This window comes from Nocardioides sp. TRM66260-LWL (assembly GCF_020075545.1).
Classification (GTDB): Bacteria; Actinomycetota; Actinomycetes; order Propionibacteriales; family Nocardioidaceae; genus Nocardioides.
Window position 1 is genome coordinate 55636 of sequence record NZ_JAIQZK010000009.1, and the last position, 56160, is coordinate 111795.

Consider the following 56160-nt stretch of genomic DNA (forward strand, 5'->3'; position numbering starts at 1 on the left):
CGCCGGTGCACGAGAACGTCAAGCAGCAGATCGTCGCCAACGACGAGCGCGACACCGTGCTGGTCTTCCGTCGCTTCCGCAACACCGCCCGCGTCGTGCGCAACGCGGTCTCCGAGCGGATCCTCGAGATCACCGCCCGCGAGGACGCCACCTTCGACGACATCGCCGACCTCGCCTCCGGCGTCCGCGGTCGGGCCAACGTGCTCGCCGAGGGCCGGATGGAGGACGGCCTGTGGTGGGCCGGTCAGACCCAGGGCCTGATCGACGAGGTGCTCGAGTGCCGCGCCATCGTCGAGGGCATCGTCGCGGAGGCCGAGGAGATCATCGCCGAGCGGCTCGCGGGGCTCGTCGCCCACTGAGAATCACCGGCCGAGCGGTTGCCGATCACGGCGGACGCCTAGGCCGTCCGCTCCTCCGCGGCCGCCGAGCCGTCGTCCGAGCCGTCGTCCGGGCCGTCCACCGAGCCGTCGGCGGAGCGGCGGCCCAGCAGGGCGGCGGCCGCCGTCCGGGCGGGGTAGTGGGTGCGATCGAGCGTGGACGCCAGGTCGCGGCGCACCAGGCGCAGCATCAGGCCCAGCGGCAGCGCCCGGACGCCGAGGAAGGTCGTCGGCGCGCGATGGCCGTAGACGAGGCGGGTGCGACGGGTGCCGAGCAGGTCGAGCACCTTCACCGCGATCGACTCCGGCGAGGTGGTCAGGTAGCGGGCGTCGAAGGCCCGGCTGGCCTCGGAGCGGGCGATGTCGGTGGCGATGCCGCCGGGGTGCACGAGGTGCACGGCGACGCCCGAGCCGAGCAGCTCGGCGGCCAGCGACTCGGTGAACCCCCGGACGGCGAACTTCGCCGCCGCGTAGTCGGACTGGTGCGGCGGCCCGATCAGCCCGAACAGGCTCGAGACGTTGACCAGCGCGCCGCGTCGGCTGGCCAGCAGCTGCGGCAGGAAGGCCCGACTGCCGTGCACGACCCCCCAGAAGTTCACGTCCATCACCCGGCGGTACTGCTCGTCGGTGATCGCCCAGGCCGGCTGCTGGTAGCCCTCGATGCCGGCGTTGTTGATCACCACGTCCGCCCCGCCGAGCTCGGCGGCGACCCGGTCGGCGAAGGCGTGCACGGCCTCGGGGTCGGCGACGTCGTAGGCCTCGCTGATCGCCCGCGTGTCGTCCGGCAGCAGCGCGACGGTCTCCGCCAGCGCGTCCGCGTCGACGTCGTTGAGCGCGAGCACCGCCCCGCGGCGCGCCGCCTCGAGGGCGTAGGCGCGGCCCATGCCCGAGCCGGCTCCGGTGATGACGACGACGGCTCCGCGCAGATCGGGCATGACGACTCCTGGCTGGGGGACGGGAGCCGTCACGCTAATCTGAGGACGACTGATTCCACAATCCCGCCGGAGTGTGAGCCCGGTCCCGCTCAGGCGTCGCCGAGCAGTCGCCCGGCGGCCCAGGACGCGACCTCGTCGGGGTCGAGGCCGTCGTCGGCGAGGATCCGGTCGGCGCACACGTCGAGCACCGCCAGCCAGCTCGAGAGCTCGAGCTCGTCCCAGCGGGAGAGCGGCACGTCCCGGCCGAGCAGGTCGGCGAGGAGGAGCGCGGCGTCGCGGCGGGCGTCGTCGACGAGCGCGCGGACGTCGGGGCGCGCGATCGCCGGACCGTGCATGAGCGCCGCGTACGAGACCCGGTGGGCCAGGACGAAGGCGAGGTACCGCCCCGCGAACGTCTCGACCCGCGTGCGCGGGGCGGCGTCCGCCGTCGGCTCGACCTGCACCGCCCGCAGACCGTCGAGCAGCTGCCCGAGGGCCTCGGTGGTGATGGCCCACTTGTCGGCGAAGTAGTAGAAGAGCAGCCCGTGCGAGACCCCGGCGCGCCGGGCCACCTCGGCGATCGTCACCTCGTCGAAGGGCTTCTCGCCCGCCAGCTCGAGGGCAGCGTCGACGATCGCCTGACGCCGGTCGCGGCGCGCACGGCCGGTGCTGCGCTGCCGGGCCGGGGTGCTGGACACCCGACGACCGTAGGCCAGCGACTGATCACCGTTCAAGTTCTTGACTGACAGTCAGGAAGTCGCTTCCATGGCTCTCGCAGGCGAGCGCCTGCCGCCGTCGTCGGAGGAGTCCCCGTGATCGCATCGCCCCAGGCCGTCGTGCCGCACGCGCAGGCGCTGACGCGCTGGACCCTCGGCCACGCGATCCCGTCCGTCGCGATCGCGGCCCGTGCGCGGCAGGGCGATCTCCAGGGCGAGGTGATCCGCCGGACGTCCCGCTCGCAGGACCTGCCGCTCGACCTGTTCGAGCGCATCCGCGAGGCCGGCCCGTTCTACCGCGGCCGGCTGGCGCACGTCACCGCGCGGCACGGCGTCGTCCGCGAGGCGCTCGCCAACCCGGCCGTCCACGCCGGCATCGGCCTGGACGGCGAGGGGCCGCTCGCCCGCCTCGCCTCCTGGGCGCGGCAGAGCCAGCCGCTGGGGCCGATCACGCCGCCGTCCCTGCTGGCCACCGAGCCGCCCGACCACACGCGGATGCGCAAGCTGGTCACCCGCGTCTTCACGGTGCGGGCCGTGGAGTCGCTGCGCGCGCGCACCGAGGAGGTCGCGCAGACCCTGCTGGACGACCTGGAGGCCCGCGCTGCCGCCGACCCGCGCGGCGAGGTCGACCTCGTCGACGCCTACGCGGCGCTGCTGCCCGTCACCGTCATCTGCGAGATCCTCGGGGTGCCGCTGGAGGAGCGTGACGAGGTGCGTCGCTTCGGCACCCTCGCCGCGCCCAGCCTCGACCTCGGCCTCTCGCTCGGCCGGTTCCGCGAGGTCGAGTCGGCGCTCGCCGAGTTCGACCTCTGGCTGCGCGCGCACGTCGAGCGGGTGCGCCGGCACCCCGGCGACGACCTGCTCAGCCAGCTCGTCGCGGTCCGCGAGGACGACGGCGGCCGGCTCTCCGACGCCGAGCTGATCTCGACCGCGGGCCTGGTCCTGGCCGCCGGCTTCGAGACCACCGTCAATCTGATCGGCAACGGCACCGCCCTGCTGGCCCAGCACCCCGAGCAGCGCCGCCGGCTGCTGGCGGGGGAGTCGTCGTGGGCCAACGCCGTCGACGAGGCCCTGCGCTTCGACCCGCCCGTCCTGCTCACCGGCCGCACGGTGGTGGCCGACACCGAGATCGCCGGCACGGCGATGCGTCGCGGCGAGCTGGTCATCACCCACCTCGCCGGCGCCAACCGCGACCCGGACGTCTTCGCCGACCCGCACGTCTTCGACGTCGACCGCGCGAACGCCGGCGAGCACGTCGCGTTCTCGTCCGGACGGCACTACTGCCTCGGCGCCGCGCTGGCGCGGATGGAGGGCGAGGTGGCGCTGCGCGCGCTGCACGAGCGCCTGCCCGGGCTGCGGGTCGACGTCGACCGCGCCCGCCGCCGCGACACCCGCATCCTGCGCGGCTGGGCCGAGCTGCCGGTCTCGCCGGGAGCCTGACGCCGAGCCGGACGCCGGGCCGGACCCGCGCCCGCGATTCGCCTCGCGCCGCGGCGGCCGACCCCTAGTCTGGGCCGACGCGACCCGCCCCCGGGTCGGTGCCGTCTGCCGCCGGCTCGGGCGTCGGCGCGGCGTCCCGCTTCGCGAGAACGGATGACGAGTGAGCACCGAGATCCAGTCGAAGAAGGGGCTGAGCACCGGGTCGCTCAGCCTGGTCGCGAGCGTGGCGCTGGGCGTCTCGGTCATCGCGCCCGCCTACACGCTCACGGCCTCGGTCGCGTACGTGGCGCAGGAGGTCGGGCCCCAGATGCCGGCCATCTTCCTGATCGGCTTCGTGCCGATGCTGCTGGTGGCGCTGGGGTACCGCGAGCTCAACTCCGCCATGCCCGACAGCGGCACCTCGTTCACCTGGGCGACCCGCGCCTTCGGCCCCTACGTCGGCTTCCTGGGCGGCTGGGGCCTGATCGCGGCCACCGTGATCGTGCTGTCGAACCTGGCCGCCATCGCGGTCGACTTCCTCTACCTCGCGCTCGCGCAGGTCACCGGCGACGACTCCCTGGCCAACCTCACCGACAACGACGCGATCAACATCGCCACCTGCACCGCCTTCATGGCCGTGGCCATCTACATCTGCTACCGAGGCCTGGAGGCCACGCGGCCCATCCAGTACTTCCTGGTCAGCTTCCAGGTGCTCGTGCTGGTGGTCTTCATCGTCGCCGCGATCGCCGGCTCGGGCGGCGCCGACGCCACCAGCGACCTGTCGTTCAGCTGGTCGTGGTTCGACCCGTTCGAGATCGACTCCTTCGGCGCGATCGCGGCCGGCGTCTCGCTGTCGATCTTCGTCTACTGGGGCTGGGACACCTGCCTGACGCTCAACGAGGAGACCGACGGGGCGGCGTCGACGCCCGGCAAGGCGGCGGTGCTGACGGTGACGGTCGTCGTCCTGCTCTACCTGCTGATCGCGGTGGCGGTGCTGCTGTTCGCGGGTCTCGGCGACACCGGCCTGGGCATGAACAACCCCGACATCGCCGACAACGTCTTCGTCGCCCTGGCCTCTCCGGTGCTCGGCCCGCTGGCGGTGCTGATGAGCCTCGCGGTGCTCACCAGCTCGGCGGCGTCGCTGCAGTCGACCTTCCTCTCGCCGACCCGCACGATGCTGGCGATGGGTCACTACGAGGCGCTGCCGAAGCGGTACGCGGGAGTGCACCCCACCTACAAGTCCCCGGTGTACGCGACGCTGGTGGCCGGCGTCGTCGCCACCGTCTTCTACGCCGCGATGCGGCTGATCAGCGAGAACGTCCTCCAGGACACCATCCTCACCCTCGGCCTGATGATCTGCTTCTACTACGGCATCACGGCCTTCAGCTGCGTGTGGTTCTTCCGCGACTCCGCCTTCACCAGCCTGCGCCACCTCGTGCTGCGGTTCGTCTCCCCGCTGCTGGGCGGTCTCGCGCTGACGGCGGTGTTCGTCAAGACGCTGCTCGACTCGGCCGACCCGGCCTACGGCAGCGGCTCGTCGCTGTTCGGCATCGGCACGGTGTTCGTGATCGGCGTCGGGATCATCCTGCTCGGCGTCGCGATCATGGTCTACATGCGCCTGAGCCGCCCGGCGTTCTTCGAGGGCCGCACGCTCAACGCCTCGACCGAGGTCTTCGAGGACCCCTCGGGTCTGGCCTGAGCGTTCCCGAGGCACGACGGCCGCCGACCCCGCGGGGGTCGGCGGCCGTCGGGTGTGTTGGGCGCTCAGTCGGCGACGTACATCAGCCGCTTGTTGACGAACTCCTCCATGCCCAGGGGGCCGAGCTCGCGGCCGAAGCCCGAGCGCTTGACGCCGCCGAAGGGCAGCTCGGCGCCCTCGCCGGCGGTGCTGTTGACGTTGGCCATGCCGCACTCGAGCCGCTCCGCGACCGCCCGGGCGCGGGCGGGGTCGGCGCTGAACACCGAGCCGCCGAGGCCGTAGGCCGACGAGTTCGCCAGCGCGAGCGCCTCCTCCGCGGACTCCACGCGGTACACCGCGGCGACGGGGCCGAAGAGCTCCTCGCCGAACGCGCGGGCCTCCGGCGGGATGCCGCTGAGCACGGCGGGGGAGTAGTGCGCGGTCGGCGCCGGGCCCAGCACGCCGCCGGCGTGGAGGGTGGCGCCGTGTGCGACGGCGTCCTGCACCTGCTCGTGGAGGGTCTCCGCGGCTCGGCGCGACGACAGCGGCGCGGGGTCGGTGACCGCCTCGGCCTTGGCGACCAGACCGGCGACGACGTCGTCGGCGAGGTCGCCGACGACGATGATCCGCTTGTTGGCGTTGCAGGCCTGGCCGGTGTTGTAGGTGCGGAAGTCCCACGCGGCGGTGACGACGGCGTCGAGGTCGTCGGTGTCGAGGATGATCATCGGGTCGGAGCCGCCGAGCTCGAGCACGCACTTCTTCAGGTGCCGCCCGGCCAGCGACGCCACCGCGGCGCCGGCGCGCTCGGAGCCGGTCAGCGAGACGCCCTGGACACGCGGGTCGGCGATGATCGTCTCGATCTGGTCGTGGTCGGCGAACAGGTTCGCGTAGACGCCCTCGGGCACGCCCGCGTCGGCCAGGAGCCGCGCGATCGCCAGCGCGCAGCCGGGCACCGACTCGGCGTGCTTGACCAGCATCGTGTTGCCCAGCACCAGGTTCGGGGCCACGAACCGGGCCACCTGGTAGTAGGGGAAGTTCCACGGCATGATCCCGAGCAGCGCGCCGAGCGGCCGCCGCTGGATCACCGCGGTGCCGCCGGCGTCGCCCGTCGGGATCGGCTGGTCGGCCGCGAGCCGGGGGCCCTCGGTGGCGAAGTAGCGGAAGATCGCCTCGCAGAACTCCGCCTCCTCCACGCCCTCGGAGAGCGGCTTGCCCATCTCGCGCTGCGCCAGCTCGGCGAGCGCGTCCTTGCGCTCGGCGAACAGCCGCGCCACCTCCGACGCGACGGCGGCGCGCTCCTCGATGGCCAGCGCGCCCCAGGAGGACGCCGCGGCGTGGGCCGCGGCCAGGGCCGCCTCCACCTCGGCGTCGGTGGCGGTGTCGTGCTCGGCGACGACCTCGCCGGTGGCGGGGTCGACGGCGCGGTAGGCGATGCTCATGACAGGTCGGGCCTCTCGTCGGTGGTGCGCGGGGGTCGGGGTGCTGCTCGGGTCGGCGCGGGTCGGCTCGGGAGCGCTCAGCCCAGGGTGGCGGAGACCTCGGCGGCGAGGTCGTGGCCCACCCGGATGGCGCCGTCGACGTGCTGGTAGCCCAGCCCCGCGACGTCGCTGCTGCCGAAGTGGAGCGGGCCGACCGGCTGGCGCAGCACCGCGCCCCAGCGCACCAGGCCGCCGACGTCGAAGCTGGTGGCGTAGGCGCCTCCGGTGAGCTCCTGCTCGTGCCAGTCGCTCTCGACGTAGGTGCGCGGCGTGCGGGCGGCGTCACCGAAGTAGGCGGCGAGCGAGGCGAGCACCCGCTCGCGGCGCTCCTCGGGCGTCCAGGTCAGCGCCTCCTCGGCGCGCAGGTCGGAGACGAAGCCGACGAGGGTGCCGGTGCCGGTGTCGCGCTCGGAGACGTCGTTGGTGTTGTCGTAGACCTCGTGGACGAGCAGGTGCGGGGCGAACCCCGTGCCGCTGAGGCCGTCCTCACGCCAGAACGGCGTGTCGTACTCGGCCTGCACCTTCAGCACCAGCCCGAAGGACGTGTGCTGGCGCGCGGCCTGGTGGCGGTGCGGCAGCGGGGGCTCGATGCGGATGCGGCTCACGTGGGTGGGTGGCAGGGCGAGGACCAGCCGTCGGGCGCCGAGCGTGCCGTCGGCGGTGTGGACGACGACGCCGTCCTCGGTGCGGGTGATGCGGCGGACGTCGACGCCGAGCCGCACCCGCTCGCCCAGGCGCGCGGCGATCGCCGCGGGCACCGACGCCAGGCCGCCGGCCACCCGGCGGTCGAGGATGAAGTCGGCGTCGACGAGGTGCTCGAAGCGTCCGGCGCTGGCGGCCATCAGGCCGGCCTGGAGGGCCGAGAAGGCGTGGGCCGGCTTGGTGAGCATCGCCGGGCCGATGAACAGCCCGACGGTGGCGACGGCGACGGGGTCGTCGCTCTGCGCCTCGAGCCAGGCCTGGAAGGTGACGGAGTCGAGCCGCTCGGCGTCCGGGTGGTCCCAGGGGGCGGCGGGGTCGAGCTCGAGGGAGAGGCGCTCGAGGGCGTCGCTGAGCCGCTCGACCTCGCCGTTGGTGGCCTCGGGCAGCGGCAGGTCGGTGGTGAAGCGCTCGACGGCGCCGTCCGGCGTCACGAAGACGGAGTCGCCCTCGCGGTAGCGCAGGTAGGTGGTGAGCCCGAGCTCCTCGACCATCGCGAGCAGCGCGGTCTGGTCGGGGGAGATCCACTGGCCGCCGACCTCGAAGTCCGATTCCTGCCCGGCGGGGCCGTGCGACTCGGTGGAGAGGCGGCCGCCGACGCGGTCGCGGGCCTCGAGCACGACGACGTCGTGGCCGGCCTCGGTCAGGCGCAGGGCGGCGGTGAGCCCGGTGGCGCCGGCGCCCACGACGACGACGTCGTGCTGGTCGGAGGGCCGGGTGGGCTCGGCGGGCTCGGCGGTCATGGCGTGCTCCTCGCAGGTCGGGGGTGGCCGGTCAGATGATTTGAACAGCGTACAAACCGAGACTACGGTGCAATGTGTCGCAGAGCACGCCCCGCGGTCAAGGGGCGCGGGGAGGGGGTGGCGGCCATGGCCCGGGCGCGCACCCATCGCCGCCTCGAGCAGCCGCGCGAGCAGGTGCTCTCCGCGACGCTCGCGATGGTGGCCGAGCGCGGTCTCGCGGGCGTCACGATGGCCCGCCTCGCCGAGCGGCTCGGCACCAGCGGCGGCCACCTCCTCTACTACTTCGGCACCCGCGACGGGCTGCTGCTGGAGACCCTGCGCTGGAGCGAGGAGCGCTACGCCGAGGAGCGGGCTCCGGTGATGGCGCTCGAGGCGCCGGCCGGGCCCGACCCCGTGTTGGCCTTCGCCGGCGTCTACCTGCCCGTCGACCGTGGCGACGCCCGCTGGCTGCTCTGGCTGGAGCTGTGGGCGCGGGCGCCCTACGACGCCGATCTCGCGGCCGCGCAGCGCGAGCTCGACGAGGCGTGGCACGCCGACCTCGTCCGGCTGCTGCGCGCGCACCTGCCGGCGCTCGCCGATCCCGAGGGCGTCTCGGAGCGGCTGCGGGCGATGTGGGACGGCTTCGCCATCGCGGTCATCAACGGCGGCGGCCCGGCCCAGCGCGCCCGGGCGCTGGAGCACACCCGGGCGCTGCTGGGCTGAGGGGCCTCAGCCGACGAGCGCGTGCGCGACCCCGTAGTACAGCGGGATGCCGAGCACGATGTTGAGCGGGAACGTGATGCCCAGCGCCATCGTCAGGTAGCGCGAGGGCAGCGCCTCGGGGATCGCGTACCGCACGACGGCCGGGACGACGATGTAGGAGCCGCTCGCGGCGAGCACCATCAGCATGGTCAGGTCGCCCAGCGGCAGGCGGGCGACCAGGCCGAGCGCGAGGGCGAGCGCGGCGCCGACCAGCGGCATGCCGACCGCGAAGCCGACGAGGAACAGCGGGATGCCCCGCACCTCGCGCAGCTGCCGGGCCACGACGATGCCGAGGTCGAGCAGGAAGAACGCCAGCAGGCCCTTGAACAGGTCGACGGTCAGCGGGGCCATGGTCTCGCCGCCCTTCGCCCCGGACGCCGCGCCGACGACCAGCGAGCCGACCAGCAGCACGAAGGTGCCCTCGGTGAACGCGGAGCGGAGGATGCCGCCGAGGCCCTGCGGCTCCCCGTGGGCGTCCCCGGGCCCGACCGGGATGCCGGCACCGGCGCCGACGGGCACCGCGACCGGCGCGGACGCCTGGGAGCGCGCCCACCGGGCGAGCGCCACCGCCATCAGCACGGCGGGGCTCTCCATCAGCACCAGCGCCACGGCCATGTGGCCGCCGGGCGCGGCGCCCTGCGAGGTGACGTACTGGGTGCCGGCCACGAAGGTGACGGCGCTGACCGAGCCGTAGGTCGCGGCGATCGCGGCGGCGTGGAACCGGTCGGTGCCGAGCCGCAGCACCCGGTACCCGATCAGCGGGATCGCCACGGCGAGCACGACGGCGAGGCCCATGGCGCGCAGCGCGTCGCCGGTGAGGCCCGAGTGCGAGAGCGCCTGGCCGCCCTTGAAGCCGATCGCCATCAGCAGGTAGAGCGAGAGGAACTTCGAGACCGCCGGCGGGATCTCGAGGTTGGAGCGCACCGCCCCGGCCAGCAGGCCCAGGGCGAAGAACAGGACGACCGGGTCGGTCAGGGTGGTCAGGGCGTCGGGCACGACGGCCTCCTTGGTTCGTGGGGCGGTGACGCCGGCGCGGTGGGGTCGCTCTGATGCCGGAATCTGAATACAGGAAGCAAACTACCGGCATTGAGATGCCTGCATGGAGATTCTGGTGAGATGTGCGGCGGGTCACCCCCGGCCGGGCGGCTGGGCGTCGAGCCGCGCCGCCAGCCAGTCGACCGTGTGCGCCAGCCAGTCGTCGTAGTGGCCCATCGCGCAGTGGTCGTCGCCGGGGTAGAGCAGCAGCTCGCCGAGCGGGGCCGCCTCGGCCAGGTCCCGCGAGTCGCGGGCGTCGGCGAGGGTGTCGTCGGCTCCGTTGACGACGAGGAGCGGCACGTCGACGCGCTCCGCGAGGTCCAGCAACGCCAGGCGCCGCAGGCGCCGGACGAGATCGAGCGGGTGCCGTGCGCCCGTCACCTCGGCCAGGGTCGTCAGCATGATCTCCGGCATGCCCCAGGCGGCGACCGGGCGCAGGCTGCGGTCGTAGAAGCCGCCGTTGGACACGGCCGCGCGCACGCGCGGCTCCTCGGCCGCCAGACGCGTCGACCAGGTGGCCCCGAGGCTGAACCCGACGGCGCCGAGGCGGTCCGGGTCGAGCCGAGGATCGGCGGCGAGGCGATCCACGACGGCGGTGTACGCGGCGAGGGACGCGGGGGAGAGCGGCCCCGGGTGCAGGTACGTGCCGGGCATCTCCACGCCGACGACGGCCAGGCCGCGGTCGCGATGCCGGATCAGCGGCAGGAGCAGCTCCTGGACCGTTCCCTCGAGGCCGTTGGTGACCAGCACCCCCGGCAGCGGGCGACCGGCACGGGGGAGGACGGCCGTCGCCCGCACCTGCGCCGGCCGCCCGTCGGGTCCCGTCGCGACGCCGGGCGTCGGGTCGTCGACGAGCAGCACCTCGACGTCGACGTCGAGGCGGTCGGCCAGGCCGTGCAGCACCAGCTCGAAGAGGTCGCGCGAGCGGCGGTACGCCGCGAGGCGGTGCGGCGTCAGGCCCGGCCAGCCGGCGGCGAACAGGTAGGTGATCGCACGGACGACGGCCCGGAGCCCCTGCGTGGCGTCGTCCGCGTCGTCGGCCTCGTCCGCGTCGTCCGCGCCGGTGCGGCGCCCGCGGGAGTCGGCCCAGGTCGCGGCGGCCGGCCCCAGCACCCGGTCGATCACGCCGGCGGCCTCGCCCGGCTCCGCCGCCAGGAGCGCCTCGATCGACGGCGCCGATGCGCGGGCCAGCACCGCGTCGGCCCGTCCGATCTGCTCCTCGGCCAGCGCCGACCAGAAGGCGGCCCACCCGGCGTCCTCGAAGGTGCGGCAGGCCGCGAGGTGGGCGAGCACCTCGTCCCGGTCGAGCCCGCCCATCAGTGCGAAGCGGTCGGCGAAGAGCGCGGGCAGGTAGCGCCCGACGCCGTGACGGCGGGCGCCGGACTCGGTGGTGCCGGTGAGGGCGCGGGCGGTGACGGCGAGGTCGCGAGCGAAGGTGGCCACGCGGGGACGGTAGGCACGCGGAGCGAACTAACGCAACGATCTGTGCGATAGTCTGACGCCATGGAGGACGCTCCCCGCCGCCGCCCCGGCGGCCGCTCCGCACGGGTGAGGCAGGCCGTCCTGGAGGCGGCGCTCGACGCCCTGGAGCAGGGCGGCCCCGCGCCGACGCTCCCCGAGCTCGCCGCGCGCGCCGACGTCGCGGCGTCCTCGATCTACCGGCGCTGGGGCACCTGGGAGGCGGTCGTCGGCGACGCGCTGCTGGAGAGCAGCCGGGCCGCGATCCCCGCGCCCGACACCGGGACGCTGCGCGGCGACCTGCACGCCTGGTGCTCCGCCGTCGCCGACTACCTCCGGACGCCCCGTGGCCACGCCCTTGCCCGGGCCGCGGCGACGGTCGGCGACACGATCGACGCCGACGGTGCGCCCGACGTCCGAGCGCTGCGCGAGCAGTTCTGGAAGGCGCGCTTCGAGGCGGCGCTGCCGATGCTCGAGCGGGCTCGGGTCCGCGGCGAGCTCGTCGGGCTCGCGCCCGCCGACGACCTGCTGCTGCTCGAGCTGCTGGTCGCGCCGCTGCACCTGCGCCGGCTGCTCACCGGCGCCGACGTCGGCGCCGACCTCGCGGCGCGGATCGACCTCGTCCTGCGCGCCGCGTCGGTGGGTGGGCGGTGAGGATCGTCGAGGTCGCCGGGGGCGTCCACCTGGTGACCGGCACCAACGTCAACTGGGTCGTGCTCGCCGAGGGGTCGGCGGTCACCCTGGTCGACGCCGGCTACCCGAACGACGCGCGGGCGCTGCTCGCCTCCCTCGACGCCCTCGGGCACCGGCTCGAGGACGTCGAGGCCGTCGTCCTGACCCACGCCCACCTCGATCACGTCGGCGGCGTCCCTGCGCTGCGCCGCCGACGTCCGCTTCCGGTGCTCACCAGCCACGAGGAGGCGCGGCACGCGCGCCGCGAGTACCTCGAGCAGATGTCGGTGCCCCGGATGCTCGCCCAGGGCGGCACCCCGCAGGGGCGGCGCTGGATCGCCCAGACGCTGCGGGCGGTGCTGCCCCACGCGTCGGCGCGGCTGCGCGAGGTCACCGGCGTGCCGTTCGGCGAGCCGCTCCACCTGCCCGGCGCGCCCGTGCCGGTCGACCTCGCCGGCCACACGCCCGGGCACACCGGCTGGCTGCTGCCCCAGCGGGGCGTCCTGGTCTCCGGCGACGCGCTCGTCACCGACCACCCGCTCTCCGCCAGGGCCCCCGGGCCGCAGCTCCTGCCGTCGGCGTTCAGCTCCGACGAGCCGACGATGGCCGCGCGGCTGCAGGCCCTGCGCGACCTGCCGGTCGACGTCGTCGTCCCCGGCCACGGGCCGGTGCACCGCGGCCCGCTGGCCGCCGCGATCGACGCCGCGCTCGGCTGACGCGGTCCGGCGTCACGGTGGGGCCGAGCCGCGACACGACGACGCCCGGCCGCTCGAGGTCGAGCAGCCGGGCGTCGGGTGGAACATCCGTCAGGTGAGCGTCGGGAACTTGACCCCGGTGTTCGCGTGGCAGCGGTAGCCGTGCGGCACCTTGTGCAGGTACTGCTGCCAGAACGTGGATGCGCACGTAACGGCCTTCAGCGTCGAAGTTCCGCGTCGCGGCGGACTACCGCCTTCAAGACGTATCTGGGTGGGGCGCCCCGGCTCATCCGCTGGCAGTCCCCGGATGACTTCTTGTTGCAGTACGTTGGTAAGTGATGGCGGAGCGGTTCTGGTTCGTGAGTGTCGGGCCATTCGACGAGGGTCACGTCATCGAATGGGTCGAGGGGGTGGCCGATCGTTCTCCTGGCTCGCCTGAGGTCGAACTGATCGACCATCGTCAGTGGTACGCGAGAGCGATAGATGCCGATACGGTTCGCGATGCTCTGGTGGCGCTCCGGGTTGGGATCGCTGGTGCGGGGGTTGCCGACGATGTCCGGTCGTCTGTCGCGGGGCTCGTCAGCGACATGGAGACCTGGCTGAAGCGAGAGTTCGACGCAGGCCAGGATTGATGAGCTGGGGGTCGGCTGCTGGGTTAGCCGGCGTTGTCGAGGGCGGGACTGCCCCCGGTCTGGTTGACGCTCTGACCTGCCCTACAGCTTGGGTTCCAGTTCCCTCCGCTGAACGCGATCGGAGTGCCCCGTCCGCTCCTGCTGCTCCTGCTGCCCCTCGGGTGTCGCCCACCTCCTCGACCCTCGTCCGGGCATCCGATGAGCAGCTTCTCCGCCGCGAACTCGAGGCCGAGGCCACCCGGATGATGGAGCAGATCGAGGAAGATGCGCGACGGATGGCGGAGGAGACCTTCGTGGTCGACGGGTCCGATTCGTCCTGGCCCAGCGTCGAGGAGGACGAGGACCTCGCAGTCGCCGAGCGTCCCGTCCTCTCCCGCATCGACTACGTCGCCAAGGTCGATGAGCGCCGCTATCTGAACCGCCGGGGTGACGGCTCCGCGGACCTTCGGCTCGTCGACGCCGGCGATACGCTGGCAGTTTGGTCGCCTGTCGACGGCGGCGGCCTCATCAATCCGAAGGGTCCGGGACTTCGCTCTCTCAGGCTGTACACGTCATACGCCAGGGGATCGGACCACTATCTGAAGGCGTACCGACGTGCGGACCTCCGCATGGGGAGATGGATCGAACTCGTGCGCGAGCCGGAGAACCCGCACGACAAGAACGCCGTGGCCATGCTCCCCAGACTCGTCGAGCACGTTCGCCCACATGCAGCGGCGACGAGCGCCTGCGATCGCGCGCCGCATGGACGCGGGCGAGTCCATGGCGGCGGTGTCGCTCCGGGGGCCAAGCAGTGGACGTGACGACGAAACCACGTTTGTCCTGATCGGGACACGCTCCGACCTCGCAGCCATGCTCGATCCCGGCGATGACCTGCCGAGCCTGAGCACCGGTCCGGACGGGCCCGCCGCCGGCGAGATCTGACCCGCGCGTCACGGCGAAGCGCGTGGCCCGACCCGGTGCGCCGCCATGTCCGGCCGGCTGGTCGTCAAAGCCAGGCAGCACGGCCTGAGCATGTCGAAGGCCGTCGACAACGCACGACGCCCGGCCACCATCAGGCAGCCGGGCGTCGAGTTGAGCAGCGCTCAGGTGAGCGTCGGGAACTTCACGCCGGTGTTGGCGTGGCACCGGTAGCCGTGCGGCACCTTGTGCAGGTACTGCTGGTGGTGGTCCTCGGCGAAGTAGTACGTCGGCGCCTGACGGATCTCGGTGGTGATCTCGCCGAGGCCGCGGCGGGCCAGCTCGGCGCCGTAGACGTCAGTGAGCTCGCGGGCGACCGCCTCCTGCTCAGGCGTCGTCCAGTAGATCGCCGAGCGGTACTGCGTGCCGACGTCGTTGCCCTGCCGCATGCCCTGCGTCGGGTCGTGCACCTCGAAGAAGAGCTTGACCAGGTCGGCGTAGGCCACCTTGGCGGGGTCGAAGACGATGCGCACGGCCTCGGTGTGGTTCGTCATGCCCGAGCAGACCTCCTCGTAGGAGGGGTTCGGGGTCGTGCCGCCGGCGTAGCCGACCGAGGTCGACCAGACGCCCGGCAGCTGCCAGTAGATCTCCTCGGCGCCCCAGAAGCAGCCGAGGCCGAAGACGGCCACCTCGTAGCCCTCGGGGGTGGTGCAGTCGCCGGGGGTCGCGTCGAGCGGGGTGCCGAGGACGACGTGCTTCTCGGCCAGGGGGAACGACCGCTGCGTGCGGCCGGGGAGCGTGCGGGCGGGGTCGACGAGCGACGTCTGCTTGCGCGCGAAGAACATGGGAGACCTCCTCGGGGTCGGTGACACCCTGCTCAACACGCGGGGGACGCCGGACGTTCCCGATCGGACTACCCTCGCGGGCGTGACGGCCTACCAGCACGACCACCACGGCTTCGAGACCCGCGCCATCCACGCCGGCTACGAGCCCGACCCCACCACCGGCGCGGTGATCCCGCCCATCTACGCCACCTCCACCTACAAGCAGGACGGCGTCGGCGGCCTGCGCGGGGGCTACGAGTACTCCCGCTCCGCCAACCCGACCCGCACCGCGCTCGAGGGCGCGATCGCGGCGCTGGAGGAGGGCGTGGCCGGGTTCGCGTTCGCGTCCGGGCTCGCCGCCGAGGACGCCCTGCTCCGCGCGGTGTGCGCGCCGGGCGACCACGTCGTCATCCCCGACGACGCCTACGGCGGCACCTTCCGCCTCTTCGACAAGGTGGCCCGCCCGTGGGGGCTGGAGCACAGCCCGGCGCCGGTCAGCGACGTCGACGCCGTGCGCGCCGCGATCGTCCCCGGGCGCACGAAGGTCGTGTGGGTCGAGACGCCGACCAACCCCATGCTCACCATCGGCGACCTCGAGGCGCTCGCCGGGGTCGCCCACGAGGCCGGCGCGCTGCTGGTCGTCGACAACACGTTCGCCTCGCCCTACCTGCAGCAGCCGCTGCGGCTCGGCGCCGACGTCGTCGTGCACTCCACCACCAAGTACGTCGGCGGGCACTCCGACGTCGTGGGCGGCGCCCTGGTCGTCCGCGACGAGGAGGTCGCCGAGCGGGTCGCCTTCCACCAGAACGCCATGGGCGCGGTGGCCGGGCCGTTCGACGCCTGGCTCACGCTGCGCGGCCTGAAGACGCTGGCGCTGCGGATGGAGCGGCACAGCGACAACGCCGAGCGGGTCGTCGCCTTCCTCGCCGCGCACCCGCAGGTCTCCGAGGTGATCTACCCGGGCCTGCCCGAGCACCCCGGCCACGCGGTCGCGGCGCGGCAGATGCGTCGCTTCGGCGGCATGGTCTCGTTCCGGGTGACGGGCGGGGTCGAGCAGGCGCTGAAGGTCTGCGAGCGCACCGAGGTGTTCACGCTGGGGGAGTCCCTCGGCGGCGTCGAGAGCCTGATCGAGCACCCCGGACGCATGACGCACGCGAGCGTCGCCGGCACCGACCTCGAGGTCCCCGACGACCTGATCCGGCTCAGCGTCGGCATCGAGACCGCGGCCGACCTGGTCGCCGACCTCGAGCAGGCGCTGGCCTGATCCCCGGGCCCGTGCCTACGCGCGACCTCACCCGCCCGCCAGGGCGGGCCCGCGCGGTCGACGGCGCGTCGGTGCGATGCCCTAGCGTGGCGGCGTGAGCGAGCGTGACCGTCCGGTCCTCCCGGATCCGATCTCGGAGGCGCCGCGCGTCGACCCGCCCGCCGGCGTGGCCGTCGGCGTGGGCGAGGCCCCGGCCGGCGGCCTCGGCCACCGGCTGGCCTCGCAGTGGGCCGCGCTCCGCGACGAGCGCGAGCGTCGGCTGACGCCGCAGGTGCCGCCCGTGCCACGCGTCGACGCGCGGCCGACCCCCGCCGAGACGGTGCCCCGCGGCGTCGAGATCGCGGTCGCGTGGTCGTGGCGCCTGCTGATCATGGCCGCGGCCCTCGGTCTGCTGCTGTGGCTGGTCGCGCAGCTCTCGGTCGTCGTCCTGCCGGTCGCGATCGCGCTCCTGCTCGCGGCCCTCCTGGTGCCCGTCGTCGACGCCCTGCGGCGCGTCGGGGTGCCCCGGGGCCCGGCGTCCCTGCTGGTGGTGGCCGGCATGATCGCGGCGATCGCGGCTCTCCTGACCCTCGCGGGGCAGCAGATCGCCGACGGCGCCGGCGACCTCGCGGCGCAGGCCGCCGGCGGCATCCAGGAGATCCGCGACTGGCTGCGCGACGGTCCGCTCAACGCCAGCGACTCCCAGATCAACGCCTACCTGCAGCAGGCGCAGGACGCCCTGCAGCGCAACTCCGACGGCGCCCAGATCCTGCAGCGCACCAGCGAGGTCACCACCGCCGTCAGCCACATCCTGGCCGGCTTCTTCATCGTGCTGTTCTCCACCTACTTCTTCCTCGCCCAGGGCGAGCGCATCTGGTCGTGGACCGTGCGCCTGACGCCCCGCGCGGCTCGCGCGCAGGTCGACTCCTCGGGCCGGGTCGCGTGGATCTCGCTGGTGCAGTTCGTGCGGGCCACGGTGATCGTCGCGGCCGTCGACGCCCTCGGCATCGCGATCGGGGCGGCCGTGCTCGGCGTCCCGTTCGTGCTCGCGATCGGGGTGGTGGTGTTCCTCGGCGCGTTCGTGCCGCTGATCGGCGCCACGGTCGCGGGCGCGGCCGCGGTGCTGGTCGCGCTGGTCGCGCAGGGCCCGGTGACCGCGCTGATCATGCTCGGCGTGATCGTCGCGGTGCAGCAGCTCGAGGCGCACGTGCTGCAGCCGTTCCTGATGGGCCGGTGGGTGTCGGTGCACCCGCTCGGCGTGATCATCGCGATCGCCACCGGCGTGCTGGTGGCCGGCGTCGCCGGGGCGCTGGTGGCGGTGCCGCTCGTGGCGGCCGTCAACGCGGTCTGCGTCCACCTGGCGGCCTACTCCGACGCCGGCGACGGCCACGACGCCGAGGAGCGCCTGGCCGACGACTACGCCGAGCGCAACGACTCCGTGGCTCTGGCCGGACGCCGCCTGCTCGAGGCCGACGACGAGGCGGAGGGCCGCGTCCCGCCGCTCGACGGCCCCGCCGGCGCCCCGGAGCCGGCATGAGCGTCCCGCCGCTGGAGCCCGGCACCCTCACCGCCGACGACTTCTCCCGCGCCCGCGAGGAGCTGAGCGACGTCGTCCTGCGCACGCCCGTCACCGAGTCGCGCCTGCTCACCGAGGTCGCGGGCGTCCCGGCCGTGCTCAAGTGCGAGAACCTCCAGCGCACCGGCTCGTTCAAGATCCGCGGCGCCTACCTGCGCATCAGCCGGCTGAGCCCCGAGGAGCGGGCCCGCGGCGTGGTGGCCGCCTCGGCCGGCAACCACGCCCAGGGCGTCGCCCTGGCCGCGCAGCTGCTCGGCATCCCGGCGACGGTGTTCATGCCCGAGGGCGCGCCGCTGCCCAAGGAGCGCGCCACCCGCGGCTACGGCGCCGACGTCGTCTTCGCCGGCACCTACCTCGAGCAGGCGCTCGCCGCAGCCCGGGCGCACGCGGAGGCCACCGGCGCCGTCCTGATCCACCCCTTCGACCACCTCGACGTCATCGCCGGCCAGGGCACCGTCGCGCTCGAGCTGCTCGAGCAGGTGCCCGACGCCGCCACGGTCGTCGTCCCGACCGGCGGCGGGGGACTCCTGGCCGGCATCGCGCTGGCGCTCAAGGCGCACCGTCCCGACGTCTCGGTCGTCGGCGTGCAGGCGAAGAACGCCGCCGCCTACCCCGGCTCGCTCGAGCGCGGACGCCCCACGCCGCTGGAGCAGATGCGCACCATGGCCGACGGCATCGCGGTCGGCCTGCCGGGCGACCTCACCTTCCCGGCGGTGCGCGACCACGTCGACGACGTGCTGACGGTCACCGAGGACTCGCTGGCCCGGGCCGTCCTGGCGCTGGCCGAGCGCGAGAAGCTGGTCGCCGAGCCGGCCGGCGCCGCCGCGGTCGCCGCGATCCTCGACCGCCCCGGCGCCTTCGCCGGCCCCGTCGTCGCGGTCGTCTCCGGCGGCAACATCGACCCCCTGCTGCTCGGCAAGGTCATCCGCCACGGCATGGCCGCCGCGGGGCGCTACCTCCACCTGGCGGTCACGATCCCGGACGTCCCGGGCGGCCTGGCCGGCCTGCTCACCGAGGTCGGCGGGTCGGGCGCCAACGTGCTCGAGGTCGTCCACGAGCGGGTCTCGCCGCGGCTGGGCGTCGACGAGGTCGAGGTGGCGCTGAGCCTCGAGACCCGGGGCGCCGAGCACTCCGAGCAGGTCGTCGCCCGGCTGCGTGACGCCGGCTTCCTGGTGGCCGCCGCGTCCTGACGCCGGCCGCAGGGCCCATCGGAGTGGCTCGGAGCGGGACTGGTCAGGGGAATCTGGACGTTGTCAGGCGAAACTTTCCCTGACAACGTCCGGTTTCCCCGGATATCCGGGGAAACCTGCGCCGCTCAGAACCGCTGGTCCACGTACACCGGCCGCGTGCGATCCGAGACGGCGGTGCGGCTGACGGCGTCGACCAGCGCCTGCTGTCGCACGGTGGTGCCGAGGGTGGCGGCGATCCGCTCGAGCACGGCGAGCTGACGCTCGTGCAGGGCCTGCGCCCGGTCGCGCAGCGCCGGGGGCAGGGGGCCGTGGTCGGCCGGGACGTCCCAGGGGTCGCTGACCAGGAGCGTCCCGGCGGCGAGAGCCCGCTCGGCGCGGATCACGTCGAGCTCGATGCGATCGAGGCTCACCTGCCAGGCGGTCAGGCGCGCGGCGTCGGTGTCGGGCACGGTCGGGCTCTCGCGACGGCGCGGCTCAGGCCACGTTGTTCATCGAGGCGACGGCGGCCTCGCGCCAGGTGGCGCACAAGTCGGTCACGAGCGCGAGGCAGGCCTCGGTGAGGTCGGCGTCCTTGCCGATGTTGGCGCGGACGAGCTGGAGGTGCAGGAAGTCGTAGATGGACGCCAGCTGCGGGGCGCCGTCCCACTCCTCGACCCGCAGGCTGGAGCGCAGCTCCAGCACGATGTCCTGGGCGTGCACGAGCTGCCGGTGCGCCTCCTGCAGGTCGCCGGAGCGCTGCGCCTCGAGGGCGCGGGTCACGTCGAGGACGAGGCGCTCGTAGAGCATGACGAGGAGCCGGGCGGGGCTCGCGGTCGCGACCGATGCATCCATGTATGCGGCGCGGGGGTTGAGGTTCATCGGGTGCCCTCCTTGGCGGTGATGAGCGGGACGGGGTGGCGGTGCAGGTCGGTCAGAGCTTGCTGAGCTGGCCCGAGAGCCAGTTGGACTGGCTCTGCATCTGGTTCAGCGCGGTCTCGAGGGCCGTGAACTGCCGCTCGAGGCTCGTGCGTCGCAGTGCCAATCGGTCATCCCAGTCGGCAATCGAGTCGTTCAGGCGCTTGAGTTCGGAGTTCTGTCCGCTGATCGCCTGGGTGAGCACGCCGTCGGTGGTGTTGGAGGCGCTCTTGGCCATCGCGCGCACCCGCTCGGCGAAGCCGCCGCCGGTCGAGTCGATGGCGGTGGCGACCTTCGCGGGGTCGGCGGCGTAGGCCTGGCTGAAGGCGGTGGCGTCGAAGCTCAGGGTGCCGTCGCGGCTCACCTGGATGCCCACGGACGCCAGGGACGCGGCGCCGCCCGCGGGGTAGACGGCGTCGAGCAGCCGGTCGCGCAGGTCGCGCACCGTCGACTCGCCCATCAGCACGCCGGCGGTCTTCGTGCTGGCGTTGTACGCCGATCCGGAGTCGATGGTCTTGAGGATGTCGTTGACCGAGTCGACCATCGACTTCACCGACTTGGCGACGGCGTCGGCGTCGCGCGCGACCGAGATCGTCGCGGTGGTGCCGACGGCCGCGTCCGGCTTGAGCGTCACGGCGACGCCGGGCAGCAGGTCGGTGAAGGTGTTCGACGAGGAGGTCGCCACGATGCCCGAGCCGAGGTCGATCTTCGCGTCGGAGCCCGCCACCACGGACGCGCCGCCGAGCAGCGGCGAGCCGTCGGTCTGGGTGAGGGCGAAGTCGGAGGCCGCGCCGGTCGCGACCGAGGTGACCATCAGCTTGTAGGAGCCGTCGGCGACCTTGATCGTGGTGGCGCGCAGGCCGGTGTCGTTGGCGGTGAGGTTGATCGCGTTGACCAGCCCCTGCAGGGTGCCGTCGCCGGTCTCGAGGACGACGGGCGAGCCGTCGAACCGGTCGAGGGTCACCTGCGTGGCCGGCACGGTGACCCGGTCGGTCAGGGCGTGCGCCTCGGTGAAGCCGAGCTGGTGGCTGCGGGCGACGCTGGTGACGGTGACCGACAGCGTCGTCGGGGCGGCCGAGCCGGTGGCCGAGGCGGTGATCGAGGTGCTCGAGGACGTCGCGGTCAGCGTCGCGAGTCCGCCCGGCTTGGCCAGGCCCTCGGCGGCCGTGGTGAGGGACGCGAACTTGGCGTTGAGCCCCTGCAGGGCGGTCAGCAGCCTCTGCTGGTCGGTGACCTTGGCCTTGAGCTGGGTCTGGGGCTGCGCCTCGACCTGCATGAGCTGGTTGACGATCGAGGCGGTGTCCAGCCCGCTGGACAGACCGCTGATGGTGGCGCCCATCGCTCATCCTCCGATCGGTGGTGGTGGGGTCGGGAGCGGGGTGGGGTCGGAAACGACGGCGGGCCCCGGGGGCGGGAGGTCGTCCCGCCCCCGGGGCCGCGGCTCGGTCCGGGAGCACTCGTCGTCGAGCCGTTCAGCCTCGCGGCTGCGAGGGCCGATCAGCCACGCAGCAGCTGGAGCACGCTCTGCGGGGCCGAGTTGGCCTGCGCGAGCATCGCGGTGCCGGCCTGCGAGAGGATGTTGGCCCGGGTGAAGGACATCATCTCCTGCGCCATGTCGGTGTCGCGGATCCGGCTCTCCGACGCCGAGAGGTTCTCCACGGCGACGTTGAGGCTGTTGATCGTGTGCTCGAAGCGGTTCTGGACGGCACCGAGCTTGGCGCGCTCGGTGGAGACCGTCTTGATCTGCGTGTCGACCGAGGTCAGCGAGGTCAGCGAGTTCGCGGCGCTGGAGACGTCCAGGGCCTTGACCGCGGTGCCGATCGCCTTGACGTCGGCGCCCGAGAGGTTCACCGCCACCTGGGACTCGGCGGCCTGGTCGCTGGCGCCCACCTGGAAGGTGAGGGCGGTCGCGGAGCCGTCGAGCAGCTTGGTGCCGTTGAAGTTGGTCGAGTCGCCGATGCGGGTGAGCTCGTCGCCGAGGGAGTCGATCTCGGTCTTGATGTTGGCGCGGGCGTCGGCGCTGTTGGAGTCGTTGCCGGCCTGCACCGACAGGTCGCGCACACGCTGCAGGATCGAGTGGACCTCGGTCAGCGCGCCCTCAGCGGTCTGGACGACGGAGATGCCGTCCTGCGCGTTGCGGACGGCCTGCTTGAGGCCACCGACCTGCGAGCGCAGGCCCTCGGAGATGGCCAGGCCGGCGGCGTCGTCGGCGGCCCGGTTGATCCGGAAGCCGCTGGAGAGCTTCTCCAGCGACTTGCTCATCTGGCCCTGGGTGACCGACAGGTTGCGGTAGCTGTTGAACGCGTCGGTGTTGGTGTTGATGCGAAGACCCATGATGGTTCCCTCCTGGTGATCTGGATCCGACTAGAGCCCGTCCGTGGGCTCACGTCGTGCTGTTCGGCTGCTCGGCCGGACACCTGAGGCGTTCGGCCGGACATTCGTGGGACCGGTCTGGACCGGTCTGGACCTCTCGGCCGCACACGCGCCGAGGGCCCGGAACCGCTCCCCCGGAGGAGCGGCACCGGGCCCTCGGTCTGCAGGGGCTGTGCAGACGATGCGTGGTGCGGGTGGTGCTGGGTGGTGCTGGGTGCTGCCGGTGCTCGGCGCTCGAGGACCTCCGACGGCTGGGGATGAGCCGGACGCCCTCGTGGGAGTCAGCCCGTGGGGTGCAGTCGTCGGGTGACGACGGGGGTGTGCCGGTGCGAGGCGTGCCGGGCGGCGACGGCCTCGAAGTAGGCGGCGCGACGCTGGGCCGCGCAGCCGTCCGGACGCGGGTGGGCCGGCACGAGGGCCGGGTCGAGCGCGGAGTTCATCGCGTCGCGCAGCAGGACGAGCGCCTCGGCGCGGATCTGCGAGACCCGCGACTCGGTGACCCCGAGGGTCGCGGCGATCTCGGCCATCGGCCGCTCGGCCAGGAAGTACTCCCGGACGACCAGGCGCAGCCGCTCGGGCAGCTCCTCGATCGCGTCGACCAGGTAGGCGAGGCGCTCGCGGTGCTCGACCAGCTCCTCCGGCGTCGGGCCGTCGCTGACCAGCAGCTCCTCGAACGGCGTCTCCGCCCCGCCCTGCAGCGAGAGCACGTTGGCGCGGGCGACGTCGCCGTCGTTGGACTCGACCTCGGCGACCGAGATGCCCAGGTCGGCGGCGACCTCGTGGTTCTCCGGGACGCGGCCGAGCCGGGCGGCGAGCCGGGTGCGGGCCTCGTCGAGGTCGCGACCGCGGCGCCGCACCGAGCGCGAGGCCCAGTCGATGCCGCGCAGCTCGTCGAGGATCGCGCCGCGGATGCGGCTGGCGGCGTAGCGGGTGAAGGGCACGCCGCGGCCGGGCTCGAAGGCGCGGGCGGCCTTGACCAGCGCGGTCAGACCCGCGGAGTGCAGGTCGTCGCGGCTGACGTGCGCCGGCACCCGGCTCATGGTCTCCCGCACGATGTGCGAGACCAGGCCCATGTGGGCGACGACCATCTCGTCGATGTCGGCCGGGCTCGGCAGGTGCTCGACGTTGTCGAACGCGGGACGGTCGGCCCCCATGGCCTCCGTCCGCTCGGTCGCGCTCACCGCTGACCCTCCCCGGTCGCGGTGGTGCTGGTGGCGTCGAGCCGGCGGCCGGCGCCCGTGGTGCGAGTGGTCTCGGTGATGAGTCGCATCGCAGTTCCCCCCTTGCAGTGCATGTGTCGAGCCCTCCCTGACCCGACGCCTTGACTGTGCACCGGGACACATCGCCGGACCTAAGGAAAAGATGAGGAACCACCCGTTGTGACTATCCGGTTCGTTCGATCGACGTCGCGAGGGGTCCCGATGGCCCGACCGAGGGGAGGTCGCGCAGCCGGTGCCGGGACGACGGACGGGCAGGGCGCAGGAACCCTCAGGTGCTCCCGTCGGACGCCGATGAGGAGGGGCATCAGGCGACCGGGCGCCTGGCCGAGGCGAGGAGGATGACGGACGTGGAGAAGCTCTCCCAGGTCCTGTGGCGCGAGCGTGACCTGCTCGAGCTGCTGCTGTACCGGCTGGAGGTCGAGCAGCTGGTCATGGCCAGCGGCCGCACCACGTGGCTCATGCGGGCCGCGCGCGAGGTCGAGCAGACCCTCGAGACGCTGCGCGAGACCGAGGTGCTGCGCGCCGTCGCCGCGGACGAGGCCGCCTCGCTGGTGGGCCTCCCGCCGAACCCGTCGCTCTCCGCTCTGGCCGAGGCGTGCGAGGAGCCGTGGCACACGATCCTGCTCGACCACCGAGAGGCCTTCCACGCCGTCACCGGACGGATCAGCGCGATGGCCGACGCGAACCGCGAGCTGATCTCCGCCGGCTACCGCTCCGCGCGCGAGACGCTGCTCGCGCTGAGCGACGACAAGCAGGGCTACGCCCACGACGGCAGCGTCGTCGGCGGCCCCGCCGGCCCGCGCCTGGTCGACCGGAGCCTGTGATGGTCGGCTCGTTCGGCTCGCTCAACACCGCGCTCACCGCGCTGCGCTACACGCAGGCGTCCCTGGAGACGGCGTCCAACAACATCGCGAACGTCACCACCGAGGGCTACACCCGGCGTCGGGTGCTCGGCGAGGCGATCGGCGCCCCGTCGACGCCGGCCCAGTGGTCGCGCTTCGACGGCGTGGGCGGCGGCGTCTCGACCAAGGGCGTCCAGCGGCTCAACGACGACCTCCTCGACGCGCGCGCCCGCACCCAGTACGGCACCCAGCAGTACCTCGACGTGCGCGCCACGGTGCTGCAGCGCGTCGAGACCGGCATCGGCGAGCCCGGCGACAACGGCGTCTCCGCCGCGCTGGCCGACTTCCGGGCCGCCTGGCACGACCTCGCCAACGACCCCGGCGGCTCGGCGACTCGGCAGACGGTGCTGAGCTCGGCCGTCGCGCTCACCGACTCCGTCCACGCGCAGTCGCGGGCGCTGGAGGCCGAGACCGCCAACCAGCGCAGCCACCTGCTCTCCTCGGTCTCCGAGGCCAACACCGTCGCCGCCCAGCTCGCCGACACCAACCGGACGATCACCGCCTCCTCGCTCGACGGCGTCGACGTCTCGAACCTGCTCGACCAGCGCGACCAGCTCGGTCTCAAGCTCGCCCAGCTCACCGGCGGCACCGCCACGGTGCGCGCCGACGGCGGGCTCGACGTCGTGGTGGGCGGCGCGTCGCTGGTCAGCGGGCAGAACGCCGCACGGCTCGCGATCACCGGCGGCGTCAACCCCGACGGCACCGCCGACGGCAGCCCGGTGTCGCTGGCGGTGGTCAGCGGCGCGACGACGACGCCCGTCGCCGGGCTCTCCGGCGAGATCGGCGCCGTCACCGACCTGCTCACCACCGCCCTGCCGTCCTACCGCGCGGGGCTCGACGCCGTGGCCAAGGGCCTGGCGGACGCCGTCAACGCCGTCCACCAGAGCGGCTACGACAAGGCCGGCGCGGCCGGCGGCCCCGTCTTCTCCTACACGCCCGGGGACGAGGCGGCCTCGCTGAGCGTCGCGATCACGGACGCCTCCAAGCTCGCGGCCTCGTCGGTGCCCGGCGGCGGGCTCGACGGCTCGATCGCCGACCGGCTCGGCACGAGCGGCGCCGCGGAGGCCGACTACCAGCGCCTGGTCACCGGCTTCGGCACCGAGGTCGCCTCGGTGAAGCGGCAGAGCGCGACCCAGCGGCTGCTCACCACCCAGATCGACAACGCCCGGCAGCAGCTCTCCGGCGTCAACCTCGACGAGGAGATGGTCTCGATGATGACCGCCCAGCGCGGCTACGAGGCCGCGGCCCGGGTGATGACGACGGTCGACGCCGTCCTCGACACGCTGATCAACCGCACCGGGATCACCCGATGAGCACCGTGCGCGTGACCCAGCCGATGATGGTCGGGATGTCGCTGCGCAATCTGCAGTCGAGCCTCTCGAAGTACAACGACCTGCAGGAGCGGCTCTCCACCGGCAAGGTGGTCAACCGGGCCTCCGACTCGCCGACCGACGCCACCGCCTCGATGCGCACGCGGGTCGCGATCGCCGACACCCAGCGGTACGTCCGCAACGCCGACAACGGCATCGGCTGGCTCAACACCGCCGACACGACGCTCTCCACGATGGGCGGCACGGTCCGTCGGGCCCGCGAGCTCGCCCTCCAGGGCGCCAGCACCGGCTCGTCGTCGCAGGCCGCCCGGGAGTCGCTCGCCGTCGAGGTCGACCAGCTGCGCCAGGACCTCATCTCGCAGGCCAACACCACCTACGTCGGTCGTCCGATCTTCGGCGGCACGACGTCGGGCTCGGCGGCCTTCGACACCGCGACCGGCGCCTACATCGGCGACTCCGGGCAGGTGACGCGCACCATCGCCGACGGCGTGCAGGTGCGCGTCGACGTGCCGGGGCTCGACGTGATCGGCCCGAACGGGGCGTCGATCTTCGACGACCTGGCCAACCTGTCCACCGCCCTGCGGGCGGGGGACCAGGCCGGCATGCAGACCGGACTGGCGAAGTTGAGCGCCCGCCAGTCCGCCATCACGACCGCTCAGGCCACCGTCGGCGCGGCGTACAACCGCGTCGAGGGGGCCTCGCAGAAGGGCAAGGACGCCCTCGTCGCTCTGCGGACCAACCTCTCGGAGGTCGAGGACGCCGACCTGCCGAAGACCCTGGTCGACCTGCAGATGCAGCAGGTGGCCTACCAGGCCGCGCTCTCCGCGACGGCCAAGGTGATGCAGCCCAGTCTGATCGACTTCCTGAGGTGACCTCGTCCATGACCCTGACCGTCTCCGCGTCCGCTCCCGAGACCGAGCCCGTGAGCGAGAGCGCCGTCCCGGTGATCTCGTTCGTCCGGCCGATGGCCGGCTTCGCCGACGTCCACGACTTCGCCCTCGTCCAGCTCGACGAGGACGGCGTGCTGTGCGCGCTGCGCTCCGTCGAGGACCCCGAGCTGCGGTTCCTCGTCGTCCCGCCGGCGGTGTTCTTCCCCGGCTACGCCCCGGAGCTCCCGGACGCGGTCGTCGCCGAGCTCGGCATCGCCGCGGCCGCGGACGTCCTGCTGCTCGTCGTGCTCAACGCCGGGGAGTCGCTCGCCGACACCACGGCCAACCTGCTCGCGCCGGTCGTCATCGACACCGTCTCGCGCCGGGCCGCCCAGGTGATCCTCGACGACGTCGACCTGCCGATCCGCGCCGCACTGCCGCTGTGAGCGCCCGCCGACCGCCGGTCCACCCGTGGGTGGCGGGCGGTCGATCGGCGGGGGACGGCCCCGACGCGTGGCTCGGACGGGTAGCGTTCCCCGCATGCTGGTCCTGAGCCGCCGCGTCGGCGAGAGCGTCGTGATCGGGGACGACGTCACCATCACGATCCTCGAGGTCCGAGGCGACGTGGTGCGGGTCGGCATCGACGCCCCGCGCTCGGTCGCGGTCAACCGGGCCGAGCTGCTCCAGGAGCTCGGCGACTCGAACCAGGCCGCCGCCTCTCCCGACGACGCCACCGTCGCCTCCCTCGCCGAGGCGCTGCGCAAGCGCCCGCCCGCCGCCCCGCGGCCCGAGGGCGACTCCGACGCCTGACCCTCGCGTCCCCTCGCCCGGCTGTCCGTCGGGCGCGCCGGCAGCCCGATCACCGGGTGGTGTCGGGCTGCGGGCCGTGCGTGCGGTGGTCGAGCTGGCCTGTAAGTCGTCGAGCGGGCCTGTCGGTGGTCGAGCTGGGCTGTCGGTGGTCGAGCTTGTCGAGACCGGGGTTTCGACAAGCTCAACCACCGGGAGGCGGCTCAACCGCCGTCGGGCTCGGGGGTCTCGACAGGCTCGACCACCGTGAGGGTGGTGCCGTGGCGGTCGCGGCGGAATCGGACGCCGTGGGGTGAGCGCCAGAGGTAGACGCCGGGTTGGTCGGGTCCGGCTGGCTTGTATCTCCAGCCGTCGTGGGTCTTGTGGCGGTGGTGCTTCCTGCAGAGCGGCGCCAGATTCGATGAGGCTGTCGGTCCGCCTGACTCGTAGGGGTCGATGTGGTCGGCGTCGCAGGACCTCGCTGGCCTGCGGCAGTAGGGGAAGACGCAGGTGTGGTCGCGCAGGATGATCTGCTCGCGCATCAGATCCGGCACCTCGTACGCGTCTGAGTACCGCTCGGCTGCGACGTCGAGGATCGGCCGGACGGTGACGGTGGTGCCGGCGGTCTGGCACCAGGCCTTGATGACGTCGATGCCGAGCGGGGAGCGGGACGCCTCACTGCGAGCGACGTCGCCCAATGCGCCGGTGACGGCGTCGACCGACAGGTGGATGTAGAGCGTGAGATGCCGCGAGTGAGAGGGACCCGCCGCCGCAGTGGGGGTGCCGGCCTCGAGCGGGAGGGCCTGTTCGCCGCGGGCGAGCATGCCGGCGGCCTTCGCGCGGCGGACGTTCAGCGTGTCCTCGGAGCCGGCCTTCTTCAGCTGCTCGGCGAGGGCTGCGATGGCGCGTTCGAGGTCGGCGGCGTCGGGCTGGTCGAGGATCGCGGAGACGTCGACGGTGCCGTCGAAGCCCGTCTGGCCGAGCCACACGTCGAACCGGCGGTGCTCGGCCTCCCGAGCCTGACGGAGGATCGCCTCGCCGGGATCGGTGTGCTCCTGCGCGACCCGGCAGATGTTCGAGATCTGGGTGCGGGAGACCTGGTGGGCGTAGGCGGCGATCCGGGCATCGACCAGGTCGGCGGCTTCGGCGGAGAGCGGGATGGTGTCCTCGGTGATCCGCCGGACCTGCCACACTGCCAGCTCGCCGCGCAGCAGCCGCGCCCAGACCCGAGGCAGCCGCACGCACGCCTCGAGGGCGTGACCGACGTAGAACGAGCCCGCCTGTTGCGTCATGCCGAGCGCGGTGATGAACTCGGTGACCGCGTGCTCCTGCACTTCCGGCGCCCCGGGACCCGCGAGCGGGAGCATCATCCCGGTGTCGATCACATACCCCGCCACGTCGCCACTGCCGGCCACGTGGGCGATCGCCCAGTCCGCAGCGGCAATGAAGACGTCCCGCTCCGCCTGCTCGGCCGCAGCCCGCGCGGCCATCGCGGCGCGCAGGGCGTCGCTGTCGCGCAGCAGCCGAGGGGTCCGAGAGGGCATGGCCTGATTCTATGCGAACACGCGTTCGAATGGAAGCGGATATCCCCAGATCAGACGGGGTTTTTGAAGCGGCGACCACAGCCAACTGAGAGAGACGAACGGTGCAGCCGGCAGCGGCGAACGGGGAACACCCGCTGTACCGAGACGGCGAGCGACCACCGAGTGCCTGTCCCAAAACGGCAACCGTCGGCGAGCGGTGAGTCGACCGCGGCTGGTCGACCACGAGTCACCGTCAGCATTCGGTGCGGGGGTCTCGACGAGCTCGACCACCGGCGGTGCGGGGGGTCTCGACGAGCTCGACCACCAGCGGTGTGGAGGGGTCTCGACAAGCTCGACCACCATCGGTGTGGAGGGGTCTCGACGAGCTCGACCACCGGCGGTGCGGGGGTCTCGACAAGCTCGACCACCGGCGGTGCGGGGGTCTCGACAAGCTCGACCACCGTCGGTGCGGGGGTCTCGACGAGCTCGACCACCGGTGGAGGCTCGACCACCGGCGGAGGCTCGAGCGCCGACTTCGACCGCGCCGGTCGTCGCAACCTTTACCGTCCACGGCCCCACCTGGACCAGACAGGCCTCAGATGGGCCTCGCGAGCGCCGATGGGGAGGGCATCCCCACGGAAGGAGGATGCCCATGAGCGAGGACGCAGAGATCGTCGCCGAGTTCCTGGTCGAGAGTCACGAGAACCTCGACCAGCTCGACCGCGACCTCGTCGAGCTCGAGCAGTCCCCAGGCTCCCGGGAGCTGCTGTCGAGCATCTTCAGGACCATCCACACGATCAAGGGCACCAGCGGGTTCCTCGCCTTCTCCCGGCTGGAGCGACTGACGCACGTGGGGGAGAACCTGCTCTCCCGGCTGCGCGACGGCAAGATGACGATGGACGCCGACACCACCGGGGTGCTGCTGCGCATGGTCGACACCGTGCGGGCGCTGCTCGAGGCGATCGAGTCCGAGGGCACCGACACGGCTCCGTCCGTGCCGGTCGACGACGTCGTCGCCGAGCTCGAGGAGACCCTCGCCGGTCGGCCGCGGTCCGCCGCGCCGGCCGCCCCGGAGCCGGTCGTCGAGCAGCCGGTCGTCGAGCCGGTCCCCGTCGTCGAGCCCCAGCCGGAGCCCGAGGCCGTCGTCGAGCCGGCCGCGCCGGCCGCCGCGCCCGAGCCTGCGCCCGCGAAGCCCGCCGCCAAGCGGACGGCCAGGCCGGCCGCGAAGCGCACCGCCAAGACCCCGGCCGCGAAGCCGGAGGCAACGACACCGGCGGCCGCGGCCCCGACCGCCCCGGCCCCGCAGACCGTGGAGACCCCGGCCGCGGCGGTCGCGGCTCCGCCGGCGGCCGAGGCGCCCGAGCACCACGACGAGGACGGCGTCAAGCGCGGCGTCGTCGACTCCTCGGTGCGCGTCGACATCGACCTGCTCGACGGGCTGGTGCAGCTCGTCGGCGAGCTCGTGCTCACCCGCAACCAGATCCTGCAGCGCACCGAGACGGCCGACGACGTCGAGCTGCTCCGCGCCGCGCAGCGCCTCGACCTCGTGGCCTCGGAGCTGCAGGAGAGCGTCATGCGCACGCGCATGCAGCCCATCGGCCAGGTGTGGTCGAAGATGCCGCGGATCGTGCGCGACCTGGCCCACCAGCTCGGCCGCGAGGTCAACCTGGAGATGGAGGGCCACGAGACCGAGCTCGACCGCTCGCTGCTCGAGGCGCTGAAGGGCCCGCTGACGCACCTGGTGCGCAACTCGCTCGACCACGGCATCGAGCCGCCGGCCGACCGTGCGGCCGCCGGCAAGCCGGCGCAGGGACGCCTGGCGCTGCGCGCCTTCCACGAGAGCGGCCAGGTGGTCGTCGAGATCACCGACGACGGTCGCGGCATGGACCCCGACAAGATCGCCGCCGCGGCGGTCGCCCGGGGCGTGGTCAGCCGCGAGGCGATCACGCGCATGGAGACCCGCGAGATCCTCGAGCTGATCTTCCGTCCCGGCTTCTCCACCGCCGAGCAGGTCACCAACGTCTCGGGTCGCGGCGTCGGCATGGACGTCGTCCGCACCAGCATCGAGCGCATCGGCGGCAGCGTCGACATCACCAGCGTCGTCGGCGCGGGCACGACCGTCCGGGTGCGCATCCCGCTGACCCTCGCGATCATCCCGGCCCTCGTGGTCGGCGAGAGCGGTGAGCGGTACGCGATCCCGCAGGCCAACCTCGTCGAGCTCGTGCGGCTCGAGGGCAGCGACCTGCGCGAGAGCGTCGAGGTGCTCGCCGGCGCCCCGGTGCTGCGCCTGCGCGGCCGCCTGCTGCCGCTGGTCACCCTGGGCGAGGCCCTCGGCGGCGACCCGCTGCGGCTGGGCCGCTCCGAGGCGCTGACGATCGTCGTCGTCCAGGCCGACGACACCCGCTTCGGCCTGTGCGTCGCCGAGGTGCACGACACCCAGGAGATCGTGGTGAAGCCGATCGGGCGCCAGCTCAAGGCGCTGCCGATGTACGCCGGCGCCACGATCATGGGCGACGGCCGGGTGGCGCTGATCCTCGACGTCGCCGGCATCGCCCGCGACCGCGAGCTCGCCACCGTCGTCCAGCCGGTCGAGGAGCACCGCAGCGGGCTGGTCGACAGCCGTGCCCTCCTGGTCCTCGAGGTCGCGTCCGGACGGCGGGCGGCGCTGCCGCTCACCGCCGTCTCGCGGCTGGAGGAGTTCGAGGTCGCGCGGGTCGAGCGCAGCGGCTCCGCCGAGGTCGTGCAGTACCGCGACGGGATCCTGCCGCTGGTGCGCCTCGCGTCCGCGATCGGGCTCGTCGACTCCAGCCAGAGCAGCGAGCAGATCTCCGTGGTCGTCCACGAGGAGGAGGCAGGACGCGTGGGCATCGTCATCGACAAGGTCCTCGACGTCGTCGAGGAGGCCGTCGTGCCGACCGAGGTCGGGAAGCGTCCCGGCGTGCTCGGCTCGGCCGTCGTGCAGGACCGCGTCACCGACCTGGTCGACCTCGACGCCGTCGTCGCGCCGATCCTGGCGGGTGCGCGATGAGCGCCGTCGCCCACGCGCCGGGCCACGCCGACGCCCACGCCGGCATCCGCCAGTACTGCACCTTCTGGGTCGACGGCCTGTTCTTCGGCCTCGACGTCGAGTGGGTGCAGGAGGTGCTGCGCTACCAGCAGATGACGGTCGTGCCCTGCGCGCCCGAGTCGGTGCTGGGGCTGATCAACCTCCGCGGCCAGATCGTCACCGCGCTCGACCTGCGGTGCCGCCTCGGCCTCCCGCCGCGCGCCGACGGCGTGCTGCCCATGAACGTGATCGTGCGCAGCCGTGGGGAGGTGGTCTCGCTGCTCGTCGACGACATCGGCGAGGTCATCGACACCGACGCGCGCGACCTCCAGCCGACGCCCGCCAACCTCCCGACCACGGTCCAGGACGCCGTGCTCGGGGTCATGCCCCTGGCCGGGGCGATCCTGCTCGTCCTGGACGCAGACCGAGCGGTGGACGTCTCCACCCTCGCCGATTCGACCGGAGGAACCCCGTGACCGAGCTCATCGACGGCACGCCGCAGGCAGCGGCCAGCCCCACCGCCCCGATCGTGCCGACCACCGACGTCGACCTCGCCTCGCTCCCGGGCATCCTCGACATCGTCCCGAGCCGCGTGATGATCGCGGACCGCGACTTCACCATCACCTACGTCAACGACGGGACCCGCGAGGGCCTGCTGCGGCTGGCCGACTGGCTGCCGGTCGCACCGGAGCAGATCATCGGCGCGAACCTCGACATCTTCCACAAGAACCCGAGCTACCAGCGGGCGATCCTCGCCGACCCGGGCCTGCTGCCGCGGCGCGCGAACATCGAGGTCGGCCCCGAGACGCTCGACCTGCAGGTGCACGCGATCTTCGACCACGACGGCCAGTACGTCGGCGCGATGGCCACCTGGGAGAACATCACCGACAAGCTGCGCGCCGAGCGCGAGCTGGCCGAGACCCTCGACGACTCCGCGGCGCTCACCGGCATCCTGGCCGACCTCACCACGGCCGAGACGCTGGAGAAGGCGATCGTCCAGGCGCTCGACGGCGTCCGCAGCGCCTTCGGCTGGGCCTACGGCTCGTTCTGGAAGATCGACGCCGCGGGGGAGCGGCTGTCGTTCGGCCACGAGTCCGGCGAGCCCGGCGCGGAGTTCCGCCGCGCCACCCACGGCGCCACCTACACCCGCGGCATCGGCCTGGCCGGACGCGCCTGGGCGGCCGACGACCTGGTCTTCCTCGACGACCTGGCCAAGACGCCCGACAGCGTGCGCGCGAGCGTCGCCTCGCAGGTCGGCATCCACTCCGGCGTCGCCTTCCCGATCACCCTCGACGGCCGGCTGCTCGGCGTCATGGACTTCGTCACCACCGACCGCCTCTCGCTCTCGGCGGGCCGCACCGAGGCCCTGCGCCGGCTCAGCAAGATGCTCTCCGCGGCCTTCTCCCGGATCGCCGCCGCGGAGCGCGAGCTGATCGAGACCCAGGACGACTCCGTCGCGGTCAACACCGTGCTCGCCTCGGTCACCGACGCCACCACGGTCGAGGAGGCCACGCAGCGCGCGCTCGACGGCGTCCGCCAGTCCTTCGGCTGGGTCTACGGCTCGTTCTGGCGCATCGACCCCGCCGACAACAAGCTCAAGTACGTCTGCGAGACCGGCGACGCCGGCCCGGAGTTCCGCCGGGTCACCCTCGACGCGTCCTTCGCCCACGGCGTCGGCCTCTCCGGCCGCACCTGGGCGCAGCGCGACCTCTACTTCACCGAGGACATCGGCCAGATGACCGACTGCGTCCGCGCGCCGGTGGCGCAGAAGGTCGGCGTCCGCTCGGCGGTCTGCTTCCCGATCACGGTGGCCGGCGAGGTCGTGGGGACGATGGACTTCTTCACCCTCGAGACGCTGCACCCCACCCAGAACCGCCTGGACGCGCTGCGCAACGTCGGCCGGCTGGTGTCGGCCGCCGTCGAGCGGATCGCCAAGGAGGAGGCCGCCCGCGCCGAGGCCGAGGACCTCGCGGCGAAGGTCGCGCAGGTGCTGGAGGTCGTCAAGGCGGCCAGCGAGGGCGACCTCACCCGCACGCTCTCCCTCGAGGGCGACGACGTCGTCGCCCAGCTCTCGGGCGGGCTCGAGCGGCTGATCGCCACCTTCCGCGCCTCGATGGTCGACATCGAGCGCGCCTCCCGCGCCCTCGAGCTCTCGTCCGAGCAGCTGACGATCCTCGCCCGCGGCATGGGCGACGGCGCGGCGACGACGTCCGACCGCGCCGCCAGCGCGAGCGCGGCCTCGGAGGAGGTCAGCGTCTCGATCCAGACCGTCGCGTCGGCGGCGGAGGAGATGACGGCCTCGATCCGCGAGATCGCGCAGAACGCGACCGAGGCCTCGACGGTCGCGACCACGGCGGTCGAGACGGCCTCCTCGGCCCAGCAGACGGTCTCCAGCCTCGGCGACTCCTCGCAGGAGATCGGCCAGGTGATCAAGGTGATCACCTCGATCGCCCAGCAGACCAACCTGCTGGCCCTCAACGCCACCATCGAGGCCGCCCGGGCCGGCGACGCCGGCAAGGGCTTCGCGGTGGTCGCCAACGAGGTCAAGGAGCTCGCCAAGGAGACCGCGAAGGCCACCGAGGACATCGGCCGCAAGATCGAGGCGATCCAGGGCGACACCCAGGGCGCCGTCACCGCGATCAGCGAGATCTCGGAGGTGATCGGTCGGATCAACGACATCCAGACGACCATCGCCTCGGCGGTGGAGGAGCAGACGGCCACCACCAACGAGATCGCCCGCTCGGTCACGGAGGCCGCCACCGGCGCCGGGGGCATCGCCGAGGACGTCACGCGGGTGGCGACGGCCGCCGGCGAGACCGCCGAGGGCGCGCAGAACACGCTGCAGGCGGCCACCGAGCTCGGCGAGCTGTCGATCACGCTGAAGGACCTGATCAGCCGCTTCACCATCTGATCCGGCCTGGATCCGGCCGGACCAGCGCTCGGGCGGCGCCCGGCACCGGCGCCGAACGCACGAGGCGGCCCCCCGTCGTGGGGGGCCGCCTCGTCGCGTGTGCGGGGGAGTCGGGTCAGCCGACGTACGGCTTCGCCTCGAGCACGACGACCCGCAGCTCCTTGCCGTTCGGTGCGGCGTAGGTGACGGTGTCGCCCGGGCGGTGGCCGAGGATCGCGGCGCCGAGCGGCGACTGCGGCGAGTAGACCGTGAGGCCGTCGGGCTCGATCTCGCGGGCGCCGAGCAGGAAGGTCTCGGCCTCGTCGTCGTCGCCCTCGAACTTGTAGGTGACGACCATGCCCGGGCCGACCACGCCGTCGTCGGCGGGGGTCTCGCCGACCTGGGCGCGCTCGAGCATGTCCTGCAGCTGCAGGATGCGGCCCTCGAGCTTGCCCTGCTCCTCGCGGGCCGCGTGGTAGCCGCCGTTCTCCTTCAGGTCGCCCTCGTCGCGGGCGGCGCTGATGCGGGCCACGATCTCCTGCCGCACCGGCCCCTTGAGCTCCTCGAGCTCGGCCTGCAGCTTGTCGTAGGCGTCCTGGGTCAGCCAGATCGTCTGCTGGGCCTGCTGGCTCGACTGCGTCATGGAGGTGCTCCTGTGCGGATGGGTGCGGTGGACCGGCGCGGGGACCGGTCGTCGGACGGCGATCGCGGGGCTCGGGACGCCGCCATGCGGCGCTCGCGTCGAGCGCGGGGCCGCCTGTGCGTCGACCCTCGCGGCGCGATCGGATGGATCAGCCTAGCAAGGCCGGCGCCGTGGACCCCGCGCGACGGACGTCCGGACGGGTGGGACGGCGCGGACGCCTCAGCGGGGCCGGTTCTGGGTGGGGGTCGTGCAGCCGACCGACTCCACGCTCGTCGCGCGCCTCTCGGTGCGGATCGACTCGGTGTATCGGCCCGTGCCGGTGGGGGTGAAGGTGAGCTCGCCGACCGTGGTGTGGTCGGCGGCGAACGCGCGCAGCAGGCACCGGGCCCCGCTCGCGTCGACCCCGCTGCGCACGTCGACGGCGATCGTCGCGGTGGCGGTGTGCTCGTCGACGACGTCGAAGCCCTGCAGATCGGAGGCGACCTCGGGGTTGGCGTGCACGACGGTGGTCCAGGTGAGCCACCCGCCGAAGACCACGGCGAGGAGCAGGCTGGCGAGGATCAGCCCGCGGCGCCGCCAGGGGCGCGGGGCGCCGTAGCGGTCGGCGAGCTCGTCGCGGGGGGTGTCCCGCTGCAGGTCCGGTGCGCTCACGCCTCCATGGTCGCACCTACCATGAAGCCCATGTCCGACGCCCCGGCGAGCCGTCCCCGCGCGGGGCTGCGCCTCCTGCACGTCCACGCCCACCCCGACGACGAGTCGAGCAAGGGCGCCGCCTCCACCGCCCGCTACGTCGCCGAGGGCGCCGAGGTGCACGTGGCCACCTGCACCGGCGGCGAGCGCGGCTCGGTGCTCAACCCGAAGATGGACCGCCCCGAGATCCAGGCCAACATCACCGAGATCCGCCGTCAGGAGATGGAGCGGGCCCGCGACATCCTCGGCATCACCCAGCACTGGCTGGGCTTCGTCGACTCCGGCTGGCCCGAGGGCGACCCCAAGCCCCCGCTGCCGGAGGGCTGCTTCGCGCTGGTGCCGCTGGAGGAGGCGGCGGCGCCGCTCGTCCGGCTGATCCGACGCATCCGCCCGCACGTCGTCACCACCTACGACGAGCGCGGCGGCTACCCGCACCCCGACCACATCAAGTGCCACGAGATCGCCGTCGCCGCCTTCGAGTGGGCCGCCGACCCCGAGCGCTACCCCGACGCCGGCGAGCCGTGGCAGGCACGCAAGCTCTACTTCCACCACTCCTTCAACCGCGCCCGCGTGCAGGCGCTGCACGACGCGATGCTCGCCCACGGGCTGGAGTCGCCGTGGGAGGAGCGGCTGCGCGACTGGAAGCCCGAGCCCGACTGGGACGCCCGGGTCACCACCAAGGTGCCGTGCTCGGACTTCTTCGGCGTGCGCGACCAGGCGCTGCTCGCCCACGCCACCCAGATCGACCCCGACGGCTTCTGGTTCGCGGTGCCGCGCGAGCTGCAGGCCGAGGTGTGGCCCACCGAGGACTTCGAGCTCGTCACCTCCCACGTACCCTCGACAACGCCGGAGGACGATCTGTTCGCCGGCATCACCCCCACGGAGGACTGATGCACGACCTCGCCGTTCTCGCCGTCCAGGCCCTCGACGTCGTCCACGGCCTGCTGCGGCTGGCCGACGACGAGGGGCCGCGGCCCGAGGACGTCAAGGCCGGCTGGGGCGCGTTCGCCATCTTCCTCGGTCTGTGCGTCGTCGTCGGCCTGCTGGGCTGGAGCCTGGTGCGCCAGCTGAAGAAGGTCGAGCGAGCCCGCGTCGAGGGGGTCTTCGGCGAGGAGGCCCGCACCGCCGAGCCGAAGCGCCGCACCATCCCCCTCCGCGAGGACGACGAGCCGCGCGCCTGAGCCGTCCTCCGGGTGCGAGACTGCGCCCATGGCTCGTCACGTGGGACCCGGCATCACCGACGTCGCGCACCGGGTCGGCCCGCTGCCGGCGCCGCACCCCTCGCTGACCCTCGGCGGCGTCCGGCTCGCGACGGTCGGGGCGGCGCGCCTCTACGTCTGCGGCATCACCCCGTACGACGTCACGCACCTCGGGCACGCCGCGACCTTCGTCTGGGCCGACCTGGTCGCCGGGCTGCTGCGCGGCACCGGCGTCGAGGTGCGGGTGGCCCGCAACGTCACCGACGTCGACGACGTGCTGCTCGCCGCCGCTCAGGCCCGCGGTCGCCACTACGACGAGCTGGCGCTGGGCCAGGAGGCCGTCCTCGGTCAGAGCCTGCGGGCGCTGTCGGTCGCGCCCGTGCAGGCCGAGCCGCACGCGCGGCACCACCTCGACGCCGTCCAGCAGCTCGCCCAGGTGCTGCTCGACGCGGGCGCCGCCTACGAGGTCGACGGCACGGTCTGGTTCCGCGGCGGCGCGGTGGCCGTCGCGAGCGGGCTGGAGCACGACGAGGCGCTGCGGCGCTTCGCCGACCACGGCGAGGAGCCCGACCACCCGGCCAAGGAGGACCCCTTCGACGTGCCGGTCTGGCGGGCGTCGGCCCCGGGCGAGCCCGCGTGGCCGAGCCCGTGGGGCTGGGGACGTCCGGGGTGGCACGCCGAGTGCGCCGCGATGGCCCTGGAGGTGCACGGCAGCAGCGTCGAGGTGCTCGCGGGCGGCGCCGACCTGGTGTTCCCGCACCACGCCTACGTCCGCGCGATGGCCTCGAGCGCCACCGGCGTCGCCCCGTTCGCCCGCGCGAGCCTGCACGTCGGCGAGGTGCGCCTCGACGGCCGGAAGATGGCGAAGTCCACCGGCAACCTCGTGCTGGTCGACGACCTGCTCACCCGCTGCTCGCCGGCGGCGCTGCGGCTCGCGATCCTCGACCGTGCGCACGACGAGCCGTGGGACTTCGTCGAGGCCGACCTCGCGCGCGCCGAGGAGCGGCTCGCCGCGCTGTACCGGGCGGCGGCGCAGCCGGCCGCCGATCGTGGCCACCCCGTCGACGCGGGCGACCCGGGCGACCCGGTCACGCTGGTCCGCGACGAGCTCGCCGTGCCGGCCGCCCTCGACGCCGCGCTCGAGGCCGGCGGCGAGCCGGCGCGGGCGCTGATCGCCGCCCTGCGGCTGGCCTGAGCGTCGTGACCGAGGAGTCGAGCCCGGGCCGCACCTACGGCGGCCTCTCGGCGGCCGACCGGGCGGCGGAGCGCCGCCGCAGGCTGCTGGACGCCGGCCTCGACGTGTTCGGCTCCGTGGGCTACGCGGCGGCCACCGTCCGGCAGCTGTGCCGCGAGGCGCGCGTGGCCGACCGCTACTTCTACGAGGAGTTCGTCAACACCGAGGACCTCCTCCGCGCCGTCTACCTCGACTGCATGGACCGGCTGCAGGACACCGTGGTGGCGGTCGCGGCGGCGCACGAGGGCGATCTGCCCGAGCTAGCGCGCGACGGCCTCGACGCCTTCCTGGCGGTGCTCGAGCAGGACCGCCGCCTCGCCCGCGTCGTGTGGTTCGAGGTGATGGGCGTGAGCCCGCGCATCGACGCCACCTACCTGGGCCGCATGGAGGACTTCGGCGCCCTGCTCACGGGGCTGCTGCTCGAGCGCGGGCTGCTGACCGACGTGCCCGAGGGCGAGCTCGCCGTCGTCCGGCGGGCGGCCGTCGGCGGGGTCAGCCACGCGGTCGTCGCCTGGCTGCACGCGGACTTCGCCCAGCCGCGGGCCGAGGTGCTCGCCGGCCTCCAGCGGTTCCTCCGGGCGATCGCCTACGGCGCCGACGCCGCTCCCCGCCTCGGGTGACGTCGGTCTCAGAGACCCTCCGAAGCAATGCGGAATCGCTGAACATCAGATTACAGTCGGGGCGACGCCGACCGGCGTCGTCCGCGACCAGCCCGGAGCAGACCCATGGCCCAGCAGTCCCTCCCGCAGCCCGCCAGCGACGCCCGGGACGCCGCGCCCCGCCGTCACACGGTCGTCGTCATCGGCAGCGGCTTCGGCGGCCAGTGCGCGGCGATCGAGCTCGCGCGCCGCGGCATCGACGACGTCGTCCTGCTCGAGCGGCGCGACTTCATGGGCGGCACCTGGTGCCAGAACTCCTACCCGGGCGCCGCGGTCGACGTGCAGTCGCCGCTGTACTCGATCTCCTCCGAGCCCTACGCCTGGAGCCGGATGTTCGCGCAGCAGGAGGAGCTGCAGGAGTACACCGAGCACGTCATCGCCAAGCACGGCCTGCGCGAGCGCACCGTCACCGGCGCGAACGTCACCGAGGTGCGGTGGGTCGAGGACGGCTGGGAGATCCGCACCGAGGCCGCCGGCACGTTCCACGCCCAGTTCCTGATCAACGCCTCGGGCCCGCTGTCGACGCCCGTCGTCCCGCCCTTCCCCGGACGCGAGGACTTCCAGGGCGCCGCGTTCCACACCAACGACTGGCACCACGACGTCGACCTGCGGGGCAAGCGGGTCGCGATCGTCGGCTCCGGCGCGAGCGCCGCCCAGGTGATCCCGGCCATCCAGCCCGACGTCGCCGAGCTGCACGTCTTCCAGCGCAGCCCGCACTGGGTGCTGCCGCGTCCCGACCGCGTCTTCACCCCGCTCCAGCGGCGCCTGCTCGGCGTCCGGCCCCTGCACAAGGCGCTGCGCACCGCCATCTACTGGTCGCTGGAGACCCGCGTCATCGGCTTCAAGTACTCCGAGGCGATGCTGAAGAAGGTCGCCCAGGACAAGGCGCTGAAGCACATCGAGCGGCAGATCGCCGACCCCGAGCTGCGCCGCAAGGTGACGCCGGACTACACGATCGGCTGCAAGCGGATCATCCTCTCCGACACCCTCTACCCGGCGCTCGCGGCCGAGAACACCACGCTGCACGACCGCTCCGACGGCATCGACCACCTCGACGCCACCGGCATCGTCACCGCCTCGGGCGAGCACCTCGACCTCGACGTCGTCGTCTGGTCGACCGGCTACGACGCCACCGACGGCGTCATCTCCTACCCGGTCGTCGGTCGCGACGGCACGACGCTCGCCGACTTCTGGAGCGAGTTCCCGCGCGCCTACCTGGGCACCACGGCCCCGGGCTTCCCGAACCTGTTCGTCGTCACCGGCCCGAACACCGGCATCGGCCACACCAGCGCGATCTTCGTCATCGAGGCGCAGCTGCAGTACATCGTCAGGGCCATCGACGAGGTCCGGCGGCGGCGGGTGACCAGCATCGAGGTGACGCCCGAGGCCGAGGACGCCTACACCGCCATGGTGCACCGCGAGATGGAGCGCACGGTGTGGAAGAAGGGCGGCTGCTCGTCGTGGTACCAGTCGAGGAGCGGGCACGTCATCGCGATGTTCCCGGGCTTCTCGTTCACCTTCCGCCGGCTGGCGGCGCGGTTCCGCCCCGAGCACCACGCCTTCGGCTGAGCCGCCGACGCGGACCTCAGGTCGGGGTGGCGGTGACGCGCTCGGCCTGCACCGCGCCGAGCGCGAGCCCGGCGTAGGTCTCGGCGATCTCCTCGGGGGAGAGCGGGCCGCTGGGGTCGAACCAGGCGACGATCGAGCTGCCCATGCTCATCACGGCCCGCGCGGCCAGCAGGGCGTCCGCGGTGCGGAAGTCGCCGGCGTCGACCCCGGCCAGGACGACGTCGGCGAGGCGGCGCTCGATGCCCTCGCGGGTGGCCACCACGTGGTCGAGGTGCGCGCCCTCGAGGCTGCGCAGCTCGCTGGAGCCGATGAGCGCGTCGTCGCGGTGCACGGCGTGGAACAGCGCCCACGCGTGGACGGTCGCCTGCAGGCGGGCGGGCGGGTCGCTCGCGGCGCCGGCCAGGGCCTCGTCGACCATCGTGGACGCCTGCGCGAGCGCGCCGTCCATCAGCGCCGCCAGCACCGCCTGCTTGCTGGCGAAGTGGTGGTAGAGCGCCGCGGAGGTCATGCCGGCCCGTGCCGCGATGTCGCGGATGCTGGTGCCGTGGTAGCCGCGCTCGGCCATGCAGGAGCGGGCCGCGCGCAGCACGACCGCTCGTCCGTCGGTGCGCCGTCGGTCGGTGCGGCCCGTGTCGCTCACTGCTGCTCCTGACCCGATGCCCGCCGAGACCGGCGGGAAGCCCCACCTTGACCGCTGGGGCTCGGGGCGTCCACTCCACAGGGGTGAGCACGGCCGTCTACCCACCGATCGTGCCGTCGGCACCACCCGTGCGGGCGATCTCGTCGGGTCGGCGCGGCGTCGCCGGGCGCGATGCCGCACAGTGGGGGCATGGCCGTCCTCCCGCACGAGCACTCCGCCGACGCCCCGGTGACGCTGCGTCCCGGCACGACCGTCGGCCTGCTGCTCGACCTCGTGCTCGTCGGCGTGTACCTGGCCGGTGCCCTCGCCGTCGCCCGCGACGGCGAGCGGTTCTGGCCCGCGCTCGGGGCGATGGCCCTGGCCGGAGCAGCCTGGACGGTCCTGCGGGCCGGCGTGGTCGTGGCCACCTCGCGCGGTCGGCACGCGCAGGACCGCCGGGCCCGGGCCGCGCGGCGCGCTCGGCTCCTGCTCGCGGGCGCGATCGGCGCGGGGGTGCTGGCGACGCTGGTGGCGACGCTCACCGGCGAGGCCTCCCTCGGTGACGGCGTGGGCTGGTCGCTGGTCGGCGGGCTCGCCGTGCTGGTCGGCGTGGCCGTCGCGTCGGTGGGCCTGGTGCTCGTGGGCGTCGTCGGCGGTCTGCTGTGGAGCGCCCTGCGCGGCGGCCGGAGCCCCCTGGCCGGCTGATGCGGGCTGTCGGTGGACGGCCCTAGGGTTCCTCTGACCCCACCCGCCACCGTCCGGAAGGCAGACCGGAGCCCCCCATGAGCGACATGATCCGAGCCCGCGGGCTCGTCAAGCGGTTCAAGCAGGTCGAGGCCCTCGCCGGGCTCGACCTCGACGTGCCCGAGGGCACCGTCCTGGCCCTCCTCGGGCCCAACGGCGCCGGCAAGACCACCGCCGTGCGCTGCCTGACCACCTTGCTGCGTCCCGACGCCGGCACCGCGACGGTCGCGGGCGTCGACGTGCTGGCCGACCCCGACGGCGTGCGGGCGCGCATCGGCCTCTCGGGCCAGTACGCCGCGGTCGACGAGCACCTCACCGGCTTCGAGAACCTCGAGATGGTCGGCCGGCTCTACGGTCTCGGTCGGGCGCGCTCGAAGGCACGCGCCCGCGAGCTGCTCGAGCGGTTCGGGCTCGCCGACGCCGGCGACCGGCCGTCGAAGACCTACTCCGGCGGCATGCGCCGTCGCCTCGACCTCGCGGGCGCCCTGGTCGCCGCGCCGCCGGTGCTGGTGCTCGACGAGCCCACCACCGGCCTCGACCCCGCCAGCCGGCTGCAGATGTGGGACGTCATCCGCGACCTCGTCGCGTCCGGCTCCACCCTGCTGCTCACCACGCAGTACCTCGAGGAGGCCGACCGGCTCGCCGACGACATCGTCGTCATCGACCACGGTCGGGCCATCGCCCGCGGCACCGCCGACGAGCTCAAGGCGCAGACCGGCGGGGAGCGCATCGAGGTCGTCCTCGCCGACCCGGCCGACAGCGCGGGCGTGCAGCGGGTGCTGGCCGAGGTCGCGACCGGCCAGGTCGGCGTCGAGTCGGGCGGTCGCGAGCTCACCGCGGCGGTCGACGGCGGCGTCGCGTCGCTCGCCCGGGTGCTGTCCGCCCTCGAGGCCGACGGCGTCGCGGTGCTCGACGTCGGGCTGCGACGCCCGACCCTCGACGACGTCTTCCTCACGCTCACCGGCTCGCACACCGGCTCCGACGTCCGCCCCGACGCACGCCACGACGCACGCCCCGACACCGCCGCCACCGACGCGTCCTCCGAGGAGGTCCCGGCATGACCACCGCAGCCCCCGACACCCCGATCGTCCGTCGTGGCGGTCCGGCCCGCGCCCTCTCCGACGGCTGGGTCGTCGCCAAGCGCAACCTGATCAAGATCAAGCGCGTGCCCGAGATCCTGGTCTTCGTGCTGATCAGCCCGATCATGTTCGTGCTGCTCTTCGCCTTCGTCTTCGGCGGCGCGATCGACCCCGGCGGCTCGGTGAACTACCGGGAGTTCCTGATCGCGGGCATCTTCGCCCAGACCGTCGTCTTCGGCGCCACGTTCACCGGCGCGGGGCTCGCCGAGGACCTCCAGAAGGGCATCATCGACCGCTTCCGGTCGCTGCCGATGTCCCCGGCCGCGGTGCTCGTCGGTCGCACGACCTCCGACGTCGTCTACAACGTCCTCTCGCTGGTCATCATGGCGCTCACCGGTCTGCTCGTCGGCTGGCGCATCCGCGAGGGCGTCGTCGACGCGCTGCTCGGGTTCGGCCTGCTGCTGCTGTTCGCCTACGCGGTCAGCTGGGTCATGGGCTTCGTCGGGCTGATCGTGCCGAGCGTCGAGGTCATCAACAACGCCTCGTTCATCGTGATCATGCCGTTGACGTTCCTCTCCAACGCGTTCGTGCCGCTGGGCAGCTTCGACGGCGTGCTGCGCTGGCTCGTGCTCTGGAACCCGGTCAGCGCGCTCACGCAGGCCAGCCGGCAGCACTTCGGCAACCTCGGCGGCATGCCGGTCGACCCCGCATGGTCGATGCAGCACCCGTCGCTCTACACGCTGATCTGGGTGGTCGGCATCCTCGTGGTCTTCGTGCCGCTGTCGGTGCGCACCTACCGTCGCTCCGCCGGACGCTGACGTCGGGGCGCCGCTCGCCGCCCCCCCGCACGAGCGGGTGGGGCGGCGTCGTCGCTCAGTAGGCTGACGGGCGCCCCGTCAGGGGCCAGCCGCCCGGTCCGAGCCCGCTCGGTCGAGTGGCGCGACCCCCATCAGAGAGCACCTCATGATCCTGCGCACCTTCGGCTGGGCCTTCCTCACGACGATCGTCGGCCTGATCGTCGCCCTCCTCTACGGCGGGCCGACCGGCCTGGCGATCGCCGCCATCCTGATCGTGCTCGAGGTGTCGCTGTCCTTCGACAACGCCGTCGTCAACGCCCGCGTGCTCGAGCGGATGTCGCCGTTCTGGCAGAAGATCTTCCTCAGCGTCGGCATCATCATCGCGGTCTTCGGCATGCGCCTGCTGTTCCCGCTGGTCGTCGTCGGCGTCACCGCCGGCCTCTCGCCCGCTCGCGCCTGGCAGCTGGCGCTGGAGAAGGGCGACCCGGAGACCCCGGGCACCTACGGCTACCTGCTCAACGAGGCGCACCCGTCGATCGCGGCCTTCGGCGGCATGTTCCTGCTGATGATCTTCCTCAGCTTCGTGCTCGACCCCGAGAAGGACGTCCACTGGCTGCGTCCGATCGAGCCGGTGCTCTCCCGCGTCGGCCGCCTCGACGGGGCCGGGCTGCTGATCGCGCTGCTCGCCCTGGCCGGCTTCGCGCTCGGCTTCCCCGACCACGCCGAGCAGGTGCTGCTCTCCGGCGTCATCGGCCTGATCACGTTCCTGGTGGTGCACGGCCTCGGCGAGCTGTTCAGCGAGGGCCTCGAGGCCGATCTCGACGAGCTCGAGCACGAGGACGCCTCGGCGCGGGGCGCCGGCGGGGCGCAGGTCGCGATGGCCACGGGCCGGGCGGCGTTCTTCCTGTTCCTCTACCTCGAGGTGCTCGACGCGAGCTTCAGCTTCGACGGCGTCATCGGCGCGTTCGCGATCACCTCCGACCCGATCGTCATCGCGCTGGGGCTCGGCGTGGGCGCGTTCTACGTCCGCTCGCTGACGGTCTACCTCGTGCGTCAGGGCACGCTCGACGACTACATCTACCTCGAGCACGGGGCCAACTGGGCCATCGGCGCGCTCGCGGTGATGCTGCTGATCACCGTCGAGCACGAGATCCCGGAGGTCGTCACCGGGCTGGTGGGGGTCGGCTTCATCACGGTGGCGTTCCTGTGGAGCGTGCGGCACAACCGCCGGCACGCCGACGACGAGGCCGACGAGCCCGACCACGTGGTCGCGACGCGCGGCTGAGCGTCGCCGCGCGCGGGTCCGCCGTGCGTCAGATCCGCACGGACGCGGTCGTCACCGCAGGGCGTAGGTGGCCAGCGAGACGCCCACGTAGTGCGTGACGAACGCCAGGATCGTGAAGGTGTGGAAGACCTCGTGGAAGCCGAACCAGCGCGGCCACGGGTTGGGGCGCTTGAAGCCGTAGACGATGCCGCCGAGGGTGTAGAGCCCGCCCCCGGTGACGATGAGCACGAAGACCGCGATGCCGACGCCGGTGCCGAGCCGGGTGGCGCCGTCGAGGAAGTCGGGGATGAAGAACACCGCGGCCCAGCCCAGCGCGATGTAGATCGGCGTGTAGAGCCAGCGGGGGGCGTCGGTCCAGAAGATGCGGAACCCGACGCCCAGGATCGCGCCGCTCCACACGACGCTGAGCAGCGTGACGCGCGCGGCGCCGTCGAGCAGGATCAGCGCGAACGGCGTGTAGCTGCCCGCGATGAGCAGGAAGATGTTCGAGTGGTCGAAGCGGCGCAGGAACGCCCAGGTGCGCGGCGACCAGGTGCCCGTGTGGTAGATCGCCGAGACCGTGAACAGCACCAGGCCCGAGGCGACGAACAGGGTCGAGCCGATGCGCGTCATCGCGTTCGGCGACAGCACGATGAGCACGATGCCCGCGGCGAGGGTCAGTGGCGCGATGCCGAGATGCAGCCACCCGCGCAGGCGGGGCTTCACGTCGGCGACGACCTCGTGCACCGTCTCGGCGACGGCGTCCAGACGCGAGCGGACGGCATCGGGCAGGGAGTTGCTCATGCGACGACGGTACCCGTTCGGGGGGAGCCAGGGAGCGAGACGGGAGCAGGGCCACAGGCCGGGCGCGACGCGGTTCACGTCCTGGTCGCGGGAGTTATCCCCGTCGGCCACGAGGTCGTAGCCTGACGCCCGTGGCGGACTGGCGACGAGGCGTGCGACGGGTGCTCTACCCGGCGTACGAGGCCCGTCTGCTGCGCAAGCTGCCCGAGAGCTCCACGCTGCCGCGGCACGTCGGCGTCATGCTCGACGGCAACCGCCGCTGGGCCCGCGCCGTCGGCCGCGACACCGCGCACGGGCACCGGGCCGGCGCCGCGAACATCGAGCCGCTGCTCGGCTGGTGCGACGAGGTCGGCATCGAGGTCGTCACGCTCTGGCTGCTCTCCACCGACAACCTCAACCGACCCGCGTCCGAGCTCGAGCCGCTGCTGGAGATCATCGCCGAGGCGGTCGACTCGCTGGCCGACACCGGCAAGTGGCGGCTGCACCCGGTGGGCGCGCTCGACCTGCTGCCGGCCGCGACCGTCGAGCGGCTGAAGGCCGCCGAGGAGGCCACCCGCGACAACCCGGGCATGCTCGTCAACATCGCCGTCGGCTACGGCGGTCGACGCGAGATCGCCGACGCCGTCCGCTCGCTGCTCGCCGAGCACGCCACCCGCGGCACCAGCCTCGAGGAGCTCGCCGCGACCCTCGACGTCGAGCACATCTCCGAGCACCTCTACACCAAGGGCCAGCCCGACCCCGACCTCGTCATCCGCACCTCGGGGGAGCAGCGGCTCGGCGGGTTCCTGCTCTGGCAGAGCGCGAAGTCGGAGTTCTACTTCTGCGAGGCCTACTGGCCCGACTTCCGGCGGGTCGACTTCCTCCGCGCCATCCGCGCCTACGCCCAGCGCGAGCGCCGGCACGGCATCTGACGCGTCGCCGCCCGTTCACACGAGCGTCACACGCCGGAGCGGCGTGTCACCGAAGACGTGCGCCTGCGCGGCGTAGCGTCGCCGGCATCGACGGGTGGGGAAGCCCGTCGCACCTGGAGGCCCGAAGTTGTCCACCCACGACTGCATCCACGCCGGCCCGGTGCCGTGCGCGGACGCCGGCCGGCACTCCGGCCGTCGGGCACCCTCCCGGTCCACTCGAGAGCAGTAGGCCGGCGGGGAGTGCGCGCGCCGGTCGGTGAGGGGTTGACCTGACATGGCGACGTCCCAGAAGAGCGGCCGGAAGGCTCCTGCGCGAGCCGAGACCCCCGCGGGTCCGGTGCGCACCTACGTGCTCGACACCAGCGTCCTGCTCGCCGATCCCGGTGCGCTGCGCCGGTTCGCCGAGCACGAGGTGGTGCTGCCGGTGGTCGTGATCACCGAGCTCGAGGGCAAGCGGCACCACCCCGAGCTCGGCTACTTCGCCCGCTCGGCGCTGCGCGCGCTCGACGACCTGCGGGTCGCGTTCGGCCGTCTCGACGAGCCGATCCCCGTCACCGACGAGGGCGGCACGCTGCGCGTCGAGCTCAACCACACCGACCCCTCCACGCTGCCGTCGGGCTTCCGGCTCGGCGACAACGACACCCGCATCCTCGCGGTCGCGCACAACCTGGCGTCCGAGGGCGCGGACGTCACGCTGGTCTCCAAGGACCTGCCGCTGCGGATCAAGGCGTCGGCCGTCGGCCTCGACGCCCAGGAGTACCGCGGCGAGACCACCGGCGACTCCGACACCGGCTACTCCGGCATGGCCGAGCTGGAGGTCGCGGCCACCGAGCTCGACGAGCTGTACGACGACGGGGTGCTCGATCTCGCGGAGGCCCGCGACCTGCCCTGCCACCAGGGGCTCGTGCTGCTCTCCGAGCGCGGCACGGCGCTGGGCCGCGTGGGCGCGGACAAGCAGGTGCACCTGGTGCGCGGCGACCGCGACGCGTTCGGCCTGCACGGCCGCTCCGCGGAGCAGCGCATCGCGCTGGAGATGCTCCTCGACCCCGAGGTCGGCATCGTCTCCCTCGGCGGACGCGCCGGCACCGGCAAGTCCGCCCTCGCGCTGTGCGCGGGTCTCGAGGCGACGCTCGAGCGGGGCCAGCACAAGAAGGTCGTCGTGTTCCGGCCCCTGTACGCCGTGGGCGGCCAGGAGCTCGGCTACCTGCCCGGCTCGGAGGCGGAGAAGATGTCGCCCTGGGCGCAGGCCGTCTTCGACACCCTCGGGGCGATCACCAGCCCGGAGGTCATCGAGGAGGTCCTCGCGCGCGGCCTGCTCGAGGTGCTCCCGCTGACGCACATCCGCGGCCGCTCGCTGCACGACGCCTTCGTGATCGTCGACGAGGCGCAGTCGCTGGAGCGCAACGTCCTGCTGACCGTCCTCTCGCGGATCGGCGCGAACTCCAAGGTGGTGCTGACGCACGACGTCGCCCAGCGCGACAACCTGCGCGTCGGGCGTCACGACGGCGTCGTCGCGGTGATCGAGCGGCTCAAGGGCCACCCGCTGTTCGCGCACGTGACGCTCACGCGCTCCGAGCGCAGCCCGATCGCGGCGCTGGTGACCGAGATGCTGGAGAACGTCGTGCTTTGAGCCGAGCTGTCCGCTCGTGCACGGGCCCCGCGCGTCGGTGACGCGTGGGGCCCGTGTGACGTGCGGGCGCCAGGATGCCCCTGACAGGTTCCTGACAAACCCGAGGTTCGGTTTGCATGCCCTCACCTCGTCATGCATGGTGGGCCGAGCCGTTTCCCGGCCAGGTGCCACGAGCGCCGTCGTCCCCCGCCGTCTCACGTGAGTTAATCCGACTTGTCGAAGCACGCGAAGTACGTCCCGAGGCACCGCGCCCCCGCCACCCCGTCCCGCATCGCCCAGGTCCCGGCCAAGGCCGTCCGCACCACGCTGGTGCTGTCGTCGGTCGCCGTCACGGGTGCCACCGTCGCCGGTGGTGTGATCGCCTCGGGCGGCGCCGCCACTCCCGCCGCGGCCGAGCTCAGCACGGCCAGCCCGACCCTGTCGGCTGCGGCCCGCGAGGCCGTGGCCGCGGACGTCGCCGACCGCGGCACGTCGCTCTCGCGCAGCGGCGACCGCTCGGAGGCCCCGTCCCGCGTCGCCGCCCGCCCGGCCGTCCCCGCGTCGCGCGCTGCGAAGCGGGTCGCCGCGGCCGCCCCGGTAGCCGCCAAGGCCGCTGCGCTGTCGCAGGCCTCCGGCCGCGCGGTGACGCGGACGGTGAACATCACGCCCAGCGACCCGCGCGACATCGCGCGCGGCATGCTCGGCGACTTCGGCTTCGGCGACGACCAGTTCTCCTGCCTCGACTCGCTGTGGACGCGCGAGTCGGGCTGGCGCGTGAACGCCGACAACCCCTCGTCGTCCGCCTACGGCATCCCGCAGGCCCTGCCGGGCGCGAAGATGGCCTCCGCCGGCGCCGACTGGGCCACGAACCCCGCCACGCAGATCCGCTGGGGTCTCGGGTACATCCAGGACCGTTACGGCAGCCCCTGCGGCGCCTGGGCGCACAGCCAGAGCAACGGCTGGTATTGACCCCTGCCGGCCCGCCGGTGGTCGAGCGGGCTCCGGTGGTCGAGCGCGGCTCCGGTGGTCGAGTTTGTCGAGACCCCCGCACCCCCGGTGGTCGAGCTTGTCGAGACCCCCGCACCCGACGCGGTGGTCGAGCCTCCGCCGGTGGTCGAGCGCGGCCGGTGGTCGAGCTTGTCGAGACCCCCGCACTCGCATGCTGACGGTGACGTGTGGCGGATCAGCAGGCTGTCGGCTCACTGCTCGTCGGTGGTCTCCGTAGCGGTCATGGCACTCGGTGGTCGCTCGCCGTCTCGGTACAGCGGGTGTTCCCCTTGCGCCGCTGCCGGCTCCGCCGCTGGTCTCTTTCAGTTGTCTATGGCTGAGGTTCCGAAAACCTGGTCTGATCTGGGGATATCCACTTCAGTTCGAACGTGTGTTCGCATAGAATCAGGCTATGCCCCCTCGGACCCCACGGCTGCTGCGCGACAGCGACGCGTTGCGCGCGGCGATGGCCGCGCGGGCTGCTGCCGAGCAGGCGGAGCGCGAGGTGTTCGTCGCCGCCGCTGATTGGGCGATCGCCCATGTCGCGGGGGCCGACGACGTGGCGGGGTATGTGATCGACACCGGGATGATGCTTCCCCTGGCTGGACCTGGTGCGCCGGAGGTGCAGGAGCATGCGGTCACGGAGTTCATCACCGCGCTCGGGATGACCCAGCAGGCCGGGTCGTTCTACGTCGGCCACGCTCTCGAGGCGTGTGTGCGGCTGCCGCGGGTGTGGTCTCGCCTCGTGAAGGGCGAGCTGGCGGTGTGGCAGGTCCGCCGGATCACCGAGGACACCATCCCCCTCTCCGCCGAGGCCGCTGATCTGGTCGATGCCCGGATCGCCGCCTACGCCCACAATGTGTCCCGGAATCAGATCAGCAGCATCTGCCGGGTGGCGCAGGAGCACACGGACCCCGGGGACGCGGTCCTGCGGAAGGCCCGGGAGGCCGAGCACCGGTGCTTCGAGGTGTGGATGGGGCAGGCCGGCTTCGACGGCACCATCGACATCAGCGGCCGCCTCGACCAGCCCGACGCCGCCGACCTCGAACGCGCCATCGCAGCCCTCGCCGAGCAGCTCAAGAAGGCCGGCTCCCAGGAGACCCTGAACGTCCGCCGAGCGAAGGCCGCGGGGATGCTCGCCCGTGGGGAGCAGGTGCTTCCGCTCGAGACCGGCGAGACCCCCACCGGGAACACTCCGAGCCGGTCGCGGCACCTGACGCTGTACATCCACCTCTCCGTCGACGCGGTCACCGGAGCCCTCGGGGACGTCGCCCGTTCGGAGGCGTCACGGTCGCCGCTCGGGATCGACGTCATCAAGGCGTGGTGCCAGGCCGCCGGCACCACCGTCACCGTCCGACCGATCCTCGACCTGGCGGCCGAGCGGTACTCAGACGCGTACGAGGTGCCGGATCTGATGCGCGAGCAGATCATCCTGCGCGACCACACCTGCGTCTTCCCGTATTGCCGACGGCCGGCCAGGTCCTGCGACGCCGACCACGTCCAGTCCTACGAGTCCGGCGGCCCGACAGCGTCGTCCAATCTCGCGCCGCTGTGCAGGAAGCACCACCGCCACAAGACCCACGACGGCTGGCGTTACAAGCCAGCCGGACCCGACCAACCCGGGGTCTACCTGTGGCGGTCACCGAACGGCGTCCGCTTCCGACGCGACCGTCACGGCACGACCCTCACGGTGGTCGAAGCTGACCCCGGCGGTTGAGCTTGTCGAAACCCCGGGTCTCGACAAGCTCGACCACCGACAGCCAGCTCGCCCACCGCACGCACCGCCCACAGCCCGACACCACCCGGTGATCGGGCTACGGGTGCGCCCGGAGGTGCTTGGACGCCGCAGTGCGTCCGTCGGTTCCCTTGGTGATCGAGCCCTCCAGACCAGGTGGAATCGACTCCTCGGCCGCCCTAGCGTCACGCGTGGCGGCGCCGGGGGAGCGCAGCCGGTCACCCGAGGAGAGGACCCGTCATGATCCGTCGCACCCTGCCCGGCGGGAGGCGGCGAGCGCTGGCCTCGGCGGCTGCCGTGGCGCTGACGCCGCTCGCCCTGGTCGTCACCTCCGCGGGAGTCGCCGTCGCAGACGTGGGGAGCGGCCCGTCCGCGGTCAGCACGGGTGCACCCGGTGCGACCGGTGACGCGCCGGACGAGCCGCCGCCGACCGACGCGACGATCGAGCCGGGCCCCGTGCCGGATCCCGGGCCGAGCGCGGATCCCGTCCCGATCGACTGCGACGGCTACGACGGCTCCGCCGGCGGCGGCGTCCCCGGGGTGTCCGACGGCTCCGACGGGTCGGAGGGCTCCGACGGCTCGGGCTCGGCGAGTGCCGGCGAGTCGGGTGACGATCCCGTCCCGAGTCCGCCCGACCTCGAGCCCGGGAAGCCCGACGTCGCGCCGCGGGACGCGAGTGAGCCGATCTCGGCCGCGGTCACCGGCGATCCGGACGCTGCGGGCGATCCCGGCGACGAGCCGACAGCGGACCCGACGGACGAGCCCACGGACAAGCCGACGGATGACCCGACGGACGACCCGACGGACGGCTCGACGCCGATCGCGTGCCCGGTCGCGGTCATGGGCACGGCCGGGGCTGCGGGAGCCGGAGGCGTGGCCGACCAGGAGAGCGAGGTCGGCGACGCCCGGACGACAGCCGACCGGTCGGCCGTGGCGCCGGAGGAGCGGGCGCTGCCCAGCACGGGCGCGAGCCGCGGCCTGCAGACGACCTCGGCGTCGCTGCTGGCGGCGTCGGGAGCGCTGCTGGTGGTGGCCGCGCGGATCAGGGGTGCGTCATGGACGCGACGTCGAGCGCGGCATCGAGGGTCTCGAGGCTGATCTCGCCCCGCTCGACGTACCCGAGCGCGAGCACGGTCTCGCGGATCGTGGCGCCGTCGGCGAGCGCCTTCTTCGCGATCGCCGCGGCCGCCTCGTACCCGAGGTGCCGGTTGAGCGGCGTGACGATCGAGGGCGACGACTCCGCGTAGGCCCGCATGCGCTCGGGGTTCGGCGTGATGCCGTCGATGCAGCGGTGCGCGAGCAGCGGCGCCGCGGCGGCAAGCAGGCGGATCGACTCCAGCAGGTTGCGGGCGATCACCGGCATCGCGACGTTGAGCTCGAAGCTGCCCGACGCGCCGGCCAGCGTGACGGCGGCGTCGTTGCCGACGACCTGCGCGCACACCATCAGCGTCGCCTCGGGGAGCACCGGGTTCACCTTGCCCGGCATGATGCTCGAGCCGGGCTGCAGGTCGGGCAGGTGGATCTCGGCGAGCCCGGTGGTCGGGCCGGACGACATCCAGCGCAGGTCGTTGCAGATCTTCGTCAGGCCGACGGCGATCGTCCGCAGCACGCCGGAGAGCTCGACGAGGGAGTCGCGCGTGCCCTGGGCCTCGAAGTGGTCGCGCGCCTCGGTGAACGGCTGACCGGTCGCCTCGCCGAGCGCGGCGATCACCGCCGGCGCGAACCCGGCGGGGGTGTTGATGCCGGTGCCGACGGCGGTGCCGCCCAGCGGCAGCTCGCGCACCCGCGGCAGCACGGAGTCGAGCCGCTCCACCGCGTAGCGCACCGTGGCGGCGTAGCCGCCGAGCTCCTGGCCCAGCGTCACCGGCGTGGCGTCCATGAGGTGGGTGCGCCCGGCCTTGACCAGGTCGGCGAACTCGGCGGACTTCGCCTCCAGCGACGCCGCCAGCTCGCGCAGCGCGGGCTGCAGGTGCTCGACGACGCCCACGGCGGCCGCCACGTGGATGGCGGTCGGGAAGGTGTCGTTGGACGACTGGCTGGCGTTGACGTGGTCGTTGGGGTGCACCTCGACGCCCGACCGTGCGGCGAGCGTCGCGATCACCTCGTTGGCGTTCATGTTCGAGCTGGTGCCCGAGCCGGTCTGGAAGACGTCGATCGGGAACGCGTCGTCGTGCTCGCCGGCGGCGACGGATCGCGCGGCGGCCACGATCGCCTCGGACTGCGTCTCGTCCAGCACGCCGAGCGCGGCGTTGACCCGCGCGGCGGCGGCCTTGACCTGGCCGATCGCGTGGATCAGGCCCGGCTCGATCGGGGTGCCGCTGATCGGGAAGTTCTCCACCGCGCGCTGGGTCTGCGCCCGCCACAGCGCGTCGCGGGGCACCCGGACGTCCCCCATGCTGTCGTGCTCGATGCGGAAGGCGTCCTCGTGCGCGGGCTCGGTGGTCACGCTCGCGACGCTACCCGCGCGAGGTACAGCCAGTACTGCTCCTTCCGGGTGCCCAGGACGACGTCGTGGGCCTGCTCCTCGACGGCCGCGACGCCGTCGAACGCCGTGGTCATGGCCTCCAGCAGGGCGGGCGCGCGGTCGGCCGACCAGATCGCCAGGACGCCGCCGGGCCGCACGACCGGCACGATCGAGCCGAGGAACGGCGTGCCGTACAGCGCGGCGTTCGCGTCGTGCACGAGGTAGCCGGGGCCGTTGTCGACGTCGAGCAGCACCAGGTCGTAGGACGCGGCGTCCGCCGCCCGCAGCACCGCCGCGACGTCGTCGACGACCACCCGCACGCGGGGCGCGTCAAGCAGCGCCGGGCCGTGCGGCACGGTGCCGTCACGCAGCCAGCCGACCAGCGCCGGCTCGATCTCGACGACCGTGCACCGCGCGACCCGCGCGTCGGCCAGCACCTCGTCGAGGGTGGACCCGAGACCCAGCCCGCCGACCAGCACCTCCGACGGGGCCGTGCACTGGGCCAGCGCGCCCCGCGCGAGCTCGCGCTCGGTGGAGGTCTCGACGGTGTCCATGACGAACACGCCGTTGGCCCGCAGCTCCAGGGCGCCGTCCGAGCGCCGACTCAGCACCAGCTCGCCGCGCTCCGAGGAGGCGCGGGCGATCTCGCCGCCGGCTGCGCCGCTCACCCCGGCGACCTACGACTGCGCCGAGCGCACCCGCAGCCCCGTGATCGGCACGGTGACGCTGCCGGACGGGTCGGTGAAGAAGTCGTTGCCCTGGTCGTCGACGACGATGAACGCCGGGAAGTCCTCGACCTCGATCCTCCAGACCGCCTCCATGCCGAGCTCGGGGTACTCGATGACCTCCTGGCTCTTGATGCAGTCCTGGGCCAGGCGGGCGGCCGGCCCGCCGATCGAGCCGAGGTAGAAGCCGCCGTGCGCGGCGCACGCGTCGGTGACCTGCTTGGAGCGGTTGCCCTTGGCGAGCATCACCATCGAGCCGCCGGCGGCCTGGAACTGCTCGACGTAGGAGTCCATGCGGCCGGCGGTCGTCGGGCCGAAGGAGCCGGACGCCATGCCCTCGGGGGTCTTGGCCGGACCGGCGTAGTAGACGGGGTGGTCCTTGAGGTAGTCGGGCATCGGCTCGCCGGCGTCGAGGCGCTCCTTGATCTTGGCGTGCGCGATGTCGCGCGCCACGACGAGCGGGCCGGTCAGCGAGAGCCGCGTCTTGACCGGGTGCCTGCGCAGCTCGGCCAGGATGTCGGCCATCGGCTGGTTGAGGTCGATCGCGACGACCTCGCCGCCCGCGATGTCCTCGGCCACCCCGGCGTCCGGCATGTACTGGGCGGGGTCCGTCTCGAGCTGCTCGAGGAAGACGCCCTCGGGGGTGATCTTGCCCAGCGCCTGCCGGTCGGCCGAGCACGAGACCGCGATCGCGACGGGGCACGACGCGCCGTGCCGCGGCAGCCGGACGACGCGCACGTCGTGGCAGAAGTACTTGCCGCCGAACTGCGCGCCGATGCCGAAGGACTGGGTGAGCTCGAAGACCTTCTCCTCCAGCTCGACGTCGCGGAAGCCGTGGGCGCTCATCGAGCCCTCGGTGGGCAGCGCGTCGAGGTAGTGCGCGGAGGCGTACTTGGCGGTCTTGAGCGCGAACTCGGCGCTCGTGCCGCCGATGACGATCGCCAGGTGGTACGGCGGGCAGGCCGCGGTGCCGAGCGAGCGGATCTTCTCGTCGAGGAACTGCAGCAGCCGCTCGGGGTTGAGCACCGCCTTGGTCTCCTGGAAGAGGAACGACTTGTTCGCCGAGCCGCCGCCCTTGGCCATGAAGAGGAACTTGTACTCCGGCTTCCCCGAGGTGTGCGGGGTGGAGTACAGCTCGATCTGCGCCGGCAGGTTGGTGCCGGTGTTCTTCTCCTCGTACGTCGTGAGCGGCGCGAGCTGGGAGTAGCGCAGGTTGAGCCGGGTGTACGCGTCGTAGACGCCGCGGCTGATCCACTCGCCGTCGTCGACGCCCGTCAGCACGCCCTCGGACTTCTTGCCCATGACGATCGCGGTGCCGGTGTCCTGGCACATCGGCAGCACGCCGCCGGCGGAGATGTTGACGTTCTTCAGCAGGTCGAGCGCGACGAAGCGGTCGTTGCCGGACGCCTCGGGGTCGTCGATGATCCGACGCAGCTGGGCGAGGTGGGCGGGCCGGAGGAAGTGGCTGATGTCGTGCATCGCCTCGGCCGTGAGCCGCTGGATCGCCTCGGGCGCGACCTGGAGGAAGGTCCGGCCGCCGACCTCGACGGTGGAGACGCCCTCGGTGGTGATCAGCCGGTACGGCGTCTCGTCCGGGCCCGTGGGCA

General features: G+C 73.1%; 53 protein-coding genes (2 of these 53 cut by a window edge). 33 read left to right on the forward strand and 20 right to left on the reverse strand.

Features of this window, described 5'->3' with window-relative positions:
• Positions 1-359 carry the 3' end of a nitronate monooxygenase family protein gene (locus tag K8Z61_RS16680; RefSeq protein ID WP_224131174.1) on the forward strand. 622 nt of this gene lie to the left of the window's left edge, so only the last 359 of its 981 coding nucleotides appear in the window; its start codon lies off the left edge, out of view; its stop codon occupies positions 357-359.
• 38 nt (positions 360-397) lie between these two features.
• On the opposite strand, the gene K8Z61_RS16685 is transcribed toward K8Z61_RS16680, so the two are convergent.
• Positions 398-1312 (reverse strand): SDR family oxidoreductase, encoded by a 915-nt coding sequence (locus K8Z61_RS16685; RefSeq protein ID WP_224131176.1) that lies wholly within the window; start codon positions 1310-1312, stop codon positions 398-400.
• 89 nt (positions 1313-1401) lie between these two features.
• Positions 1402-1989 carry a TetR/AcrR family transcriptional regulator gene (locus K8Z61_RS16690; protein WP_224131178.1) on the reverse strand — a complete coding sequence of 196 codons (588 nt, stop codon included), beginning with the start codon at positions 1987-1989 and terminating at the stop codon, positions 1402-1404.
• A gap of 114 nt (positions 1990-2103) precedes the next feature.
• Between K8Z61_RS16690 and K8Z61_RS16695 the strand changes: the two genes are divergently transcribed.
• Both K8Z61_RS16695 and K8Z61_RS16700 read left to right on the forward strand, forming a co-directional pair.
• Positions 2104-3447, forward strand: a complete 1344-nt coding sequence (locus K8Z61_RS16695; protein ID WP_224131180.1) for a cytochrome P450 — start codon at positions 2104-2106, stop codon at positions 3445-3447.
• A gap of 160 nt (positions 3448-3607) precedes the next feature.
• A complete protein-coding gene (locus K8Z61_RS16700; RefSeq protein WP_224131182.1) occupies positions 3608-5125 on the forward strand; it encodes an APC family permease in 1518 nt (505 codons plus the stop codon).
• A 65-nt stretch (positions 5126-5190) separates the two neighbouring features.
• Here the strand turns inward: K8Z61_RS16700 and K8Z61_RS16705 are convergent, their stop codons facing one another.
• Both K8Z61_RS16705 and K8Z61_RS16710 read right to left on the reverse strand, forming a co-directional pair.
• Positions 5191-6543, reverse strand: a complete 1353-nt coding sequence (locus K8Z61_RS16705) for an NAD-dependent succinate-semialdehyde dehydrogenase (protein WP_224131184.1) — start codon at positions 6541-6543, stop codon at positions 5191-5193.
• Between the two features lie 77 nt (positions 6544-6620).
• Positions 6621-8024: a flavin monoamine oxidase family protein gene (locus K8Z61_RS16710; RefSeq protein ID WP_374227988.1), complete on the reverse strand. Its 1404-nt coding sequence runs from the start codon at positions 8022-8024 to the stop codon at positions 6621-6623.
• Positions 8025-8150: 126 nt separating this feature from the next.
• Between K8Z61_RS16710 and K8Z61_RS16715 the strand changes: the two genes are divergently transcribed.
• Complete coding sequence (locus K8Z61_RS16715) at positions 8151-8726, forward strand: TetR/AcrR family transcriptional regulator (protein WP_224131188.1); 576 nt, start codon at positions 8151-8153, stop codon at positions 8724-8726.
• A gap of 6 nt (positions 8727-8732) precedes the next feature.
• On the opposite strand, the gene K8Z61_RS16720 is transcribed toward K8Z61_RS16715, so the two are convergent.
• Both K8Z61_RS16720 and K8Z61_RS16725 read right to left on the reverse strand, forming a co-directional pair.
• Complete coding sequence (locus K8Z61_RS16720) at positions 8733-9761, reverse strand: sodium-dependent bicarbonate transport family permease (RefSeq protein ID WP_224131190.1); 1029 nt, start codon at positions 9759-9761, stop codon at positions 8733-8735.
• A 132-nt stretch (positions 9762-9893) separates the two neighbouring features.
• Positions 9894-11243 (reverse strand): alpha/beta hydrolase, encoded by a 1350-nt coding sequence (locus tag K8Z61_RS16725; RefSeq protein ID WP_308116795.1) that lies wholly within the window; start codon positions 11241-11243, stop codon positions 9894-9896.
• A 60-nt stretch (positions 11244-11303) separates the two neighbouring features.
• On the opposite strand from K8Z61_RS16725, the gene K8Z61_RS16730 reads away from it, so the two are divergent.
• The 4 genes from K8Z61_RS16730 (at position 11304) to K8Z61_RS16745 (ending at position 14057) form a co-directional block, all read left to right on the forward strand.
• The gene (locus K8Z61_RS16730; protein WP_224131192.1) at positions 11304-11912 is read left to right on the forward strand and encodes a TetR/AcrR family transcriptional regulator C-terminal ligand-binding domain-containing protein; all 609 of its coding nucleotides are present in this window, start codon (positions 11304-11306) and stop codon (positions 11910-11912) included.
• Entirely contained in the window at positions 11909-12646 is a 738-nt protein-coding gene (locus tag K8Z61_RS16735; RefSeq protein ID WP_224131193.1) for an MBL fold metallo-hydrolase, read from the forward strand. Before K8Z61_RS16730 ends, K8Z61_RS16735 begins: the two co-directional genes overlap by 4 nt.
• A gap of 317 nt (positions 12647-12963) precedes the next feature.
• Positions 12964-13257 carry a hypothetical protein gene (locus K8Z61_RS16740; protein WP_224131195.1) on the forward strand — a complete coding sequence of 98 codons (294 nt, stop codon included), beginning with the start codon at positions 12964-12966 and terminating at the stop codon, positions 13255-13257.
• Between the two features lie 161 nt (positions 13258-13418).
• Positions 13419-14057: a hypothetical protein gene (locus tag K8Z61_RS16745; protein WP_224131197.1), complete on the forward strand. Its 639-nt coding sequence runs from the start codon at positions 13419-13421 to the stop codon at positions 14055-14057.
• 282 nt (positions 14058-14339) lie between these two features.
• Here the strand turns inward: K8Z61_RS16745 and msrA are convergent, their stop codons facing one another.
• A complete protein-coding gene (msrA, locus tag K8Z61_RS16750) occupies positions 14340-14999 on the reverse strand; it encodes a peptide-methionine (S)-S-oxide reductase MsrA (RefSeq protein ID WP_224131199.1) in 660 nt (219 codons plus the stop codon).
• Positions 15000-15081: 82 nt separating this feature from the next.
• Here msrA and K8Z61_RS16755 point away from each other — a divergent pair, with 82 nt between their 5' ends.
• The 3 genes from K8Z61_RS16755 to ilvA all read left to right on the forward strand — a co-directional run bounded on the left by K8Z61_RS16755 (position 15082) and on the right by ilvA (position 18987).
• Entirely contained in the window at positions 15082-16242 is a 1161-nt protein-coding gene (locus tag K8Z61_RS16755) for a cystathionine gamma-synthase (protein ID WP_224131201.1), read from the forward strand.
• A gap of 94 nt (positions 16243-16336) precedes the next feature.
• Positions 16337-17758 (forward strand): AI-2E family transporter, encoded by a 1422-nt coding sequence (locus K8Z61_RS16760; RefSeq protein WP_224131203.1) that lies wholly within the window; start codon positions 16337-16339, stop codon positions 17756-17758.
• Positions 17755-18987, forward strand: coding sequence for a threonine ammonia-lyase (ilvA, locus tag K8Z61_RS16765; protein WP_224131205.1), 1233 nt, complete (start codon positions 17755-17757; stop codon positions 18985-18987). Before K8Z61_RS16760 ends, ilvA begins: the two co-directional genes overlap by 4 nt.
• A gap of 125 nt (positions 18988-19112) precedes the next feature.
• Here ilvA and K8Z61_RS16770 read toward each other — a convergent pair whose 3' ends face one another.
• The 5 genes from K8Z61_RS16770 to K8Z61_RS16790 all read right to left on the reverse strand — a co-directional run bounded on the left by K8Z61_RS16770 (position 19113) and on the right by K8Z61_RS16790 (position 23435).
• Positions 19113-19436, reverse strand: a complete 324-nt coding sequence (locus K8Z61_RS16770; protein ID WP_224131207.1) for a hypothetical protein — start codon at positions 19434-19436, stop codon at positions 19113-19115.
• 25 nt (positions 19437-19461) lie between these two features.
• Positions 19462-19845 (reverse strand): flagellar export chaperone FliS, encoded by a 384-nt coding sequence (fliS, locus tag K8Z61_RS16775; RefSeq protein ID WP_224131209.1) that lies wholly within the window; start codon positions 19843-19845, stop codon positions 19462-19464.
• A gap of 52 nt (positions 19846-19897) precedes the next feature.
• Complete coding sequence (fliD, locus tag K8Z61_RS16780) at positions 19898-21220, reverse strand: flagellar filament capping protein FliD (protein ID WP_224131211.1); 1323 nt, start codon at positions 21218-21220, stop codon at positions 19898-19900.
• A gap of 158 nt (positions 21221-21378) precedes the next feature.
• The gene (locus tag K8Z61_RS16785) at positions 21379-22215 is read right to left on the reverse strand and encodes a flagellin (RefSeq protein ID WP_224131213.1); all 837 of its coding nucleotides are present in this window, start codon (positions 22213-22215) and stop codon (positions 21379-21381) included.
• A 320-nt stretch (positions 22216-22535) separates the two neighbouring features.
• Positions 22536-23435, reverse strand: coding sequence for a sigma-70 family RNA polymerase sigma factor (locus tag K8Z61_RS16790; protein WP_224131216.1), 900 nt, complete (start codon positions 23433-23435; stop codon positions 22536-22538).
• 377 nt (positions 23436-23812) lie between these two features.
• Here K8Z61_RS16790 and flgN point away from each other — a divergent pair, with 377 nt between their 5' ends.
• From flgN to csrA, 5 genes are all read left to right on the forward strand, one after another.
• The gene (gene flgN / locus K8Z61_RS16795; protein WP_224131218.1) at positions 23813-24298 is read left to right on the forward strand and encodes a flagellar export chaperone FlgN; all 486 of its coding nucleotides are present in this window, start codon (positions 23813-23815) and stop codon (positions 24296-24298) included.
• Positions 24298-25689 (forward strand): flagellar hook-associated protein FlgK, encoded by a 1392-nt coding sequence (gene flgK / locus K8Z61_RS16800; RefSeq protein ID WP_224131219.1) that lies wholly within the window; start codon positions 24298-24300, stop codon positions 25687-25689. The genes flgN and flgK overlap by 1 nt, the downstream gene beginning before the upstream one ends.
• Positions 25686-26579, forward strand: a complete 894-nt coding sequence (flgL, locus tag K8Z61_RS16805; RefSeq protein WP_224131220.1) for a flagellar hook-associated protein FlgL — start codon at positions 25686-25688, stop codon at positions 26577-26579. Before flgK ends, flgL begins: the two co-directional genes overlap by 4 nt.
• Entirely contained in the window at positions 26576-27022 is a 447-nt protein-coding gene (gene fliW / locus K8Z61_RS16810; protein WP_224131222.1) for a flagellar assembly protein FliW, read from the forward strand. Before flgL ends, fliW begins: the two co-directional genes overlap by 4 nt.
• Before the next feature lie 94 nt (positions 27023-27116).
• Positions 27117-27386 carry a carbon storage regulator CsrA gene (csrA, locus tag K8Z61_RS19125; RefSeq protein WP_263431244.1) on the forward strand — a complete coding sequence of 90 codons (270 nt, stop codon included), beginning with the start codon at positions 27117-27119 and terminating at the stop codon, positions 27384-27386.
• Between the two features lie 200 nt (positions 27387-27586).
• On the opposite strand, the gene K8Z61_RS16820 is transcribed toward csrA, so the two are convergent.
• A complete protein-coding gene (locus K8Z61_RS16820; RefSeq protein ID WP_224131223.1) occupies positions 27587-28906 on the reverse strand; it encodes an HNH endonuclease signature motif containing protein in 1320 nt (439 codons plus the stop codon).
• 631 nt (positions 28907-29537) lie between these two features.
• On the opposite strand from K8Z61_RS16820, the gene K8Z61_RS16825 reads away from it, so the two are divergent.
• The 3 genes from K8Z61_RS16825 to K8Z61_RS16835 are packed head-to-tail and all read left to right on the forward strand — an operon-like array spanning position 29538 to position 34842.
• Positions 29538-31913, forward strand: coding sequence for a chemotaxis protein CheA (locus K8Z61_RS16825; protein WP_224131224.1), 2376 nt, complete (start codon positions 29538-29540; stop codon positions 31911-31913).
• Positions 31910-32407, forward strand: a complete 498-nt coding sequence (locus K8Z61_RS16830) for a chemotaxis protein CheW (RefSeq protein ID WP_224131226.1) — start codon at positions 31910-31912, stop codon at positions 32405-32407. The genes K8Z61_RS16825 and K8Z61_RS16830 overlap by 4 nt, the downstream gene beginning before the upstream one ends.
• Positions 32404-34842, forward strand: coding sequence for a GAF domain-containing protein (locus tag K8Z61_RS16835; protein ID WP_224131227.1), 2439 nt, complete (start codon positions 32404-32406; stop codon positions 34840-34842). The genes K8Z61_RS16830 and K8Z61_RS16835 overlap by 4 nt, the downstream gene beginning before the upstream one ends.
• 115 nt (positions 34843-34957) lie before the next feature.
• On the opposite strand, the gene greA is transcribed toward K8Z61_RS16835, so the two are convergent.
• Positions 34958-35464: a transcription elongation factor GreA gene (greA, locus tag K8Z61_RS16840; RefSeq protein ID WP_224131228.1), complete on the reverse strand. Its 507-nt coding sequence runs from the start codon at positions 35462-35464 to the stop codon at positions 34958-34960.
• A gap of 219 nt (positions 35465-35683) precedes the next feature.
• Positions 35684-36115 carry a DUF4307 domain-containing protein gene (locus tag K8Z61_RS16845; RefSeq protein ID WP_224131230.1) on the reverse strand — a complete coding sequence of 144 codons (432 nt, stop codon included), beginning with the start codon at positions 36113-36115 and terminating at the stop codon, positions 35684-35686.
• A 30-nt stretch (positions 36116-36145) separates the two neighbouring features.
• Between K8Z61_RS16845 and mca the strand changes: the two genes are divergently transcribed.
• The 5 genes from mca to K8Z61_RS16870 all read left to right on the forward strand — a co-directional run bounded on the left by mca (position 36146) and on the right by K8Z61_RS16870 (position 40815).
• Complete coding sequence (mca, locus tag K8Z61_RS16850; RefSeq protein WP_224131231.1) at positions 36146-37045, forward strand: mycothiol conjugate amidase Mca; 900 nt, start codon at positions 36146-36148, stop codon at positions 37043-37045.
• Positions 37045-37335, forward strand: coding sequence for a hypothetical protein (locus K8Z61_RS16855; protein WP_224131232.1), 291 nt, complete (start codon positions 37045-37047; stop codon positions 37333-37335). The genes mca and K8Z61_RS16855 overlap by 1 nt, the downstream gene beginning before the upstream one ends.
• A 28-nt stretch (positions 37336-37363) precedes the next feature.
• On the forward strand, positions 37364-38548 hold the full coding sequence (locus K8Z61_RS16860; RefSeq protein ID WP_224131234.1) for a cysteine--tRNA ligase: 1185 nt from the start codon (positions 37364-37366) through the stop codon (positions 38546-38548).
• Positions 38549-38553: 5 nt separating this feature from the next.
• Positions 38554-39207, forward strand: a complete 654-nt coding sequence (locus tag K8Z61_RS16865; RefSeq protein WP_224131235.1) for a TetR/AcrR family transcriptional regulator — start codon at positions 38554-38556, stop codon at positions 39205-39207.
• Positions 39208-39312: 105 nt separating this feature from the next.
• Positions 39313-40815, forward strand: a complete 1503-nt coding sequence (locus tag K8Z61_RS16870) for an NAD(P)/FAD-dependent oxidoreductase (RefSeq protein WP_224131237.1) — start codon at positions 39313-39315, stop codon at positions 40813-40815.
• 16 nt (positions 40816-40831) lie between these two features.
• On the opposite strand, the gene K8Z61_RS16875 is transcribed toward K8Z61_RS16870, so the two are convergent.
• Positions 40832-41455: a TetR/AcrR family transcriptional regulator gene (locus tag K8Z61_RS16875; RefSeq protein WP_224131238.1), complete on the reverse strand. Its 624-nt coding sequence runs from the start codon at positions 41453-41455 to the stop codon at positions 40832-40834.
• Positions 41456-41644: 189 nt separating this feature from the next.
• Here K8Z61_RS16875 and K8Z61_RS16880 point away from each other — a divergent pair, with 189 nt between their 5' ends.
• The 4 genes from K8Z61_RS16880 to K8Z61_RS16895 all read left to right on the forward strand — a co-directional run bounded on the left by K8Z61_RS16880 (position 41645) and on the right by K8Z61_RS16895 (position 45339).
• Positions 41645-42139, forward strand: a complete 495-nt coding sequence (locus K8Z61_RS16880; protein WP_224131240.1) for a hypothetical protein — start codon at positions 41645-41647, stop codon at positions 42137-42139.
• Positions 42140-42216: 77 nt separating this feature from the next.
• Complete coding sequence (locus tag K8Z61_RS16885; protein WP_224131241.1) at positions 42217-43239, forward strand: ATP-binding cassette domain-containing protein; 1023 nt, start codon at positions 42217-42219, stop codon at positions 43237-43239.
• Positions 43236-44075, forward strand: coding sequence for an ABC transporter permease (locus K8Z61_RS16890; RefSeq protein WP_224131242.1), 840 nt, complete (start codon positions 43236-43238; stop codon positions 44073-44075). Before K8Z61_RS16885 ends, K8Z61_RS16890 begins: the two co-directional genes overlap by 4 nt.
• Before the next feature lie 145 nt (positions 44076-44220).
• The gene (locus K8Z61_RS16895) at positions 44221-45339 is read left to right on the forward strand and encodes a DUF475 domain-containing protein (RefSeq protein WP_224131244.1); all 1119 of its coding nucleotides are present in this window, start codon (positions 44221-44223) and stop codon (positions 45337-45339) included.
• 51 nt (positions 45340-45390) lie between these two features.
• Here K8Z61_RS16895 and K8Z61_RS16900 read toward each other — a convergent pair whose 3' ends face one another.
• Positions 45391-46122: a hemolysin III family protein gene (locus K8Z61_RS16900; protein WP_224131245.1), complete on the reverse strand. Its 732-nt coding sequence runs from the start codon at positions 46120-46122 to the stop codon at positions 45391-45393.
• A 131-nt stretch (positions 46123-46253) separates the two neighbouring features.
• On the opposite strand from K8Z61_RS16900, the gene K8Z61_RS16905 reads away from it, so the two are divergent.
• The 5 genes from K8Z61_RS16905 to K8Z61_RS16925 all read left to right on the forward strand — a co-directional run bounded on the left by K8Z61_RS16905 (position 46254) and on the right by K8Z61_RS16925 (position 52462).
• A complete protein-coding gene (locus tag K8Z61_RS16905; RefSeq protein ID WP_224131247.1) occupies positions 46254-47033 on the forward strand; it encodes an isoprenyl transferase in 780 nt (259 codons plus the stop codon).
• Between the two features lie 274 nt (positions 47034-47307).
• Entirely contained in the window at positions 47308-48663 is a 1356-nt protein-coding gene (locus tag K8Z61_RS16910) for a PhoH family protein (protein ID WP_224131249.1), read from the forward strand.
• A gap of 213 nt (positions 48664-48876) precedes the next feature.
• A complete protein-coding gene (locus K8Z61_RS16915; protein WP_224131251.1) occupies positions 48877-49611 on the forward strand; it encodes a lytic transglycosylase domain-containing protein in 735 nt (244 codons plus the stop codon).
• A 430-nt stretch (positions 49612-50041) separates the two neighbouring features.
• A complete protein-coding gene (locus K8Z61_RS16920) occupies positions 50042-51346 on the forward strand; it encodes an HNH endonuclease signature motif containing protein (protein ID WP_224131253.1) in 1305 nt (434 codons plus the stop codon).
• A gap of 258 nt (positions 51347-51604) precedes the next feature.
• Positions 51605-52462: a PT domain-containing protein gene (locus K8Z61_RS16925; RefSeq protein ID WP_224131254.1), complete on the forward strand. Its 858-nt coding sequence runs from the start codon at positions 51605-51607 to the stop codon at positions 52460-52462.
• Here K8Z61_RS16925 and K8Z61_RS16930 read toward each other — a convergent pair.
• The 3 genes in view from K8Z61_RS16930 to K8Z61_RS16940 are tightly spaced (at most 47 nt apart) and all read right to left on the reverse strand, a layout consistent with a single transcriptional unit that may run on beyond the window.
• A complete protein-coding gene (locus tag K8Z61_RS16930) occupies positions 52407-53759 on the reverse strand; it encodes a class II fumarate hydratase (RefSeq protein WP_263431274.1) in 1353 nt (450 codons plus the stop codon). The genes K8Z61_RS16925 and K8Z61_RS16930 overlap by 56 nt on opposite strands.
• Before the next feature lie 47 nt (positions 53760-53806).
• Positions 53807-54496: a hypothetical protein gene (locus K8Z61_RS16935; protein ID WP_224131257.1), complete on the reverse strand. Its 690-nt coding sequence runs from the start codon at positions 54494-54496 to the stop codon at positions 53807-53809.
• A 9-nt stretch (positions 54497-54505) separates the two neighbouring features.
• Positions 54506-56160 carry the 3' portion of a fumarate hydratase gene (locus tag K8Z61_RS16940; RefSeq protein WP_224131258.1) on the reverse strand. The gene runs 43 nt beyond the window's last position, so the window shows 1655 of its 1698 coding nt (coding positions 44-1698); its start codon lies beyond the right edge, outside the window — the gene reads right to left on this strand; it ends in the stop codon at positions 54506-54508.

Coding starts and splice junctions, on each gene's coding strand:
- K8Z61_RS16685 (WP_224131176.1), bottom strand. CDS start 1,312: ATGCCCGATCTGCGCGGAGCCGTCGTCGTCATCACCGGAGCCGGCTCG.
- K8Z61_RS16705 (WP_224131184.1), bottom strand. CDS start 6,543: ATGAGCATCGCCTACCGCGCCGTCGACCCCGCCACCGGCGAGGTCGTC.
- K8Z61_RS16710 (WP_374227988.1), bottom strand. CDS start 8,024: ATGACCGCCGAGCCCGCCGAGCCCACCCGGCCCTCCGACCAGCACGAC.
- K8Z61_RS16715 (WP_224131188.1), top strand. CDS start 8,151: ATGGCCCGGGCGCGCACCCATCGCCGCCTCGAGCAGCCGCGCGAGCAG.
- K8Z61_RS16730 (WP_224131192.1), top strand. CDS start 11,304: ATGGAGGACGCTCCCCGCCGCCGCCCCGGCGGCCGCTCCGCACGGGTG.
- K8Z61_RS16740 (WP_224131195.1), top strand. CDS start 12,964: ATGGCGGAGCGGTTCTGGTTCGTGAGTGTCGGGCCATTCGACGAGGGT.
- msrA (WP_224131199.1), bottom strand. CDS start 14,999: ATGTTCTTCGCGCGCAAGCAGACGTCGCTCGTCGACCCCGCCCGCACG.
- ilvA (WP_224131205.1), top strand. CDS start 17,755: ATGAGCGTCCCGCCGCTGGAGCCCGGCACCCTCACCGCCGACGACTTC.
- fliS (WP_224131209.1), bottom strand. CDS start 19,845: ATGAACCTCAACCCCCGCGCCGCATACATGGATGCATCGGTCGCGACC.
- fliD (WP_224131211.1), bottom strand. CDS start 21,220: ATGGGCGCCACCATCAGCGGTCTGTCCAGCGGGCTGGACACCGCCTCG.
- K8Z61_RS16785 (WP_224131213.1), bottom strand. CDS start 22,215: ATGGGTCTTCGCATCAACACCAACACCGACGCGTTCAACAGCTACCGC.
- flgN (WP_224131218.1), top strand. CDS start 23,813: ATGACGGACGTGGAGAAGCTCTCCCAGGTCCTGTGGCGCGAGCGTGAC.
- flgK (WP_224131219.1), top strand. CDS start 24,298: ATGGTCGGCTCGTTCGGCTCGCTCAACACCGCGCTCACCGCGCTGCGC.
- flgL (WP_224131220.1), top strand. CDS start 25,686: ATGAGCACCGTGCGCGTGACCCAGCCGATGATGGTCGGGATGTCGCTG.
- csrA (WP_263431244.1), top strand. CDS start 27,117: ATGCTGGTCCTGAGCCGCCGCGTCGGCGAGAGCGTCGTGATCGGGGAC.
- K8Z61_RS16820 (WP_224131223.1), bottom strand. CDS start 28,906: ATGCCCTCTCGGACCCCTCGGCTGCTGCGCGACAGCGACGCCCTGCGC.
- K8Z61_RS16825 (WP_224131224.1), top strand. CDS start 29,538: ATGAGCGAGGACGCAGAGATCGTCGCCGAGTTCCTGGTCGAGAGTCAC.
- K8Z61_RS16830 (WP_224131226.1), top strand. CDS start 31,910: ATGAGCGCCGTCGCCCACGCGCCGGGCCACGCCGACGCCCACGCCGGC.
- greA (WP_224131228.1), bottom strand. CDS start 35,464: ATGACGCAGTCGAGCCAGCAGGCCCAGCAGACGATCTGGCTGACCCAG.
- mca (WP_224131231.1), top strand. CDS start 36,146: ATGTCCGACGCCCCGGCGAGCCGTCCCCGCGCGGGGCTGCGCCTCCTG.
- K8Z61_RS16855 (WP_224131232.1), top strand. CDS start 37,045: ATGCACGACCTCGCCGTTCTCGCCGTCCAGGCCCTCGACGTCGTCCAC.
- K8Z61_RS16860 (WP_224131234.1), top strand. CDS start 37,364: ATGGCTCGTCACGTGGGACCCGGCATCACCGACGTCGCGCACCGGGTC.
- K8Z61_RS16870 (WP_224131237.1), top strand. CDS start 39,313: ATGGCCCAGCAGTCCCTCCCGCAGCCCGCCAGCGACGCCCGGGACGCC.
- K8Z61_RS16880 (WP_224131240.1), top strand. CDS start 41,645: ATGGCCGTCCTCCCGCACGAGCACTCCGCCGACGCCCCGGTGACGCTG.
- K8Z61_RS16885 (WP_224131241.1), top strand. CDS start 42,217: ATGAGCGACATGATCCGAGCCCGCGGGCTCGTCAAGCGGTTCAAGCAG.
- K8Z61_RS16890 (WP_224131242.1), top strand. CDS start 43,236: ATGACCACCGCAGCCCCCGACACCCCGATCGTCCGTCGTGGCGGTCCG.
- K8Z61_RS16895 (WP_224131244.1), top strand. CDS start 44,221: ATGATCCTGCGCACCTTCGGCTGGGCCTTCCTCACGACGATCGTCGGC.
- K8Z61_RS16900 (WP_224131245.1), bottom strand. CDS start 46,122: ATGAGCAACTCCCTGCCCGATGCCGTCCGCTCGCGTCTGGACGCCGTC.
- K8Z61_RS16910 (WP_224131249.1), top strand. CDS start 47,308: ATGGCGACGTCCCAGAAGAGCGGCCGGAAGGCTCCTGCGCGAGCCGAG.
- K8Z61_RS16920 (WP_224131253.1), top strand. CDS start 50,042: ATGCCCCCTCGGACCCCACGGCTGCTGCGCGACAGCGACGCGTTGCGC.
- K8Z61_RS16925 (WP_224131254.1), top strand. CDS start 51,605: ATGATCCGTCGCACCCTGCCCGGCGGGAGGCGGCGAGCGCTGGCCTCG.
- K8Z61_RS16930 (WP_263431274.1), bottom strand. CDS start 53,759: ATGGGGGACGTCCGGGTGCCCCGCGACGCGCTGTGGCGGGCGCAGACC.